The 41,751-nt window shown below is 69.1% G+C and carries 35 protein-coding genes, 1 tRNA gene and 1 pseudogene (1 of these 37 cut by a window edge); 20 read left to right on the top strand and 17 right to left on the bottom strand.

Annotation, left to right across the window (positions count from 1 at the left end; all coding sequences use genetic code 11):
• The first annotated feature begins 303 nt into the window (after positions 1 to 303).
• Positions 304 to 735 carry a MarR family winged helix-turn-helix transcriptional regulator gene (locus EII35_RS04770; RefSeq protein WP_185744170.1) on the top strand — a complete coding sequence of 144 codons (432 nt, stop codon included), beginning with the start codon at positions 304 to 306 and terminating at the stop codon, positions 733 to 735.
• Between the two features lie 90 nt (positions 736 to 825).
• On the top strand, positions 826 to 2,940 hold the full coding sequence (locus tag EII35_RS04765) for an MMPL family transporter (protein WP_125227324.1): 2,115 nt from the start codon (positions 826 to 828) through the stop codon (positions 2,938 to 2,940).
• Here the strand turns inward: EII35_RS04765 and EII35_RS04760 are convergent.
• From EII35_RS04760 to EII35_RS04750, 3 genes are read right to left on the bottom strand one after another with little or no spacing between them, the layout of a single operon-like run.
• On the bottom strand, positions 2,929 to 3,267 hold the full coding sequence (locus EII35_RS04760) for a cupin domain-containing protein (protein ID WP_125227323.1): 339 nt from the start codon (positions 3,265 to 3,267) through the stop codon (positions 2,929 to 2,931). The two genes, EII35_RS04765 and EII35_RS04760, sit on opposite strands and share 12 nt — an antisense overlap.
• A 12-nt stretch (positions 3,268 to 3,279) precedes the next feature.
• Positions 3,280 to 4,077, bottom strand: coding sequence for a class I SAM-dependent methyltransferase (locus tag EII35_RS04755; RefSeq protein ID WP_125227322.1), 798 nt, complete (start codon positions 4,075 to 4,077; stop codon positions 3,280 to 3,282).
• A 16-nt stretch (positions 4,078 to 4,093) separates the two neighbouring features.
• Positions 4,094 to 5,521 (bottom strand): aminotransferase-like domain-containing protein, encoded by a 1,428-nt coding sequence (locus EII35_RS04750; RefSeq protein WP_125227321.1) that lies wholly within the window; start codon positions 5,519 to 5,521, stop codon positions 4,094 to 4,096.
• Between the two features lie 117 nt (positions 5,522 to 5,638).
• On the opposite strand from EII35_RS04750, the gene EII35_RS04745 reads away from it, so the two are divergent.
• From EII35_RS04745 to EII35_RS04725, 5 genes are all read left to right on the top strand, one after another.
• Positions 5,639 to 6,853 (top strand): Tm-1-like ATP-binding domain-containing protein, encoded by a 1,215-nt coding sequence (locus EII35_RS04745; protein ID WP_125227320.1) that lies wholly within the window; start codon positions 5,639 to 5,641, stop codon positions 6,851 to 6,853.
• A 23-nt stretch (positions 6,854 to 6,876) separates the two neighbouring features.
• Positions 6,877 to 7,713, top strand: a complete 837-nt coding sequence (locus tag EII35_RS04740) for a phosphoenolpyruvate hydrolase family protein (RefSeq protein ID WP_125227319.1) — start codon at positions 6,877 to 6,879, stop codon at positions 7,711 to 7,713.
• Positions 7,710 to 8,150, top strand: coding sequence for an SRPBCC family protein (locus EII35_RS04735; RefSeq protein WP_125227318.1), 441 nt, complete (start codon positions 7,710 to 7,712; stop codon positions 8,148 to 8,150). Before EII35_RS04740 ends, EII35_RS04735 begins: the two co-directional genes overlap by 4 nt.
• Positions 8,151 to 8,504: 354 nt before the next feature.
• Entirely contained in the window at positions 8,505 to 10,004 is a 1,500-nt protein-coding gene (locus EII35_RS04730) for a hypothetical protein (RefSeq protein ID WP_185744169.1), read from the top strand.
• A gap of 64 nt (positions 10,005 to 10,068) precedes the next feature.
• Entirely contained in the window at positions 10,069 to 11,673 is a 1,605-nt protein-coding gene (locus tag EII35_RS04725) for a uroporphyrinogen-III synthase (protein WP_125227317.1), read from the top strand.
• Here the strand turns inward: EII35_RS04725 and hemQ are convergent.
• From hemQ to EII35_RS04710, 3 genes are read right to left on the bottom strand one after another with little or no spacing between them, the layout of a single operon-like run.
• Positions 11,640 to 12,371 (bottom strand): hydrogen peroxide-dependent heme synthase, encoded by a 732-nt coding sequence (hemQ, locus tag EII35_RS16425; protein ID WP_125227316.1) that lies wholly within the window; start codon positions 12,369 to 12,371, stop codon positions 11,640 to 11,642. The genes EII35_RS04725 and hemQ overlap by 34 nt on opposite strands.
• On the bottom strand, positions 12,343 to 13,419 hold the full coding sequence (locus tag EII35_RS16420; protein WP_125227315.1) for a ferrochelatase: 1,077 nt from the start codon (positions 13,417 to 13,419) through the stop codon (positions 12,343 to 12,345). The genes hemQ and EII35_RS16420 overlap by 29 nt, the downstream gene beginning before the upstream one ends.
• The gene (locus EII35_RS04710; RefSeq protein WP_125227314.1) at positions 13,416 to 14,849 is read right to left on the bottom strand and encodes a glutamyl-tRNA reductase; all 1,434 of its coding nucleotides are present in this window, start codon (positions 14,847 to 14,849) and stop codon (positions 13,416 to 13,418) included. The genes EII35_RS16420 and EII35_RS04710 overlap by 4 nt, the downstream gene beginning before the upstream one ends.
• Between EII35_RS04710 and hemE the strand changes: the two genes are divergently transcribed.
• The 7 genes and pseudogenes from hemE to EII35_RS04680 all read left to right on the top strand — a co-directional run bounded on the left by hemE (position 14,736) and on the right by EII35_RS04680 (position 20,925).
• On the top strand, positions 14,736 to 15,749 hold the full coding sequence (hemE, locus tag EII35_RS04705; protein WP_125227313.1) for a uroporphyrinogen decarboxylase: 1,014 nt from the start codon (positions 14,736 to 14,738) through the stop codon (positions 15,747 to 15,749). The genes EII35_RS04710 and hemE overlap by 114 nt on opposite strands.
• Positions 15,746 to 16,966 (top strand): protoporphyrinogen/coproporphyrinogen oxidase, encoded by a 1,221-nt coding sequence (locus EII35_RS04700; RefSeq protein ID WP_185744167.1) that lies wholly within the window; start codon positions 15,746 to 15,748, stop codon positions 16,964 to 16,966. Before hemE ends, EII35_RS04700 begins: the two co-directional genes overlap by 4 nt.
• A pseudogene (hemC, locus tag EII35_RS16415) lies at positions 16,963 to 17,841 on the top strand (hydroxymethylbilane synthase); the annotation flags it as partial. The gene EII35_RS04700 and the pseudogene hemC, both read left to right, overlap by 4 nt.
• Positions 17,842 to 17,895: 54 nt before the next feature.
• Positions 17,896 to 18,570 carry a uroporphyrinogen-III synthase gene (locus tag EII35_RS16410; RefSeq protein WP_260465013.1) on the top strand — a complete coding sequence of 225 codons (675 nt, stop codon included), beginning with the start codon at positions 17,896 to 17,898 and terminating at the stop codon, positions 18,568 to 18,570.
• A complete protein-coding gene (gene hemB, locus EII35_RS04690; protein ID WP_125227310.1) occupies positions 18,567 to 19,529 on the top strand; it encodes a porphobilinogen synthase in 963 nt (320 codons plus the stop codon). Before EII35_RS16410 ends, hemB begins: the two co-directional genes overlap by 4 nt.
• Positions 19,526 to 20,818: a glutamate-1-semialdehyde 2,1-aminomutase gene (gene hemL, locus EII35_RS04685; RefSeq protein ID WP_125227309.1), complete on the top strand. Its 1,293-nt coding sequence runs from the start codon at positions 19,526 to 19,528 to the stop codon at positions 20,816 to 20,818. The genes hemB and hemL overlap by 4 nt, the downstream gene beginning before the upstream one ends.
• A gap of 34 nt (positions 20,819 to 20,852) precedes the next feature.
• Positions 20,853 to 20,925: transfer RNA gene (locus tag EII35_RS04680), tRNA-Ala, on the top strand.
• 137 nt (positions 20,926 to 21,062) lie between these two features.
• On the opposite strand, the gene EII35_RS04675 is transcribed toward EII35_RS04680, so the two are convergent.
• Positions 21,063 to 24,308 carry an NACHT domain-containing protein gene (locus EII35_RS04675; RefSeq protein ID WP_125227308.1) on the bottom strand — a complete coding sequence of 1,082 codons (3,246 nt, stop codon included), beginning with the start codon at positions 24,306 to 24,308 and terminating at the stop codon, positions 21,063 to 21,065.
• Positions 24,309 to 25,226: 918 nt separating this feature from the next.
• Here EII35_RS04675 and EII35_RS04670 point away from each other — a divergent pair.
• Positions 25,227 to 25,811: a dienelactone hydrolase family protein gene (locus tag EII35_RS04670; RefSeq protein ID WP_125227307.1), complete on the top strand. Its 585-nt coding sequence runs from the start codon at positions 25,227 to 25,229 to the stop codon at positions 25,809 to 25,811.
• A gap of 472 nt (positions 25,812 to 26,283) precedes the next feature.
• Positions 26,284 to 26,838 carry an NADPH-dependent FMN reductase gene (locus tag EII35_RS04665; protein WP_185744166.1) on the top strand — a complete coding sequence of 185 codons (555 nt, stop codon included), beginning with the start codon at positions 26,284 to 26,286 and terminating at the stop codon, positions 26,836 to 26,838.
• A 105-nt stretch (positions 26,839 to 26,943) separates the two neighbouring features.
• On the opposite strand, the gene EII35_RS04660 is transcribed toward EII35_RS04665, so the two are convergent.
• From EII35_RS04660 to EII35_RS04645, 4 genes are all read right to left on the bottom strand, one after another.
• Entirely contained in the window at positions 26,944 to 27,765 is an 822-nt protein-coding gene (locus EII35_RS04660) for a Nif3-like dinuclear metal center hexameric protein (RefSeq protein ID WP_125227305.1), read from the bottom strand.
• A 206-nt stretch (positions 27,766 to 27,971) separates the two neighbouring features.
• Positions 27,972 to 28,790, bottom strand: coding sequence for an ABC transporter permease (locus tag EII35_RS04655; protein ID WP_125227304.1), 819 nt, complete (start codon positions 28,788 to 28,790; stop codon positions 27,972 to 27,974).
• Positions 28,783 to 29,580, bottom strand: a complete 798-nt coding sequence (locus EII35_RS04650) for an ABC transporter permease (protein WP_125227303.1) — start codon at positions 29,578 to 29,580, stop codon at positions 28,783 to 28,785. Before EII35_RS04650 ends, EII35_RS04655 begins: the two co-directional genes overlap by 8 nt.
• Positions 29,577 to 30,566, bottom strand: a complete 990-nt coding sequence (locus EII35_RS04645; RefSeq protein ID WP_260465011.1) for an ABC transporter ATP-binding protein — start codon at positions 30,564 to 30,566, stop codon at positions 29,577 to 29,579. Before EII35_RS04645 ends, EII35_RS04650 begins: the two co-directional genes overlap by 4 nt.
• Before the next feature lie 73 nt (positions 30,567 to 30,639).
• Between EII35_RS04645 and clcA the strand changes: the two genes are divergently transcribed.
• Positions 30,640 to 32,034, top strand: a complete 1,395-nt coding sequence (gene clcA, locus EII35_RS04640) for a H(+)/Cl(-) exchange transporter ClcA (RefSeq protein ID WP_125227301.1) — start codon at positions 30,640 to 30,642, stop codon at positions 32,032 to 32,034.
• On the opposite strand, the gene EII35_RS04635 is transcribed toward clcA, so the two are convergent.
• The 5 genes from EII35_RS04635 to EII35_RS04615 are packed head-to-tail and all read right to left on the bottom strand — an operon-like array spanning position 32,017 to position 38,121.
• Positions 32,017 to 33,651 carry an amino acid ABC transporter ATP-binding/permease protein gene (locus tag EII35_RS04635; RefSeq protein WP_125227300.1) on the bottom strand — a complete coding sequence of 545 codons (1,635 nt, stop codon included), beginning with the start codon at positions 33,649 to 33,651 and terminating at the stop codon, positions 32,017 to 32,019. The two genes, clcA and EII35_RS04635, sit on opposite strands and share 18 nt — an antisense overlap.
• Positions 33,648 to 35,297, bottom strand: coding sequence for an ATP-binding cassette domain-containing protein (locus EII35_RS04630; RefSeq protein ID WP_125227299.1), 1,650 nt, complete (start codon positions 35,295 to 35,297; stop codon positions 33,648 to 33,650). The genes EII35_RS04635 and EII35_RS04630 overlap by 4 nt, the downstream gene beginning before the upstream one ends.
• Entirely contained in the window at positions 35,294 to 36,289 is a 996-nt protein-coding gene (locus tag EII35_RS04625; RefSeq protein ID WP_125227298.1) for an ABC transporter substrate-binding protein, read from the bottom strand. Before EII35_RS04625 ends, EII35_RS04630 begins: the two co-directional genes overlap by 4 nt.
• A gap of 27 nt (positions 36,290 to 36,316) precedes the next feature.
• The gene (locus tag EII35_RS04620) at positions 36,317 to 37,087 is read right to left on the bottom strand and encodes an ABC transporter ATP-binding protein (protein ID WP_125227297.1); all 771 of its coding nucleotides are present in this window, start codon (positions 37,085 to 37,087) and stop codon (positions 36,317 to 36,319) included.
• A complete protein-coding gene (locus EII35_RS04615) occupies positions 37,087 to 38,121 on the bottom strand; it encodes a FecCD family ABC transporter permease (protein WP_221739678.1) in 1,035 nt (344 codons plus the stop codon). Before EII35_RS04615 ends, EII35_RS04620 begins: the two co-directional genes overlap by 1 nt.
• 106 nt (positions 38,122 to 38,227) lie before the next feature.
• Between EII35_RS04615 and EII35_RS04610 the strand changes: the two genes are divergently transcribed.
• From EII35_RS04610 to EII35_RS15835, 3 genes are all read left to right on the top strand, one after another.
• Entirely contained in the window at positions 38,228 to 39,610 is a 1,383-nt protein-coding gene (locus tag EII35_RS04610; RefSeq protein WP_125227296.1) for an FAD-dependent oxidoreductase, read from the top strand.
• Positions 39,607 to 40,209 (top strand): hypothetical protein, encoded by a 603-nt coding sequence (locus tag EII35_RS04605; protein ID WP_125227295.1) that lies wholly within the window; start codon positions 39,607 to 39,609, stop codon positions 40,207 to 40,209. The genes EII35_RS04610 and EII35_RS04605 overlap by 4 nt, the downstream gene beginning before the upstream one ends.
• Positions 40,210 to 40,291: 82 nt before the next feature.
• On the top strand, positions 40,292 to 40,978 hold the full coding sequence (locus EII35_RS15835) for a hypothetical protein (RefSeq protein WP_185744165.1): 687 nt from the start codon (positions 40,292 to 40,294) through the stop codon (positions 40,976 to 40,978).
• Between the two features lie 11 nt (positions 40,979 to 40,989).
• On the opposite strand, the gene EII35_RS04595 is transcribed toward EII35_RS15835, so the two are convergent.
• Positions 40,990 to 41,751: the 3' portion of an L-serine ammonia-lyase, iron-sulfur-dependent, subunit alpha gene (locus EII35_RS04595; protein WP_125227294.1), read on the bottom strand. The gene runs 759 nt beyond the window's last position; the window shows 762 of its 1,521 coding nt (coding positions 760–1,521); the start codon falls outside the window, past its right edge — the gene reads right to left on this strand; its stop codon occupies positions 40,990 to 40,992.

The following is a 41,751-nucleotide window of genomic DNA, read 5'->3' as shown; positions in this document are numbered from 1 at the left end:
AGAGCGCACTGGATCGTGCGTTCGAGGAGGACAACACAGCCGGGGGGTCAACGGGGCGACCGCAGTAGATTCGCCTATCCGCGCACCCTCTAAGCAGGGTACGAGGAGAACTGATGTCCATCGCGGTCGCCCCGTTGACCTGCTTTGCCGCCGGGGTCTCCTCGAAGCAGCAGAACGATTCGTGACCACGGTCACGGATCACCGTCCTGGAAGGTGGCCCAGGAGGAAGCTGGACGTCGAGTCGGGGGGCTCGCAGGTTAGGATCTTCGAGCCGGGGGCCATGAGTTGAGAAGAGGTGATGTCGTGACCGAGACGCCGCGATCGCCGTTGGCGACCTGGCCTGCCTACCGACTCATCAAGGTGGGGGAGCGGGCCATCGCGGAGGCGGAGGCGAGATTGCTGGAGATCGGCATCAAGCCCCGCCACTTCAACGTGCTCGTCACGGTGGCCGAGTATCCCACCCTGTCCCAGCGGGAGCTCAGCACGGCACTGGGAATCGATCCGAATGTCATGGTCGGGGTGATCGACGAACTGGAGGCGGCGGGGCTCGCGCAACGGCAGCGCAGCACCGTCGATCGCCGCCGTCACGTCGTTGTCGTCACGGCGGAGGGGAGGGCTCTGCTGGATCGCGGCATGGCGGCACTCAGGACCGGGCAGGAACTGTTCCTCGCGGCGCTGGACAAGGCTGAGCGGCAGCGCCTGCACGATCTCGTGGGAAAGCTGCTGGAGGGATGAGAATCGTATAGGGGCATGGATCGTATGTGTTCTTGATGATCCCGTGCTCCTAGGGTACCGTCGTGGGCGACCCCTCCCGGAAGGACGCCGATGTCTCGCTCACTCCCGCGCCCACGTCGCCACCTCCTCCTGCTGCTGGGTGCTCTCCTCGTCGCCCTGGCGGCTGCCGTCACCGTGCCTTCCGCCATGGACCGCATGGTGCTCAGCCGCTTCGAGAGCCCGGGGACGGAGTCCCACCGCGTCGACCAGACGCTCTCCGCCAGCGACGCCACGGGCAAGCAGCACATCCTGATCCTCGTCACGGCCAGGGCCGGGGACGTGGATGCCCCTGAGGTGGCGGCGGAGGCGCGTCGGCTCGCCGCGGAGCTCGACGCACTCCCGGAGACCTCGGACGTGTCCTCCTACTGGGACGAAGGGCGCTCCCCGGCCATGAGGTCGAGGGACGGCGTCCAGGCCCTCATCACGGCCCGGCTCGCCGGTGATGTGACCCAGGCGCGTCGCGCCCTGGCCGACATCTCCCCAGAGTTCAGCCGGGAAGGCAGCGAGATCCACACCCGGGTCGGCGGTGGTGACGAGATCTTCCGACAAGCGGCCACCCAGGCGCGTACCGATTTCGTTCGCGCCGAGGCGATCATCCTCCCGCTGATCCTCATCCTCCTCGTGGCCCTGCGTCGGGGCCTGGTCGGTGCCGTGCTCACCTTGATGATGGGGTTGTTCTCCGTCGTCACGACCCTGGCCCTGCTCGGCGTGCTCGCCCGCTGGGTCGACATCTCGACCTTCGCGGGGAACCTCGTGCTCGTCATGGGCATCGGACTCGGCGTCGACTACAGCCTCCTGGTCATCGACCGTTTCGTCGAGGCGCGTGGTCGAGGAGCGACGCCGGGTGAGGCCGTGACGGGACTTCGCGCCTGCGTGGGGCGCACCGTCGCGTTCAGTGGCCTGATCGTGGCCGCGAGTCTGCTCGGGTTGCTGCTGTTCCCGTTTCCCTTCCTCCAGTCCTTCGCCCATGCCGGAGTGCTCACCGTCGGAACCTCCATGCTGGCCGCCCTGGTCATCCTGCCCGCGGCCCTGGCGCTCGTCGGTGGCCGGATCCCGGTGCCGAGGAGCCCGGATGGGAGACGTTTCTGGCACCGCACCGCAACGCTCATGATGAGAAGACCCCTCCGTTTCGCCCTGCCGGTCCTGGTGGTGCTGGTCCTGCTGGCCTCACCGGTGCTTGGTCTGCGGCTCGGCCTGCCCGATGCCCGCGTCCTGCCCCAGGAGGTGAGCAGCCGCCAGGTCCAGGAGGAGATCGAGGCGAACTTCGATGCCGAGTTCATCGATTCCCTGTTCCTGCTCCCCGAGGAGGAGGTCGCAGCAGGCAAGGCGGGCGAGTACGCAGCTGCCCTGTCCCGGATGGCCGGGGTCGCGCAGGTCGACTCTCCCGCGGGAAGGTTCATCGACGGTCGCCAGGCGTCAGATGTCACCGTCCCCGGCCACTGGTACCGGGTGGTTCCCGAGTTGGCCACGCAGGGCTACGGCTCCCTCGTCGACGGGGTACGTGAAGTCGAGGCACCTTCGCCCGTGCTCGTCGGCGGGTATCCAGCGGAGCTGGAGGACTTCCAACGGTCGCTGCTCGGCGCCGTCCCCGGGGTGATGATTCTGGTCCTGGTGGTCACCTGGCTGCTCATCGCCTGGATGAGCGGCAGTCTGCTGGTGCCCACGAAGGCGCTGCTGCTCAACGTGCTCAGCATGGCCGTGATGTTCGGCGTGTTGGTGTGGGGTTTCCAGGAGGGCAACCTGGCGTCCCTGCTGGGATTCACGGCGGACGGGAGCCTGGAGGCCACCTTCCCCATCCTGATGTTCTGCATCGCGTTCGGCATGTCGATGGACTACGAGGTCTTCCTCGTCGCACGGATCCGTGAGGAATGGCGTCGCACCGGTGACGTCGAGGCCAGCATCGCCACCGGTCTGGAACGTAGTGGCCCGGTCGTGACCTCGGCGGCCCTGGTGCTGACCCTGTCCTTCGCGGTCTACGCCACCTCGTCGGTGATGTACCTGAAGATGCTGGCGGTGGGCGTGGCGACCGCGATCATCGTCGACGCCACGCTCATCCGGATGGTGCTGGTCCCGACGTTGATGCGACTGGCCGGGGCCGCCAACTGGTGGCTGCCGTTCAGCGGAGGAGGGGGCAGAGCCACCACGCCCGCAGGGTCAGCTCCGTGAGTCGAGCATGAGCAGCAGCAGCTTGCTCGGTTCCAGCGCGGTCACCGCGTGGGGCAGGCGCGTGCCGAAGTGCATGAGATCCCCGGGGAGCAGCTCCACCTCCTGGCCGTCGGCCTCGATGAGGAACCTGCCTGAAAGGGTCTGCACGACGACGGGCATCGCGGCGGTGTGCTCGCTCAGCTTCTCGTCCTTGTCGAAGGAGAACAGGACCGCTCGACACGATTCCGCCTTCATCACGGTGCGGGACACGGTCGCGGCCTCGTTCACCTCGATGAGTGAGGCGACATCCTTGACGACGCTCAGGGTCGGGTTCTCTTTGTCAGTCATGGTTCCTCCGGTTCAGGCGGGCTTGCGGGCCACGAGGGCGACGCCCCGCAGCTGGTTCTCATACTGGGTGAAGGTGGCGCGCATGTCGAGCACGCGACGCCGCAGCGCGGGCTGGCGGAGCAGGTTCCACACCATGCGGGCCACGCCGAGCGGACCCTCGTCGGCGAGGTTGCGGCCGAATTTCAGCAGGGCCATCGGGGCGGTAGCGGTCCACTCGACCTCCAAGCCGTGCTCCTCGAGCAGTTCCCGCCACTGTGCGACGGTCAGGGGGCGGGCGTTGACATGGATGGAACGGGCCAGCGCCTTGGAGATCTCCGTCCCCACCTCCGGGTCGATGTCGTCCGGGGCCAGCGCCAACTCGTGGATGGCGTAGCTGCCGCCGGGACGGAGGATGCGGGCCGCCTCGGCGACGATCTCCCCCTTGGCTCGGGGGCTCTGCATCGTGAGCATCGCCTCCCCGATGACGACGTCGGCGGAGGCGTCATCGAGGCCGGTGTCATTCGCGTCGCCCTGCCGACAGGTGCCGCCCGACGGTTGAACCACCTTGGTCACGTGGGCGACGGCGCTGTCGTCGCGATCCACGCCGGTGTACGAGCGGGGGTGCTGGGCGACGATCTCCCGCGCGGTGCGGCCCAGTCCGGGCGCGAGTTCCACCACGTCGCGGCCGCCGGGCGAGCACCGGTCGAGCAGTTGACGGGTCAGGGCGAGACCACCGGGGCGCAGCACCCGCTTCCCTGCGCGGGCCAGGACCCAGTGTCCGGCGGCGTTCTCGGTGGGGCGATCGGATTGGGGCAACGAATCCTTCGACATGAAGCCAAGGTTAGCGTCACCTAATTGGTGCGGCGGGGGTGGGGTGGCCGCGGGCCTCCCCGACGACCTCCCGGAGCAGCCCGACCGCGGTGGCGAGACGTTCCGGCTCCTGCCCGATGGGCAGTCGGAGCCTCGTCCGGTGTCCCTCGTGGGGTGAGAAGGCCGGGCCGGGTGCGAGCTTGATGCCGAGCCGAGCGGCCCGCTCCGCCAGGGCCAGGGAGTCCACACCGGCGTCGACCCACAATCCCGATCCTCCCGCGATCTCCGGCCAGTGCCAGGACGGGAGGTGCTTCTGCAGGATCTCCCGGGTCGCGGTGAGTTGGTTCCTGAGGTCTTCCCGACGCTCCTGCCGGGCCTCCGCGGATCGGTGCAGCAGCTGCACCGCGAGCAGCTGATCCATCACCGAGGTGGCGAGGTCCCCGGTCTTGCGCAGCTCGGTGAAGGTGCGGATCCGGTTCTCCGACGCGCGGAGCCAGCCGATTCGTATCCCGCCCCAGAACAGCTTCGACATGGTCCAGCAGCTGACGTGCAGGTCCGGGTCGACGAGACCGACGAGAGTGGGGCGGGGTCGTGGGGTGAGCGTCAGGTCCCAGGAGCAGCAGTCCTCGATGACGGGCAGGGCGGCGTCGTTGACGAGGTCGGCCACCTCGCGGCACCGGCTGCGACTCCAGGTGAGACCGGTCGGGTTGTGGATGCTGGTCTGGCAGTGGAGCACCTGGGGGGTGCGGCGCAGCGCCCGGGCGACCAGATCCGCGTCGAGGCCCCCTGGATCCATCCGGATTCCCTCGACCCGGACCTGGGCCTGGGCCAGGACCTCCAGCGCGCCCCGGTAGGTGGGGTCCTCGCACAGGGCGAGGTCCCCCGGGCTGAGGAGTCCCCGGACCGCGAGGTGGGTGGCGTGCTGTGCCCCGTTGGTCACCAGGATCTCCCCCGGGGTGGTGGGGATGCCCGACGAGGTGAGGTGCTCGGCGATGGCCTGCCTGAGCAGGGGAATGCCGGCGGGGAAGTAGCCGTCGGTGTCGAGGTAGGGGTCGAGGTCGCCGACCCCGGCGGCCAGGACCTCGCGGGCCACACGGGATGCGGGGAGCGCACCGGTCGACAGGTCGATGATCCCCGGGGAGGCGTTGGTGAAGGAGAAGAGGCGGCCGGCATCCGTGTGGGTCCGTCCCGCCCGGGTGGACCGGATCCGGGTGCCGGACCCCTGCCTGGACGAGGCCCGGCCCTGGGCGACGAGCAGCCCGAGTGCCGTGGCGACGGTGCTGCGGGAGACTCCCAGCGACGTGGCGAGGTCGCGTTGGGGCGGCAGGAGGGCGCCGGCCGGTATGAAGCCGCGGTCGACGAGGTCGCCGATGGTGGCGGCGAGGGCGTCCGCGAGCCGGGGCGCCGCGTCCGTCCACGGTCCGAGCAGGCGGGACAGCTGAGCGGCGGTGAGGTGGGGACCCATGCAGGGCAGTCTGCATGCCCGTGACCGGGCAGTGTGCCAATCCTCGGAAATTGGGCTGGCCCGCTGCGTGGGGTCTCCCTAGGGTCAAGGGCATCGGACACAAAGGAGTGGACACGCATGCCTGTCGTCGCTGTGATCGGAACACTGGACACCAAACAAGAGGAGTACCGCTGGCTCATTGAGCAGCTGCGCGCTCATGGGGCGGAGACGCTCACCATCGACGTCGGCTCGTTCTCCACGAGCGAGCTGGCGGACGTCACCTCGGATGAGGTCATCCGCGCCGCGGGGGAGGACCCCGAGGAGTTGCGGGAGCGCCGCGACCGCGGCGAGATGATGGGAGTGATGAGCAGGGGAGTGGCTGAGGTCGTGCGGGGGCTGTGCTCCGAGGGCCGTATCCACGCGCTGCTGGCCATCGGCGGTTCCGGCGGCTCCTCCGTTGCAGCCGCAGCGATGCATGCCCTGCCCATCGGGTTCCCCAAGCTCCTGGTCTCCACCATGGCCTCGGGTGATGTCCGCCCCTACGTGGGTGAGGTCGACGCCACCCTCATGTACTCCGTCGTCGACGTCGCGGGCATCAACTCGGTCTCGCTGAAGGTGCTGGGGAACGCCGCGGCCGCGGTGGCGGGCATGGCAGTCGCATGCGAGGGGCGTGTCGAGGATGCAGGGAGCAGGCCGTTGGTGGCCATCACGATGTTCGGTGTGACCACGCCCGCGGCCGACGAGGCCAGGGCCCGTCTCGTCGACCTGGGCTACGAGGTCCTCGTCTTCCACGCCACCGGAACCGGAGGCCGTGCCATGGAGAAGCTCGTCGAGTCCGGACTCCTCGCGGGCGTGTGCGACCTGACGACGACGGAGCTCGCGGACGATCTGGTCGGGGGAGTCCTCTCCGCGGGGCCCGACCGGCTGGAACGTGCCGGGGCGTGTGGTCTGCCGCAGGTGGTGAGCCTCGGGGCCCTCGACATGGTGAACTTCGGGCCGATGGACACGGTGCCCGATCAGTTCCGCGGCCGCACCCTGTTCGTCCACAACCCCACCGTCACCCTCATGCGGACCACCGTTGAGGAGATGGCGGAGCTGGGACGCCGGATCGCCGCCAAGCTCGCGGCGGCCACCGGCCCGACGGAGCTGTTCATCCCGTTGCGTGGGGTGAGCGCCATCGACGTCGAGGGTGCCCCCTTCCACGACGCGGCCGCCGACGAGGCGCTGTTCGCCGCGCTGCGCTCCGGTCTCGAGGGCAGCCCGGTCGTGGTGCACGAGCGGGACCAGGACATCAACTCACCGGGCTTCGGTGCCGCCATGGCCGAGGCCCTCCACGCAGCCATCACGCGTTGACCACACGAGAAGGAGAAGAAGACATGTCACGCAACGAGATCCTCGCCCGTTTCCGCGCCCAGGTGGCCGAGGGCAAACCGATCATCGGGGGTGGTGCGGGAACCGGTATCACCGCCAAGTCGGCCGAGGCCGGGGGCATCGACCTCCTGGTCATCTACAACTCCGGCCGGTTCCGCATGGCCGGTCGTGGGTCGCTGTCGGGGCTGTTGGCCTACGGTGACGCCAACGCCATCGTCATGGAGATGGCCAACGAGGTCCTCCCCGTCGTGGGGCACACCCCCGTCCTGGCCGGCGTCAACGGCACCGACCCGTTCCGCGTCATGCCACACTTCCTCCGTCAGGTGAAGGAGATCGGTTTCGCGGGGGTGCAGAACTTCCCGACCGTCGGCCTCATCGACGGTGTCTTCCGGGCCAACCTCGAGGAGACCGGGATGGGCTACGGGCCCGAGATCGACATGATCCGGATGGCGCATGAGATGGATCTGCTCACCTCGCCCTACGTCTTCGACGAGGAACAGGCCAAGGACATGGCCAGGGCTGGTGCTGACATCCTCGTTCCGCACATGGGTCTCACCACCTCGGGGACCATCGGGGCACAGACCGCCTTGACCCTGGAGGAGGCTGCCGTGAAGGTCCAGGCGCTTGCTGACGCAGCGAAGACCGTCAACCCGGACATCCTGTGTCTGTGCCACGGCGGCCCCATCGCCAATCCCGAGGACGCGCAGTACATCCTTGACCACACCGAGGGCATCGTCGGTTTCTACGGTGCCAGCTCCATTGAGCGGTTCCCGACCGAGGTCGGTATCCGCAAGCAGACGGAGGACTTCAAGGCGATCACCTTCGGGAAGGCCGAGGCATGACCAGGTCGTACCACAGCACGATCGTGGCGCGCCCCGCCGAGGTGGTGTGGGCCACGATCCGGGACTTCAACGGCCTGGCCACATGGTTCTCCGAGGCGGTCTCCGAGAGCCACATCGAGGACGGGCTGACCGGAACGACCGTGGGTGCGGTGCGCAGCTTCCAGCTGGGGGACTCCCGGATCCGGGAGCAACTCATGGCCCTCGACGACATCGAGCGGAGTTTCGCCTACGGGTTCTGCGATCCAGCCCCCTTCCCCGTGACCGACTACGTCGCGCGGGTCCAGGTGACCCCCGTCGCGGACAGCGGGGCGTCGCTGGTCGAGTGGTGGGTGGACTTCGAGTGTCATCCGTCGGAGCGGGACCAGTGGCGGGAGTTCTTCGCCGCCCAGGTGTTCTCCCCGGCCCTGGAGGGGCTGCGCAGTTATCTGCAGGCCTGATTGAGGGAACGGTCAAGGTGGGTGTCGCGTCGAACGGCACCCACCTTGACTTTCCGGGGTTGGTGATCGTGTCCGCCTTTCTTCCGACGCAATTCTTGACATCGTCTTGACATTGTCTTGGCGGTGGCTTTGCACCGGCTCGTGCCCTAGTCGCAGGGCATTCGTGCGACGAGGGGCGATGCCCTTACGGCTGACCTCTCCCGTCCTTGACGCCCGGTCAACAATGGCGGGGAGGATGCGCCTGAATCGGTCTGAAAGGGCCGGGAAAATGCGTTGAGAATGGAATGGGAGCGGTTGTAGGTTTCGGCCTCAGGAGGTTGAACAATGAGAATCGCACGACGAAACTTTGTGCTCATGGGAACGCTCTCGGGCCTGGCGGCCTGCCGACCGGTTCCCCCGACACCCGTCCCGCCCGCCAGCCCGACTCCCAGCCCGAGTGCCTCGGCGACTGCGGCAGCGACGGCCACCCCGGCGGCGACGCCGACCCCCACCCCGACTCCCACGCCGAGCGCCACCGCGGCGCCCAGCCCGACCGCGGCAACCAGCTCGGCCGAGGCCGTCGTCCCGGAGGCCGCTGCCTCGCCCAGTGCCACCGGCAATCCCTTCGATGCGCTCTACGACCGTTCCTTCAAGCTGACGCCCCTGTCGGCGGATCCCATCACCCCGCGGCCCCGGCCTGCCCTGTCGAAGGGGCTCGATGACGCCGTCATCGACCCGGTCTACGGCACCCGGATCCACCGGGTCACCGCCGCCGACTCGGGCACGGGACAACATCTGCGGCATCACTACTCCCGCTCCCAGGCGTTCAACGCGGACAACTCCCGCTTCATGGCGGAGGCGCAGAACGGCTACTGGAGCCTCCACGACGCCGCCACCTTCGAGAAGCTCCAGGTGCTGCCCCGCCTGGCGGGCAACTGCGAGCCCCTGTGGGACCCGAAGGACCCGAAGCGCTACATCCACACCCAGCGCGACGGCGGCATGCAGTGGTGGGACCAGGACGGCAGGGTGGTCTTCGACTTCACCGGCAAGACTCCCTGGCCCAAGGCCACCGCCTTCTGGACCGCGGGGGAGGGCACCCGAAGCGTTGACGGACGTGTCCTGAGCGTCCTGGCCGGCACCTACGATGAGGCCACGAAGCAGAAGGCCTGCTACGGCATCGTCTCGGTGGATCTCAGCACCGGCACCATCCTCGGCACCCTGGACGCAGCCAAGTTCCCCTTCCCGCATCACGTGCCGGACCATGTGAGCACCAGCCCCAGCGGCCGTTTCGTGGTGGCTTCCTGGCCCTACAACGATGAGTACAAGAAGGGTGCCACGATCAGCTACAGCACCGACTTCTCGTCCTCCCGACTGCTCATCGAGAACTCCGAGCACTCGGACCTGGCGATCGGGGCCAACGGTCACGACCTCTACGTCGCCGCGTCCTACAAGGATGGGGCCATCATCTCCATCGACCTCGAAACGGGAGAGAAGCATGCGCTGCACACGCTCTACCCCAACACGCAGAACAGCGAGCTCTACGCCTGCCACATCAGCGCCCAGTGCTTCGACCGGCCCGGCTGGGCCGTGATCTCCACCTACGGGGAGGCCGCCAAGAACGGCGAGAGCGCGATCACGGAGCTGCGAGCCGAGTACCGCAAGGTGTGGCTGCTGGAGCTCAAGCCGGGCGGACGGGTCCTCAACGTGGCCCACGTCCACAGCACGTGGCCGACCGATCCGAAGAAGAAGGAGTACTTCCTGGAGCCGCAGGCCACCGTGTCCAGGGACCTCAGCCGCATCCTGTTCGCCGCCAACCACGAGGGCGGCGAGATCAGCTCCTACATGATCGGATTGCCGAGCTGGGTGCTGGACTGACACATCCTCGGTAGGCTGGGACAGGAGGCGGCACGGGAGCCGTCGAAAGGACAGTGGAGGACGAGTGAAGATCAGCCTGGGTACCAAGAACTCGACAGTCGACGTCGCACGAAGTGAGGCCGTCGCGGAGAAGCTGAGGGGACTCGGACACGAGGTCACCATCATCCGGATCCCGGCTGCCGGTGACGCCGAGACCATCGGCGCACTGCGGCTCGGCCTCATGAGAGGCGACTTCGACCTCGTGGTCCATCGGATGCACCGCATCCCGCAGCAGCCGATGCCGGGGCTGACCTTCGCGGCCATCCTTCGACGCAACGACCCGCGCGACGCGCTGGTCACGATGGGCGGGGTCACCTTGGTGAACCTTCCCGAGGGGTCCGTCATCGCGACCCGCTCCACCCTGCGTCGCGCCCAGCTCCTGGCCCTCAACCCCGGCCTGCAGTTCGTGGAACGGACGGCAGGACAGCTCATCCAGTTCCTCGACAAGGTCAGGTCGGGCGAGATCGCGGGCGTCGTGGCCGGTGCGGCGGACTTCGAGGCCGTGGGGCGTCTCGATGACGTGACCGAGTACCTGCCGACGTTGCCCGCCGCAGGTCTGGGTGCGATCGGCCTTGAGTGCCGCAGCGAGGACGAGGACCTCGTCCAGGCCCTGTCCGTCCTCGACCACCCGGACACCCGGGTGTGTGTCATGGCGGAACGGGCCGCGGTCGGTGCCCTCAACGTGGCCGACAGCGTCTCCGTCGCCGCCCGGGCCCATCGGGCGGGGGTGCTCTCCCTCATGGTCTCGGTGCTGCCGAACGACGGTTCCAAGGGGTTGTCCGTCCAGATGGGCATGCCCACCTCCGAACTGCACGCGGTGCGGACCGCCCAGAAGGCAGCCGCCTACCTGAGGTTCAAGGGAGCCGAGGAGATCGGACGCCCACCGCGCCCCGAGCCGGAGGAGGATGACGAGCCGAAGCAGCGCGTGACGGAGATCGACCGGGCCCGCGTCCTCGTCCCTCGCGAAGAGGGGCGCATGGCTCGCGGGTTGCGGGAGTTCGGACTCGACGTGACCGCCGTCGAGCTGCAACGCCGTGAGGTGCTGGCCGTCTCCTCCACCCTCGATGGGGCGCAGTGGTTGGCCTTCACGTCGGTCAGGGCCGTGGAGAGCATCCGGGATCTCGGCTGGACCCTCCCGAAGGGGGTCAAGATCGCCGCGGTCGGTGCGGGGACCGCCGAGGCCCTGCGCGCCTTGGGGTACGAGATCGACCTCGTGCCCGAGAACGCCTCCGGGGTGCGGGCCCTGCTCGACATCTGGCCGGACGGCGAGGGCACCGTGCTCGTTCCCGGTTCGGCGCTGCTGGCCCCGAGCTTCATCTCCGAGCTTCAGGCCAAGGGCTGGAATGCCCAACTCATCCCGATCTACACCATGCAGGTCCTCAGCGAGGCACCGGCCGAGATCCTCGATCAGTGGAACCAGGGGTTCTTCGACGTCGTGGTCGTCACATCCGGTTCCAACGCCATCGCGACGGGACGGCTGCTCGGCTGGAACCCCGACGTCCTGGTCTTCGCCGTGGGTGACTCCGCCCGTCTCGTGCTGGAACGGGCCGGAGTCACGATCGCCGGGTATTCCGACGACTACACTCCCGCGGCGGTTCACTCCCTCATGAAGGAGGTCATCGAGGGCTGACGGGAGGCCCACTCCGTGAGCGTGACGCGGGGCCCCGTGAAGAACGGGGTCTCCTCACGCACGTGGAGCCGGGCCTCGGCCCCGCGCTGATAGCGCATGGCATCCGTCAGTCGGTGCAGGTCGTCGGCCTCGAAGGCGAGCAGCCACTCGTAGTCGTTCAGTGCGAACGCCGACGTGGTGGAGCCCAGCACATCCGGGTACTCGCGTCCCATCCGGCCGTGCTCGGAGAGCATCTTCGAGCGGTGGTCGTCGTCGAGGTAGTACCAGTCGTAGCTGCGGACGAACGGGTAGACGCACAGCCACGGTCGGGGCGCGACACCGGAGAAACAGGCGGGCGTGTGACCGCGGTTGAACTCCGCCGGACGGTGCACGCCGATGCAGGACCACACCGGCTCCAGGGACGCGCCGAGATCGCTGCGACGCAGCGCGTGGTACGCGGCCTGCAACGCCGCGGGATCGTCGTCGACCAGCCAGACGAGCAGGTCGGCGTCCGCGCGGAAACCGCCGATGTCGTAGTAGCCGCGGATGGTGACCCCGGTGTCCGCCAGGGCCTTCTCGGCCGCCGCCACGTGATCGGGATCGACGGCGCCGATGGTCTGGAACACCGAGTACATGAGGTAGTGGGTGTTCGCGTTGACCTCGTCGGCGGGAATCGGGGTGTCGCGGGGGTCAACGACGGGCTGGTGCGGGTGGGACATGAGGATCCTTCCGGTGTCGGGGATGGCAACAGCTGGTGACGGCGCGGAGACAGGGGTGCTGCGCATGGTCGAGGTCCCCGCGGGCGATGGCGGCCTGCTCCAGGAGGAGATCGGCCAAGGAGGCGATGAACGCCGGATGGGTCCCGACGGTGGCGGCCCGTTCGAAGAGCAGCCCGGCATCCGCAGCGGCCTGCCTGGCCTCCGTGTCGAGGTCGAAGGCGACCTCCATGTGGTCGGAGATGAAGCCGATGGGGGCCACGACGACCCCCTCCACCTCGGTGATCTCACCGATGCGGTCGCTGACGTCCGGTTCCAGCCACGGGATGTGGGGGGCGCCGGAGCGAGAACAGTAGGTGAGCTCCCAGTCGAGCTGCTCGCCGAGTTCGTCCCCGGCACGCCGGGCGACCTGCTGGGCGACCTGGAGGTGCTGGGCATCGTAGCGCCGCTCCGGGGTCCCGTCCGAGGAGAGTTCGTTCATGGCGATCGGGATGGAATGGGTGACGAAGAGGACACGCAGCCGCCCGCCGTCGAGCCGCGACCGCAGACTCTGCACCGCAGCGACGAGGGAGGCGACGTTGGCGACGATGAATCCGTCGTGTGCCCAGTAGGGGCCGACCTTCTCCAGCGACACCTCGGGGAACTCCACCATCGCCTTGTCAAGGTCCTCGTGGTACTGGCGGCAACTGGAGTACGACGAGTACGCGGCCGTCGCCAGGGCGACGACCCGTTCGTGGCCGCCGTCCCGCAACGCCCCCACCGTCTCGCTGAAGAACGGGGTCCAGTTGCGGTTGCCGATCACGACCTCGCGGGGGCAGCCCCGTCGCTCCAGCTCGGCGACGAGGGCGTCCCGCAGCGCCTCGTTCTGTTCGTTGATGGGGGAGCGGCCACCGAACAGCTCGTAGTGGCGGGACACCTCGATGAGGCGCTCGTCCGGGACGCCCCTTCCGGCCGTCGCGTTGCGCATGAAGGGAAGCACGTCCTCGGAGCGACGGGGCCCGCCGTAGGAGGCGAGCAGGACGGCGGTGTACGGGCTGAGTGCGTCGGTCATCGGGTCTCCGCGTGGGGGTGGTGGAGGTCGGCGAAACTCAACCCCGTCATGGGGCAGCGGCTCTCGCCCTGGTGCGTGCGGTCCAGGCTCATGTCGATGCCGTACAACTCCTCGACCGCGGCGAGGTAGTCGTCGATGCGCCCGGCCATGGCGGCGTCTCTGGCGCGGGCCGACGGGGTGTGGAGGAAACGGGTGGCCAGACGTCGCAGTGCCTGCGCGCAGTCCTCCACCGTGAGGGCCCGGCCCTGGGGCAGCCGCGCGACCTCCTCGTCGACGATGGCCAGCACCGATTCCCGGAGGGAGGCCACCGCGGGGTCGGCGGCCCGGGAGGCCAGGCGGGCGGCCGTCTCGGCTACGGCGAGCCGGACCAGCTGTTCGGCATGGGCGGTGTCGGCGGCCCAGGCCGGGGAGATGGCACCCTGGATGGCGGCGAGGTCCAGCAGCGTGACACCCTCCAGACGCGCCACGCCGGGGTCCACATCGGGGCTGAGGGCCAGGTCCAGCACCACCGAGACGGGGGTCCCTGCCAGGTGTTCCGGGTGGATGATCGGGCTTCCCATGCCACGGCACGCGATCACCATGGTGCTTCTGGCGATGCCGTCGCACAGATCGTCAACCGCCCCGAGCCCACGGGCGGCTGCGAAGTCATGTGCCCTGCCGGAGACCGAGTGCACGAGGATCTCGGAGACGCCCCGCTGCTGCAGCGCCGCCACCACGGCACCGGCGAAGGAGCCCGTTCCCACGAGCAGGACCCGCTGGGAGGGCCAGTCCGAGATGCCCGTCATGTCCAGGCCGACGGAGACCACGGAACGACCGGACTCCTGGAGTCTGGTCTCCGAACCCACGCGGCGCGCGGTGTGGAGCGCGGCGCTGGCCACCTGGGTCAGGTTGCCGCTGGCACGCCCCTCGGCGGCTGCCAGTTTCAGGGCCCGCCGGAGCTGACCCGCGATCTCGCGTTCACCGACCACCATGGAGTTGAGCCCGCTGGCGACCCGGAACAGGTGGTCCAGTGCCTCGTCGTTCTCGTAGACGTTCCAGTGGGCGGTGGGGGCGAGTTCACGGGCCAGCCGGAGGCGGAGGTGTGACTCGGACACCGACTCCGCGTCCAGCAGGAACTCGACGCGGTTGCAGGTGCTCAGGGTGATGACACCGTCCACCCCCGGGATGGCGGTGAGACAAGAGGACAGTCTGTCCGCATGTTGAGAAACGCGCTGGACCTCCGACAGGCCTTGCCGGTCGTGTTCGACTGAGAGGATGCGAAAGTTCACGATGAGCCTAGCTAACCAGATCTGAGCCGATACGGCAGAATTCAGGGCATGACCGACAGCGCGGAGCCCGTCATCCTTCAAGCCCTGGCTGGGAATCGGCCGGACAGATTGCCCGTGTGGTTCATGAGGCAGGCAGGGCGATCCCTGCCGGAGTACCGCCATGTGAGACAGGGGGTCGCCATGCTGGAGGCCTGCCTGCGGCCCGACCTCGCCGCCGAGATCACCTGTCAACCCGTTCGTCGCCACGGGGTCGACGCCGCTGTCTTCTTCTCCGACATCATGATCCCGCTGGCACTCGCAGGAGTGGACGTGACGATCACCTCCGGCGTCGGCCCCGTCTTTTCGGAGCCCGTCCGCGACGCCCACGACGTCAGGCGCCTGGTCGAGCGCGGACCGGGCGATGGCTCGGCCGTCGTCGAGGCGGTGCGGCTCAGCGTCCTGGAACTCGGGGAGAGGACCCCGGTGCTGGGTTTCGCGGGGGCGCCGTTCACCCTGGCCGCCTACCTCGTCGAGGGCCGGGGGTCACGGGACCATCTCGCGGCCCGGGCCATGATGCACGCCGACCCGGAATCGTGGGATCTGCTGCTCGGCTGGTGCGCCGACATCTCACGGCAGTTTCTCCGGTGGCAGATCGAGGGCGGCGCCCGGGCCGTCCAGCTGTTCGACTCGTGGGCCGGGTCCCTCACCCGGGAGGACTACGCAGCCAAGGTGGCGCCGCACTCGAGGCGAGCCCTCGACGGAATCCAGGTGCCGCGCATCCACTTCGGGACGGGAACAGGACACCTGCTCGAGGAGATGGCCCTCGGCGTGGAGGCCATCGGCGTCGACTACCGCACCCCCCTCGACGAGGCGGCGCGCCGCCTGCCCGGCACGGTCCTCCAGGGCAACATCGACCCGGCGCGTCTCGCCGCCGGATGGGACGCGCTCGAGGCCCACGCCCGCGACGTCGTCGAGCGGGGCAGGGCGGCCCCGGCCCACATCGTCAACCTGGGACACGGCGTGCCCCCCACCACGGATCCGCAGGTCCTGACCGACCTCGTCGCCTGGGTGCACGAACAGTGAACGCCGTCGTCATCGGGGGAGGGGTCGCGGGACTCGCCGCGGCCCACCGGTTCGCCCGCAGCGGGGAGTCCGTGACCGTGGTCGAGGCGACGGACCGGCTCGGTGGGATGGTGATGCCCATCACCCTGGCAGGGGAGCGGGTCGACGGCGGGGCCGAGGCCTTCGCCCGTCGGCTCGGCACCGCCGATGCGCTCTGCGCCACGCTCGGCCTGGAGGTCCGGGAGCCGGAGGGGGGGCCACGGATCCGCTGGTCGGTCGACGAGTCCTGGCCGGGGGCCGACGGGGTGCTGGGCATCCCCGCCAGCCCCGACGACCCGGCCCTCAGCGCGGCCCTCGACGAGCAACAGCTCGCCCTCGCCCTGGCCGAACCTGAGCTTGCCGACGAGGTCGGTGTCGACGCCACCACGGTCGGTGAGCTCGTCACGGCCCGGCTCGGCGAGGCGGTGACGAGACGGCTCGTCGCCCCCGTGACGAGGGGCGTCTACGGCATGCCGCCGGAACGCATGGCCCTGGCCCAGTTCGCGCCCGGTCTCGTGGGGCCGGGATCCCTGTACGCCAAGGTCGCCGCAGCCCGGGGGACCCGTTCGAGCGTCGCCCAGCCCGTCGGAGGACTGTTCCGTCTCGTCGAGGCCCTCGCCGACGACATCCGTGACCACGGGGGTGAGATCCGGCTCGGGGAGCGGGTGGAGGATCTCAACGCGCTGGACGCCGACCAGGTGGTCATCGCCTGCCCCGCCCGGCCCGCCGCCGACCTGCTCCGCCAGCTGGGCATCGAGGTGGGCACCCCGCCCACCACCGCATCCCAGAACGTCATGCTGGCCCTGGACCCGGCCCAGCTCGATGGCGCCCCGGTCGGCTCCGGGGTGCTGCTCGGGCAGCCGCTGCCGGGGTTGACCGCCAGGGCCCTCACCCACTACTCGGCGAAGTGGCCGTGGAGCGGGACCCGGGTGGCGGTGCTGCGGCTCAGCTACGCCCCCGACGCCACACCGACCACGGAGCAGGCGCTGGCCGACGCGTCGCTGCTGCTCGGCCGTCCCGTGACCCGGGCCCTCGACGTCGCGGTCACGCGCTGGCCAGCGGTGCCGCGCAGCCTGGGGCCGGAGGCCCGAACTGCGCTGCTGGCGCAGCTGCCGGGGCACATGCGGCTCGCCGGGGCGTGGGTCTTCGGCAACGGGATCGAGGCGGCCATCGCCTCGGGATTGGAGGCGGCCGCATGAGGTTGGGGACCAGGGCGTCGACGCTGGCGATGACCCAGTCGACATGGGTGGCGGATCGGCTCCGGGCCCTTGGCCACGAGGTCGAGGTGGTGCCGATCCGCACCCGTGGCGATCGGGAACGGGGTTCGCTCAAGGCCGTCGAGGGTCTGGGGGTGTTCGCGGCGGAACTGCGCAGCGCGCTGCTGGAGGGTGAGGTGGACCTGGCCGTCCACTCGCTCAAGGACCTGCCGGTGGAGCCGGTGCCGGGCCTGGTGATCGCAGCCGTGCCGACCCGCGAATCGGCGCTCGACGCCCTGTGCGCCCGCGACGGTCTGACCCTGGCCGAGCTGCCCCCCGGGGCCCTCGTGGGGACGGGGTCGCCGCGTCGGGTCGCGCAGCTGCGGGGGCTCCGACCGGATCTGACCTACGTCGACATCCGGGGCAACATCGACACCCGGCTGGCACGGGTCACCCAGGGCGACCTCGACGCCGTCGTGCTGGCCGCCGCCGGGCTGCGACGGCTGGGGCTGGCGGGGCGGATCACCGAGGACCTGCCGATCCTGCCTGCGCCGGGGCAGGGAGCCCTCGCCGTCGAGTGCCGGGTGGACGACAAGCCCTTGCGGGAGGTGCTGTCCGTCATCGACGACCCCACGGCCCGGCTCTGTGTCATGGAGGAACGTGCCGTGCTGGCGGCACTCGGCGGTGGCTGTGCCGCGCCGATCGCTGCCCGCGGAGAGGGAGGCAGCCTCGTCGCCGGGGTGTTCTCCCACGACGGGACGCAGGTCGTCACCGCGGAGGAGTCGCTCGCCCCTGGGGCGGGGGAGCGGGTGGCGGCCCGGCTCCTCGACGCCGGAGCGGGCGAGGTGACGGAGCTGGGGGCCAGCCGGGAGTCCCGGCTGGCGGAGTTCCACGACGCCGCGGATCTGTGGCCGGCCGAGGCCAGGCGCACGGTGTTCCTGCCCCGCGAGGCCGGGGCCATCTCGACGGCGCTGGAGGCGCAGGGGCTGGCCGTGACGGCCTGGCCCGTGCAGGTCAGGGTGGTGCTCGAGGTGGATCACCTGCCGGATGCCGACTGGAGCATCGTGACCTCCGCCCGCACCGTCGAGACGCTGGAGGAGCTGGGGCTGAGGCTCCCCGGCAGGATCGCGGCGGTGGGGAGAGCCACCGCCAGGGCCCTGGAGCAGGCGGGCTACGAGGTGGATTTCGTGCCCCGGCAGGCCAGCGGCGACGGGATCGTCACGGAGTTCGAGGCGACTCCCGCGCGGGTGCTCATCCCGGGGTCGGCGTTGTCGAAGCCGAACCTGCCGGATGGGCTCCGGGACCTGGGGCACGAGGTGTCGGTGGTGCCCGTCTACACGATGGAACCCACCGGACACCTGCCCGAGGACCTGGTGGCGTCGTGGCGGGCGGGGGAGTTCGGCGCCGTGGTGGTGACCTCCGGGTCCATGGCCCGGGCGATCCACGAACGGCTGGGCTGGCCCCCCGCCACGCGGGTGCTGGCGATCGGGCAGCCCACGTTGAGGGTGTTGAATGAGTTGGGGGTCGCGGCCAGCGCGGCGACCTCGCCCGATGCCGAGGAGGTCGCCCGGGCGACCGCCGAGCTGATCCGGAAGGGGAACGCATGATCGAGCGTCCACGTCGTCTCCGCACCACGGCCGCGATGCGGCGGCTGGTCCGGGAGACCAGGCCGAGGCCGAGCCAGCTGGTGCTGCCCGCGTTCGTCGGGGAGACCGGGGCCGAGATCAAGGCGATGCCGGGGGTGCTGCGGCACACCGTCGCCCAGATCGGGGACGTGGCGAGGGCCGCCCGGGACGCCGGGCTGGGCGGGATCATGCTCTTCGGGGTGCCGGATGATGCGGACAAGGACGCCCAAGGTTCGCAGGCGTGGGCGGCCGACGGCATCCTGCAGCGGGGTATCACGGCCTGCCGTGAGGCGGTGGGTGACGAGCTGGTCATCATGTCGGATGTCTGCCTCGACGAGTTCACCAGCCATGGCCACTGCGGGGTCCTGGCCGCCGACGGCCGGGTCGTGAACGACGAGACCTGTGAGCTGTACGCGCGGCAGGCGATCGCCCAGGCTGAGGCCGGGGCCCACGTCGTCGCGCCGTCGGGGATGATGGACGGCCAGGTCCGGATCATCCGGGAGGGACTCGACGGGGCGGGGTTCGAGGATGTGGCGGTGCTCGCTTATTCCGCGAAGTACGCGTCGGCGTTCTACGGGCCGTTCCGCGAGGCGGTGGGGTCCTCGCTGGAGGGGGATCGGCGTACCTATCAGCAGGATCCGGGGAATCGTCGCGAGGGGCTGCGGGAGGCGCTGCTGGACCTGGCGGAGGGGGCGGACATGGTGATGGTCAAGCCCGCCAGCCACTACCTGGACGTGCTGGCTGATGTCGCGGCGGTGGCGCAGGTGCCGGTGGCGGCGTACCAGGTGTCGGGGGAGTACTCGATGATCGAGGCGGCCGCCGAGAAGGGGTGGATCAACCGTCGGGCCGCCGTCGAGGAGTCGGTGACGAGTATCGTTCGGGCCGGTGCCGACGTGGTGCTGACCTACTGGGCGTTGGAAGTGGCGGAGTGGATGGCATGAACCAGGACTGGATGACGCGTGCGACGGAGTCGATCCCGGGTGGGGTGAACTCCCCGGTCAGGGCCTTCGCCTCGGTGGGTGGCACCCCGCGGTTCATCCGCGAGGCGTCGGGATGCCGGGTGACGGATGTCGACGGGAAGAGCTACGTGGATCTGGTGTGTTCGTGGGGTCCGGCGCTGCTCGGGCATGCCCATCCCGAGGTGGTGGCGGCGGTGCAGCGGGCCGCCGCGAAGGGGCTGAGCTTCGGGGCGCCGACCGGGGCCGAGGTGGAGCTGGCGGAGCGGATCCGGCAGCGGGTGCCGGCGGCGGAGAACGTGCGGCTGGTGAGCACGGGGACGGAGGCGACGATGACCGCCATCCGGATCGCCCGTGGCGCCACCGGTCGGGACCGGATCATCAAGTTCGCGGGGCTGTACCACGGCCATTCGGACGCGCTGCTGGCGGCGGCCGGGTCGGGGGTGGCGACGCAGGGGTTGCCGGGGAGCGCCGGGGTGACGGCGGCGGCCGCGGCGGACACCGTCGTGCTGCCCTACAACGACGTGTCCGCGCTGCGGGAGGCGTTCGCCAGCTTCGGTGACCGGATCGCCTGCGTCATCACGGAGGCGGCGCCGTCGAACATGGGGGTCGTGCCCCCGGCGGAGGGGTTCAACGCGGAGATCCGCCGGTTGACGGCCGAGCACGGCGCGCTCATGATCCTGGACGAGGTGCTGACCGGGTTCCGGGTCTCGCGCGCTGGCTGGTGGGGTTTCGAGGCCGGGGTGGAGCACCCGGTGTGGGTGCCGGATCTGTTCACGTTCGGGAAGGTCGTCGGTGGCGGGATGCCGCTGGCGGCGGTGGCGGGGCGTCGGGAGGTCATGGAGCTGCTGGCCCCGCTGGGTCCGGTGTACCAGGCGGGCACCTTGTCGGGGAACCCGCTGGCGACGGCGGCGGGCATCGCGACCCTGGACCTCGCCGACGAGACCGTCTACGCCCACGTCGATGCCCGCTCCAGGGAACTGCAGGCGCTGGTCCACGAGGCCCTGACGAAGGCCGGGGTCCCGCACGTGGTGCAGAACGCGGGGAACCTGTTCTCGGTGTTCTTCCGCGAGGAACCGGTCCGCAACTACGCCGACGCGCAGGCCCAGGACACGGACGCCTTCACGCGGTTCTTCCACACCATACTGGAGGAGGGGGTGGCCCTCCCGCCATCGGCCTTCGAGGCCTGGTTCCTCTCGTCGGCCCACGACGACGAGGCCATGGAGGTCATCGCCAGGGCCCTGCCGAAGGCGGCGCAGGCAGCTTTGCACTGAGGGGAGCGCCTCCGCTACGATGGGAGGCGCTCGCGGGGCTATGGCGCAGTTGGTAGCGCGCTTCCATGGCATGGAAGAGGTCAGGGGTTCGAATCCCCTTAGCTCCACAGATAATCACAGCTTTCAACGCCACAGGGTGAATGTTCAATGGCTCGGCAGCCGCTTACATGGCGACACCCTGTTTGGATCGGCGCTGATGTCAGTCTGGACCCCGTTGCGATGCGGACGGTATTCCCAACTTAGCTCAACGTTGCTCAGGCTCATCAGCATCATCAATGGACCGTAAGGCCCGCAGCCAAGCACGGACTGGTGTGATCCGACGAAGAAACGCCAAGAGAGCGTGGATCTGCTCAGAGCTCAAATCTGTGGTGTGAAGGGTGTCGAGGATGAGGGTGCGGGTGTGGGTTTGTTGATCCTCGGTGGGGTCGAGTTGCACCAAGGCTTCGATGAGGAAGTGACGGATGGACGGGTGGGTGGTGGTGGGGAGGGTGTCGAGGATGAAGGTGCGGGTGTGGGTTCGCTCCATCTCGGTGGGGTCGAGTTGCACCAGGGCTTTGATGAGGCGGGCGTGGTCCCACGGGTCGGTGGTGGTGGGGAGGGTGTCGAGGATGAAGGTGAGGGTGTGGGTTCGTTGATCCTCGGTGGGGTCGAGTTGCGCCAGGGCTTCGATGAGGCGGGCGAGGGTCCACGGGTCGGTGGTGGTGGGGAGGGTGTCGAGGATGTGTGCGCGGGCTTGGGTTCGTTCCATCTCGGTGGGGGCGAGTTGCGCCAGGGCTTCGATGAGGCGGTCGAGGTCCCACGGGTCGGTGGCGGTGGGGAGGGTGTCGAGGATGTGTGCGCGGGTTTGGGTTTGCTGATTGTCGGTGGGGTCGAGTTGCGCCAGGGCTTCGATGAGGCGGTCGAGGTCCCACGGGTCGCTGGCGGCGGGGAGGGTGTCGAGGATGTGTGCGCGGGCTTGGGCTCGTTGATCCTCGGTGGGGTCGAGTTGCGCCAGGGCTTCGATGAGGCGGGCGAGGGTCCACGGGTCGGTGGCGGTGGGGAGGGTGTCGAGGATGTGTGCGCGGGCTTGGGTTCGTTCCTTCTCGGTGGGGTCGAGTTGCGCCAGGGCTTCGATGAGGCGGGCGAGGGTCCACGGGTTGGTGGTGGGGAGGGTGTCGAGGATGAGGGTGCGGGTGTGGGTTCGTTCCTTCTCGGTGGGGGCGAGTTGCACCAGGGCTTCGATGAGCCGGGCGCGGTCCCGCGGGTTGGTGGTGGGGAGGGTGTCGAGGATGTGTGCGCGGGCTTGGGCTCGTTGATCCTCGGTGGGGTCGAGTTGCGCCAGGGCTTCGATGAGGCGGGCGAGGTCCCACGGGTCGGTGGCGGTGGGGAGGGTGTCGAGGATGTGTGCACGGGCTTTGGCTTTTTCGGTGTTGGTGGGGTCGAGTTTCACCAGGGCTTCGATCAGCGGGCCGCGGCCCCACGGGTTGGTGATGGCGGTGATGGCGTTGCGGATTGTTTCAACACAAGCTGCGTTCGAGGAGGTCCACTGGGCGGAAGCGGTGATCAGATCCGGGTGTCGGATCGCGAGGTGCTTTCGTAGATCATGGATGAGATCACAGCTTTCTCCGGTCCAGTCCTCGGGGTCGGTTTGTCCCGCCGCCTGAAGCAGAAGCTCTTCGAGGCGGGTGCTGATGACTTTCTGAACCGGTGAGGGGTTGTCCTTGTGGTGGCGCCAGAGTCGTTTCGCGAGCTTGCTGCGTTCAGGGTGAGTGGCGATGGCCATGGGGACTGTGACCTGCCAGTCTGGGTCGAACCAGACGTGGGGGAGCAGTGCCTCGGCAGCCTCCTTGGGTGTGAGGGTGGCGATGTGTTCAGCGACCAGGTGTTCCCACAGGGTGCGGTGCAGGAATCGACGCTCGACCCTGTCTCGGGTGAACGTGTGTTCGGCCGGGTACTGCTGTTTGGGGGCCACGTGGTCAAGGGCCCTAGGCAAGTTCACTTCTTGTTCGGTCGTGAAGGTGTCGGGCCACGCCCCCAGTCCGAAGGACGTTACTGCGTCCTTGACCCCCTCCCAGGCCCACCGTTGCAATGTGGCGCGACAAGCCGACAAGTCGATGCCTTGTTCCGGGTCCTTTGCCCATCGCCCGGTGAACAGGAGGTCGATGATGCGGGAATACAGCTCTCGTGTGCGGCGTGGTAGCTTGTCGCCTGGTTGCTGCTCCGTGAGCATGCAGTAGAAGGTCAACAGCAGGGGGCTGGGCGCGGTGGCGCGGAGTTCCTGCCTTTCTTCCAACTGCCGGATGAGGTGTTGCGCTAAGGAGGGCTCGTGGTCAAACCATGCGCTCACGTAGGAGTTAACGTCCTCGGGGTAGCGCAGCTCGGTGAGGGTTCCGACTCGGGTGTCCTTTTCGTTGCGGAGGTTCGGGGCGGCGCTGTGCCATGCCTCCGGTCGTGACGTGATCACGAGCCTGCGCCCGCTTGGGTGTGTCAAAGAGGTGAGCAGAGTCCTAGCGGTGCTGGTCGGGACGCCCTCGTCCAAGGAGTCCGCCACCGCCAGCACCGGGGTTCCTGGCCGTAGGACGAGTCGGCGGAGCCTGCCCTTGGATTCGCCGGGGAGTGCCGCCTCCACCAAGCCTTCGAAGCCGGTGCTGTGCCGTCCCGCCCACCTCGCCACAGTGGTGAACAGGGGGATTTCAACCGAGGTCGGTTCCACCCGCGGATCCCGCAGTTGGAGCAGGGCGGTCTCGGCGGCCTCGCGAACGAGGCGCTGCGCCAGCCAGGTCTTGCCCGAACCGGGGCCGCCCAGCACCGTCAGCAGCGACACACCCTCCAAGGCCTCCGCGGCAGACATGCGTGTGTGTTCATGCTTGATCTCCAGCGTCCGCTCCAGTTGCGAGGGTTTGCGGCCGTTGAGCCAAGGGGAGAGATCCCACAGGGGGATCTGCTCCTCGAGGTAGGCGATCAGTTCCTGTCTGTCCGCCACGCCCAGCAGGTCGTTCCGCAGCTGGTCGAAGCTGGTGCGCAGTTCCTGGCGGACAGCATGGATCGCGGCCAGGATCACGCCTCCCTCAGCCCTGAGGGCCGGACAGATCACGGAGTAGGTGGCCCGTATGGCGCGCTCCGCGACGGCGTGCTCGTCCTCCGTGCCCCAGTAGCTGTCGCGTTGCCGGATCTGCTTGAGCACGGTCTCTGCGACTCGCGTCGGATCGAAATCCACCTCAGCGATCAGGTCGTACTGGCAGCCCGCCGCCTGGACATAGTGGACCGCCCAGGCGAGACCGCGTTCGGTGATCTCCTCGTCGAGCCCTTCACCCCTGGCCCAATCGGTGATGGCGACCTGGACCCGATCCCGCAGCTCTCGCTCCTTCGAACCCTTGGCCCAAGCTCCTTGGAGCAGCTTCACCAACTCCTTGGCGGCGGTCACGCCGACCGGCCCCAACGGGCCACTCAGGGCGCTGACCGCAACTGTGGCCAACGCGGTCACCAACTCGGACCGCTTCACCAAGGCCATGACCCCCACCTCCCAACCGGAACCCGCGTAGCGTCGTCAGTGCTCCCTGTCGAGGCTCAGGCTAATGGCAGGTTCAGGGTGGGCGCTGGTTCTCGCCTGAACTGCGACTTCGTGTTGACCGCGGGACAAGGATCACTGGGAGCCAGCGTAGTTCTGAGGATGCCTGACTGCCTCGAACGCGTCACGAGAGCGGCGGGACCGGGGTCGCTCGCTGCACGTTCACCCTCAGCCAGGGCGGTCGGGGACGCCAGGGTCTGTCCACAGCTGGTGCTGATGGCAGCGCCAGTTTCGGATCGACTACCTCTTGTGGCTGTCCTCCTGAGCTCCTTCGTGGTTGTCGCACTCTAGAGTGCGAATTTCGCACTCTGGTGGTTCTCTGGTCGCCAAGAGGGTACGCGTCAGTCGTCCTTCAGCCCACGGCGTTGGTCCCTGGGCCGCGGGTTGTCCCGGACAGCATGTGCGTGATCCTGTTCTGCTTGCCGCTGCTCACACTGGGGCCGGAGCCTGCGTCAGACCCTTGTCGAGACCTCCTTGGGATTCCCGCTCAACTTGAGTTCCAGCACCGTGTGCCAGAGGTCTCGACACGGACGACTCGCTGACGCTCGCGGTCCGGCTCGACCAGCGGGAGAGTGAGCTTTTCTGGGTGAGCTGCACCTTGGGTTGATCCGGTCCGGCTCGACCAGCGGAAAAGAAGGTCGTGAATGAAACCTTCAGTATTGGCCGTGGTGGAACTACTCGAGTGCATCGTCCTTGGTGGCTGGCCGGTCTGCTCGATGCCAGTGCGTGCGGGGCCTCGCTGTGGTGGCGAGACCATCCGCGCGCCCTGGCTGAAGTCGATGTTCCCGGGCTGGGGCGTAGCTGGGCCCCGGATCGCAGTGGCGATGGCGATCGTCCGCAATGGCCATTAGCGTGGAGTTCATGACCACGATCGTGCTGTTTCACCATGTCCTCGGCCTGACCCGAGGTGTGACCGCGCTCGCCAGTGCTCTCCGTGAACAGGGGATGTCCGTGGTGACCCCGGACCTGTTCGACGGCAGGACCTTCGACGAACTCGGCCCCGGTCTGGCCCACGCCAACCAGCTCGGCGACGAGGAACTGCTCCGTCGAGCCGAACAGGCGTGCGCCGGATTGCCCACCGACGTCGTCTATGGCGGATTCTCGTTGGGCGTCCTCCCGGCCCAGCACCTGCTCCAGACCCGGCCCGGAGCCTCCGGGGGAGTTCTCCTGCACTCGTTCTTCGACCCGAGCCAGCTTCGGGGATCCTGGCCGCAGGACTGCCCCGTTGATGTGTTCGGTATGGACCGCGACCCGTTCTTCGTGGGCGACGGGGACCTGGATGCGGCACGGTCGTGGCAGCGCGGACACGACAACCTCCACATCCACCTGTACCCGGGCGAGGGCCACCTGTTCATGGAGCCGTCCTTGCCGGACCACGATGAGCAGGTGGCCCGGCAGGTGACACGAGACCTGGTCACAGTCCTGGCAGCCATGGGGCGTCAGTGACACCGCGCAGCGACGCTCCGGCAGGCCATCGCACGGTCGCGCCGAGTGCCTGATTCACCGACTCGACGACGCATCCGAAAGCTGCACTCACCCCGCGTCGCCGACGAACCCGTGCGCAGCCATCCGCGCGCCCTGTTCAGGCTCGGGTCGACACGTGTCCGCTGCTCACACCGGGTCCGGAGCCTGCGGAGGGCCGGTGTCGAGACCTCCTTGAGACTCCGCTCAACTCGAGTTCCAGCACCGTGTGCCAGAGGTCTCGACACGGACGACTCGCTGACGCTCGCGGTCCGGCTCGACCAACGGAGCAGAGAGCACCTTGGGCTGCGTCGCGGAGGGTGTCGCGATGTGGGCTGACCGCAAGGCCGGTGTGGCCCGGAGGTCACGGGAACGGACTCGCTTCGGATCGTGCCGCTCCCGTCGGCCGTTGGGGCTATCAGCTATCTTGGTTGTAATTTCAATCAAAGGAGTGGACATGAGTGACAACCGCGTGCGGGTCCTCGCGCTGGTGGGGAGCCTTCGGCAGGATTCGGTGAACCGGAAACTGGCGTTGCTCGCCCAGCAGGGAGCCGCCGACCTGGCCGAGATCGAGATCTTCGAGGACCTCAAGGGCATCCCGCCCTTCGACGAGGACGACGAGGCTCAGGTTCCGGAGGCCGTCAAGGCCCTGTGGGCCCGGATTGAGGCTGCCGACGCCGTGCTCGTCGTCACGCCGGAGTACAACAGCTCCGTGCCCGGGCAGTTGAAGAACGTCATCGACTGGGCCTCGCGCCCCTTCGCCACCAACCCGCTGCGTGGCAAGAACGTCGCCGTCGTCGGGGCCAGCCCCGGTGGAGGTGGTGCCCGTTCCTCGATCGCAGATGCTCAGCGCATCCTCACCCGGGCCGGGGCGACGGTGATCGAGGAGACCTTCTCGGTGGCCCGGGCCTATCAGCAACTCGACGATTCAGGGGCGCTCAGCAACCCGGAGATCAAGGACGGGGTGGTTGCTGTCGTGGCCGCCCTGGCCTCGCGGAGTCGCACCCGCTGAGGTGCCCTCCGGGGCTCGGGGCGTGATCCCACGGGGTCACGCCCCGAACTGCTTCCGCCGGGGCATGCTGCCGTGCGTGGGCCGAGGCTGACCGCTGCGACGGGGTCACCGTCGAAGACGGTGAGGGCTCGGTACGCGGAAGGTCCAGGGATCCGTGCATCGCGTGGAGACGGTGACCGCCAGGTGCGGACGCAGCACCTCCGCACAGCGTGCCAGCCACGGCCATTCGCTGGCCCAGTGGGACAGGTCGATGAGGTAGGGGCGGCCGTTGCCGACGTGCTCCCGGGCCTCGCTGGCCGGGTGATGACGCAGGTCCGCCGTGACGTAGACATCGGCCGCGCTCGCGCGCACCGCGTCGAAGAGGGAGTCGCCGGCCCCGCTGCACAGCGCCACCGTCGTGACCTCCGCGTCGGCCGGGCCGCTCACCCGGATTCCCTGGGCCGTGGCGGGCAGCCGCTCGGCCAGCCGCTCCGCCAGCTGACGGAGCGTGCAGGAAGCCTCCAGCTCGCCGACCCGACCGATGCCCCAGTCGTCGTCACCCGACTGCAGCGGCCGCAGCCGGGTGAGCCCCATCAACTCCGCCAGGGCGTCATTGACACCACCCCGTGCGGCGTCGGCATTCGTGTGTGCCGTGTACAGCGCGATCCCGGCCCGCACGAGCCGGTGCAGGACCCGACCCTTCGCCGTGTCGGCAGCGATGCTGTGCACCCCTCGCAGCAGCAGCGGATGATGGACGATGAGCAGGTCCACGCCCAGCTCGATCGCCTCGTCCACCACCGTCTCGACGGGGTCCACCGCCAGCAGGGCCGAACGCACCTGCTGCTCCGGGTCCCCACACACCAGGCCGACGGCGTCCCAGCTCTCGGCCGTCCCCGGAGGGTAGGTCTCATCCAGCAGGGCCCTGACATCGCGCAGCGTTGAAGTCATGGCAGCAGCTTAGAGGGCGCGCGGATAGGCGAAATCTACTGCGGCCGCCCCGGTGACCCCCTGGCTGCGTTGCCCTCCTCGAACGCACGATCCAGTGCGCTCCTCGTCGTCCGCCTTGCCAAGAGGCCACCATGACGATCCTCGTCACGATCCCCCTATCCGCGCACCCTCTCAGGCCGACCCCGTCCGGGTGGGTGGGGGACCGGTCAGGCTCCCGGGCTCGTGTAGTGGCGGGACATTCGCTGGAAGAGGACCACGGCCAGCGGGAAGAGCATCCAGCCGAGCAGTGGCGACGACCACACCACCACATCCGGCAGCGGTATCTCGCGTGCGCGTCCCAACAGTGCCGCGGTCGGCAGGTAGGCGATGAACCCCAGCGGCAGCACCAGCGTCAAGGTCAGCAGCCCCACCGGGCCGAAGATCGTCAGCGGGTAGATCCCAAAGGTGGTGATCAGCCTGTCCGCCTGGTTCTGCAGGCCGCGGACCGACCCGGCGCGAAAGGCCAGCGACGCGATCGTCACCTGGATCGCCGCCTCCACCAGCCCACCGCCGACGACCGCGGCCAACACGTAGCCGATCCGCCACCACGTCCACTCCACCGGCGAGGCGACGGCGAAGCCGACCAACGCGACGAGCCCCAGCACCCCGTCACCGACGGTGAGGATGTTGAAACGCCGCGTCACCACCTGAAGGAACGCAGGAACGGGTCGTAACAGCAGCAGATCGAACTCTCCGTCGTGGATGAGCCGCGAGGTGTCGAGCAGTGCGCCGAACGGCATCACGTAACAGGCGTGCGCCGCCAGCCGGATCCCCACCATCAACCCCAGCTCCGCGAGCCCCCAGCCGTCGATCACCCCGAAGCTGTTGAGCAGCAGCACCAGGAACAGCACATGGATGCCCTGATAGGTGAGACCCCCGATGAACCCCATGAACAGATTGGCACGGTACTGCGCCTGGGCGCGCACCGTCGCTCGCTCCAGCACCCACCACGCCCGCAGCGCCGACGGCAGTCGTCGTTCAGCCACCCAGCACCACCACCTTGCGTTCCGCACGGCGCCACACGACCAGCAGCAGCGCCCCGACCACGACGATCCAGCCGAGCTGGGCCAGGATCGCCAGCCACATCCGGACCCCGGAGACCTGACCGAAATAGATGGCCAGGGGAGTGAACATCTGCGCCCGGAACGGCAGCCAGTCCAGCACCGTCGCCACCCAGCCGGGCATGAACCACAGCGGGATCAGCGCCCCGGACAACAGCGCGGAACCGAGCCGGTACAGCATGAGGTAGCCGCCGATCTCCAACGACCAGAAGCAGGCCAGCGACATCAGCAGATTCATCAGCAGCGCGAGCACCACCCCCAGCGCTGTCGCGACCAGCCACGGCACGACGACGGCGGCTGCGGGTGGCAGGGACAGCGCGCCGATCGCGATGGCCCACACGATGCCGATCGTGGCCATGGGTAGCTGAGCCAGGAAGGTGCCGATGTTCTGTGCCAGGACCTGGGGGATCAGCCCGACCGGTCGGGTCATGTCCACCCCCACCTGCCCACTGCGCACCCGATCATTGAGCGACGAGAACTGCCACGGCATCAGTGCCACCTGGATGGAGCCCGCCAGCACCGCGTAACTCACCGCCTGATCGACACCGATGCCACGGATCCGATCCGCACCGCCGTAGACACTGCGCCACACCACGCTGAGCAACCACACCTGCAGCAGCAACCCCAGCACGGCCGTCACCACGTCGACGCGATACACCCAGGTGCTCCGGAACGCCGCTCGCGCCGGAGCCCGCAACGCGGCCCACCGGCTCACGCCCGACGCTCCGCGTAGATGCGGGCGACGACGTCGCTGAGGCTCGCCTCGCCGACGGTCAGGTCAGCAACCTCCCACCGGGAGGTCACCGCCGCGATGAGCTGTGGGGTCGTCACCACGGCGGGATCGTGGGAGAGCACAGCCGCGCCGTCGACGACGCTCGTGGTGGCCTCGGGGATGCGGATCCGGGCGGGATCGACCCCCGGTGCCGGGGTGACGGTGAGGGTGCGTTCCTTCACCCACCGGCTCCGAAGCCTCGTGAGGGACCCGTCGAAGAGCACCCGACCCTGGTCGATCATGATGACACGCGGACACAGGGCCTCCACGTCGTCCATGTCATGGGTGGTCAGCAGCAGTGTGGTGCCGAGTTCCCGGTTGATCTCGGCGATGAACTCCCGGATCCGTCGCTTCGCCACCACGTCGAGACCGACGGTGGGCTCATCCAGGTAGACGACCTTCGGCTGGTGCAGCAACGCTGCGGTGAGGTCGCCGCGCATCCGCTGCCCCAAGGACAGGAACCGCACCGGGGTGTCGAGGAAGTCCGCCATGTCGAGCAGCTCGGTGAACATGCCGAGCCGCCGACGGTAATCGCCCTCCGACACCCCGTACAGGTCGCGGATGACCTCGAAGGAGTCCCGCAGCGGCAGGTCGTACCACAGCTGGCTGCGCTGCCCGAACACCGCGCCCATACTGGCGGCCACGGCTCGGCGGTCCCGCCACGGCGTCCGGCCCGCCACCGTCACCTGCCCCGAGGTCGGGACCAGGATTCCGGTCAGCATCTTGATGGTCGTCGATTTTCCGGCGCCGTTGCTGCCGAGGTATCCGACGAGTTCACCGGCGTCGATGTCGAAGGACACGTCCTCGACGGCCACCTTCGTCACCCGCCGTCGGGAGAACAATCGCCTGATCGAGGCGAACCGCCCGTGGAACTCAGCCGGTCGGACGAACTCCTTGCGCAGCTGCTGGACATGGATCAACGGGGTCACTGGGCCAGCATAGGGGAACGCAGACGCCCAGGACTTGGCCCGGAACCGTCCACGGTGGTGGGATGAGAACGCGATGTCCAGGAATGTGCATGAGGATCTGGCCCGACGATGGCTCTCCAAGGTTCCCAACCCGTGGAAACGACGCACCCGCGACATCTCCCACGAACTGATCCTCATCGGATTGGCAGCCCTCGTCGGTATGGGCACCGGAGTGGTGACCGCGCTGTTCCGTCGCGCCCTGGAGTTCCTGGGGGAACACCGACTCCGGCTGGCGCACTGGGCCCAGCAGAACCTCCTGCTCGGGCTGCCCCTCCACCTCGGCATCTCCGTGGCCGGCGCGGCCTTCGCGGCCTGGCTGGTGCACCGGGTCGAACCCCACGCCGAGGGCTCCGGCATCCCACGGGTGGAGGGCATCGTTGCGGGGCGGATTCCTCCGGGACGACGACGAATCCTCCCCGTGAAGTTCCTCGGCGGCCTCGCCTCCATCGGTTCCGGACTCGTCCTCGGCAGGGAGGGACCCAGCGTCCAGATGGGGGCCACGGTCGCCACGGGTGTGGCCTCCCTGTCCCGCCGCACCGACGCCGACATGCGCACCCTCGTCGCCGCCGGGGCGGGGGCAGGACTGACGACGGCCTTCGCCGCGCCGATCGCCGGGAGCATCTTCATCCTCGAGGAACTGCTGAAGAAGTTCGACCACCGGGTCGGTCTCGCCGCGCTCGTCGCCACCGGCAGCGGGTACGCGGTCTCCCGGCTCATCCTCGGCCCGGGGACCGAGTTCGTGGTCCCCGCCCTCGACGACCCCCACCTGCGGCACCTACCCGTCGTCCTGCTGGTCGGGATCGTCACCGGTCTCGTGGGGGTCCTGTACAACCGGGTCATCATAGGTTTCCTCAGGCAGGCGGATGTCAGCCACATCCCCGTCGTGGTGAGGGCCGCCCTCATCGGGCTCGTCGTGGGGGTCGCCGGGCTGCTGGCCCCGCACCTCATGGGAGGCGGACACGACCTCACCCAGGCCGCCCTCCTGGGGCAGGGGACCCTGCTCGCGGTGACGCTCATGCTCGTGGCGAGGTTCTTCCTCGGCGCTTTGTCCTACGCCGCCTGCACTCCCGGCGGACTGTTCGCCCCCACACTCGTCCTCGGCGCGAACGTGGGACTCGTCGTCGGCCTCATCGGTCGTCAGGTCGCTCCTCATCTGGTGCCCGAACCGGCAGCTCTGGCCCTCATCGGCATGGCCTCCTTGTTCGCCGCAACGGTGCGAGCACCGGTCACCGGGATCGTGCTGGCGATGGAGATGAGCGGCTCCGCCGTGCTCCTGGCCCCGATGCTGGGAGCCAGTGCGGCGGCCATGTTCATCGCACTGGTGATGAGGTGTGACCCGATCTACGACCAGCTGACGGAGCGATCCGTCTGGCGCACCCGGGCCAACGTCGCGAGGGGAACGACCACCGGGTCACGGCAGCGGGAGTGACCGGCACTCGGCGGGGTCGACCCTGACGACGGTGTCCATGCCTGTCAGGGCGGCGTCCCGGTGCGCGATGACGATGAGGGTTCCCCGCCACTGACCCAACAGCCGCTCCATGATCTCTGCCTGGGTGATCGCATCCTGGTGGGACGTGGCCTCGTCGAGGACGAGCACCCGTGGTCTCCCGACGATCGCCCTCGCCAGCGCCAGTCGTTGCGCCTGACCTCCCGACAGCCGCGTCCCGAACTCGCCGAGGACGGTGTCCAACCCGTCCGGCCATTCCGCGAGGTCCCGGTCCAGACAGGCCAGACGGCAGGCGTGCTCCAGATCCGCCGCCTCCGCATCCGGCCTGGTCAGGAGCAGGTTGCTCCGAACCGTCCCGGACAACAGGACCCCACGCTGGTCCGTGACCCGCACCAGCCGTCGCACTTCCTCCAGGTCGAGGCGCCGCAGGTCGACGCCCCCGAGACACACCTGCCCGGCCTGCGGGTCGAAGGTGCGGGTCAGCAGGTGGGCGACGGTCGACTTGCCGGCCCCCGAGGGGCCGACGATCCCAACCCGCCCACCATCGGGGACGCGCAGGGAGAAGCCGTCGAGCACATCACGCTCGGTCCCCGGGTACCGGAAGGACACATCCCGCAGCTCGATGTCCGAGCGGCCCGAGGGGGCGACCGGGTCGGCGGGGGAGAGCACCTCCGGCGTGATTCGGGAGACCTCCGCCAGACGCCCGGCTGCGGTGAGGGCCGACGGCAGGGAACGCGCCAACCGTTCCACCGACGCCAGGGCGGGGGCGATCCCGGGCACCAGCGCGATCGGGACCAGGACTGCTGGGACCTCGGCCACCGCCAGCAGGGCGAGGATCGTCGCACCCTGCCACAGCATGGCGAGTGCGCTCCTCGATGCCTTCGCCCGGCCACCCAGCATGACCGCGCGCCCCACCTCGGCCTCCGCCCGCTGTGCGACGCGAAGCCGCCACCGTTCACCTCGATGGGAGACGATCTCGTCGCGCCCGGCGACGTCGTCGCTCATGTGTTGGGCCAGTACGGACCGGGCCGAGGAGGCATGCAGCGACGCACGGCGCGATGCCCGTGCCCCCAGCCAGGGCACGACGACACCACCGAGGAGAAAGCCGATCGCGAGCACGACGGCGACGGCCCCACCCCCGACCCAGCCCCCGACGAGCACGCCCGTGACAGGGAGGACGACGGCGGTGATCGTCGGGGCGATGGTGTGCGCGTAGAACACCTCCAAGGCATTGACCTCGTCGTTGGCGAGGGTCAGGAGGTCTCCCGATCCTCGTGCAGTGGTGATCGCGGGGGCAAGGGGGACCAGGTCGTCGTAGAGCCTGATCCGCAACCGGGCCTGGGTCCGGAAGGCTGCCAGATGCCCCAGGACCTGCTCCCCGTACCGGGCGACGGCCTTCGTCGCTGCCACCACGAGGAGCACCAGGCCGACCGTGACGACATCCGGTCGGCTCCCGGAGGTCAGCAGCCACGCGGGCCAGGCAAGCAGGGCCGCCCCGCAGGAGAGGTTCAGGATGCGCAGCAGCGTCGAGCCCGTGAGCACCCAGAACTCGGGACGTGCCTGCCTGGTCAGTTCGAGCGCGAGTCCCCATCGGTTCATGCCTGCTCCAATCTCGTCGCCGTCCGGAAGTAGCCCTCATCGGCCATCAGTTCCGCCACCGTCGCCACCCGGGGTGGCTCATCCATGACCAGCACCTGATCGGCGCCGTGGAGGGTTGCGAGCCGATGCGCGATCTGCACCACCGTCGTGGTCGGCAGCAACCCGGCGATCACCTCGCCCAGCATGGTGGAGTTGTGGCGGTCGAGATCGGCCGTCGGTTCATCGAGGATGAGGACCCGGGGACGGCTCATGAGGGCCCTGGCCAGGCCGAGACGACGGATCTGTCCCCCGGACAACCCGTGACCGGCCTCGCCGAGACGGGTCTCGATGCCCTCGGGAAGCTCGGCGAGGAGCCGAACCCGATCCAGGACCTCGCGAAGCTCCGCGTCGGTGGCATTCGAGGCTCCGAGGCGGAGGTTGTCCGCCACCGTTCCGGCGAAGACATGGGGACGCTGGGTGAGGGTCGTGACCGCCTGGAGCAGGTCCTCCTTCGTCGTGGGCCGCCCGTCGAGCAGCACCTGGCCGGTCACGGGCAACAGTCCTTGGAGCACCAGCGCGAGGGAGGTCTTGCCCGCCCCCGTCGGTCCCACGACACCGAGCATGGTTCCCGCCGGCACGGTGAGGTCGAGGTCCTCGACGACGAGTTGCTCACCTCGCCGGATGGTGACGCCTCGCAACTCCAGTTCCCCGGGACCGTCGTCGACCCGTCCGGGCGAGTTCGGGGTCACGGTTGCGAGCTCGTTCAGCCGCTCGAGCAGCGGTCGACCGCCGCGGCCGACGTAGAAGGTGCGTCCCAGGGAATCGATGGGCTCGTAGAGCTGCACCGCCAGCAGGACACCCGCGGTCACCTCGCCGACGCTCAACGTTCCTGCCGAGTGGTCATGCCACAGCCATGCCAGCATGACGGTGACGAGTCCGGCGGAGAACAGCAGATCGTTGACGATGATCATGAGCTGGTCCTTGCGGAGCATCCGGAACATGGTGCCCGCCAGGAGGTCGGCCCCCTCCTCGAGAACCTGCCTGCCATGCCGTGTCGCGCCGAGCAGCCGCAGCAGCCCCAGGCAGCGCAGCACCTCCTGGAAGCCACCCGCCACCGTCGCACTGATGCGGCGGTACTGGCCGGAGGAACTGCGGAACACCGTCCCGAAGGCGATCGTCACGGCAGGAACCGCCAGGACGAGCACGGCCAGGACGAGACCCAGCCAGGGGTCCAGAGTTGAAGCGATCACGGCCACGACGATGAGCGGGGCGGACAGGGCGGCGAAGGTCGGGCCCAGGAACTCGGCTCGGTAGTTCGCCGCTCCGGCCGCGGACTCGGTCAGGAGGGCCACCGTTCCACCGGTGCGAGGACCTTCAGGGGTGGGTGCTCCCGGTCGTCCCGCGCCTGCCCACCAGCCGATCAGGGCCGCCCGTCGGAGTCGACTCTCCTCGGTGACATGGATCCGGGCTGTGCGGACCTCGGCGAACCAGACGGTGGCGGCGGCCACGACCAGCGCTGCCACCGCCGTCCACCACCATCCGGAACCACGGGCGTCGATGATCGCCCCCACGGCCACGGCGACCAGGGCCAGCGCCGCCGTGCGCACCCAGTAGCCGATGATGATCGGCCACGCGGAGGACGGCAGGTCCCGCCAGAACGAGATCACTGGGCGAGCAACTCGGAGATCGCCACGAGCCCCTTGGTGATGTGGGGCCCGCCGGACGCGGAGACATGGTCGCCGGGGAGGAGGTGGACACGTTGCTGCTTGATCGCCGGAACCTCGGCCAGGGCCGGGTTGGCGAGCAACTCGTCAAAGGGAGCACTGCCCTTGCCCTGGAAGTCCTCGATGAGGATGACGTCAGGGGCGGTCGCGGCCAGCGTCTCGACGTCGATCGGCACCGCAGCCTCCCAGCCCTTCTCGGCCGCCACCACGGCGGCTCCCGCCTGGGCGGCGAGCAGGGTGAGGGTGGTGCGCTGACCGGTGGTCATGATCTTGTCCCCACGGGTCATGAGCCCCAGCACCCGGGGCTTGGTTGTCAGCCGTGCCGCATTCGCCGCGGCCGTGGCCACGTCCGTCTCCATCTCGGAGACCACACGCATGGCCGCCTCCGGCTCCCCCAGCAGCGCGCCGAGGGTGGTGATGGTCGCCATCATCGCCTTCGGTCCGGCGAACTCCTTCGGGGTGAGGACCACCGCCGGGACCCCGGCGCTCGTGAGCATCCCGGCGACGTCCTTCTCCTCGTCGTGGCGGGCGGTGACGATGACCAGATCCGGGGACAGCGACAGCAACTGTTCGGGATCGGCGGCCTTGTTGCCCAGCTTGTGCTGGACCGGGGCCGCCGCCTCCGCGTAGGGCCCGTGGACCGCGGTCTCCGGGATGGCCAGGAGGCTGGTGGGGGCGATGGCCAGCACCAGCGCCGCCGCGTCCCCGGAGGCAGCGGCGACGGCCTTCGGTTTGGCGCTGACGGTGACCGGGGAGGAGCCGATCGTGACGGTCATCGGGTAGGCGGCGGGTGCACCTGATGTCGCCGCGCTGCTGCCTTCCGTGGCAGAGGGCGCCGGGGATGACGGGGAGGGGGCCGTGGCCGGGGTGGTTGCCGCGCAACCGGCGAGCGGGAGCAGGGAGCCGAGGAGGAGTCCTCGTCGGGTCAGCTTCATGGGCTTGTCCTTTCCAGGTGGAGGGTTTCACAACAGGGCGGTGACACGGGGTCGTCGACTGTCCGGCTGCGAGTCGATGTGGCAGGTGATGCCGTAGACCTCGCTGACGGCCTCCTCGCTCAGCACCTCCGTGGGGGAACCGATGCGATGGAGAAGACCGTCGCGGAGCATGGCGATCCGGTCGCACCCCCGCGCCGCCAGGTTGAGGTCATGGAGAACGACCACCACGGTGTGACCATCCGCTGCCAGTGAACGCAGCAGGCGCATGACTTGGAGCTGATAAGCGATGTCGAGGGCGCTGACGGGTTCGTCGAGCAGGACGATCCTGGCGTCCTGGGCCAGCAGTTTCGCCACCATGACGAGTTGGCGCTGCCCACCGGAGAGGGTCCCGACGGGACGGTTGGCCAGCTCCTCGACCCCGGCTCGGCCGAGGGCCTGGTCAACGACCCGGGCATCCGTGCTCGTCGGGGCGCTCCACCGTGACAGGTGGGCGTATCTGCCCAGGGCGACCAGGTCGCGAACCCGGAAGTTCGCGGCCAGCGTGGTGTCCTGGGGCAGGAAGGAGACCAGACGGGCCCGCCGACGATGGGGCAGGGAACGCAACTCCTCGGCACCGGCGAGGACCGATCCGCTCGCGGGTGCGATGAGACAGGCGATGGTGCGCAGCAGGGTGGACTTCCCCGCACCGTTGGGGCCGATGAGCCCGAGCACCTCGCCCGGACGAGCTGTCAGGTCGATGCCTCGCAGGATGGGTCGACCACCCAGACGTACCTGGAGGGACACGGCACGAAGTTCCATCACAGCTGCCTCGCCTGCTTGATGATGAGGGCCAACAGGATGGGGGATCCGACCAGGGCGGTGACCACCCCGGTCTGGAGCACGACGGGTTCGAAGGTCAGTCGAGCCGCCAGATCCGCCAGGACGAGGAAGATGGCTCCCACCGCCATGCTGACCGGAAGCAGCCTTCGGTGATCCGGGCCGAGGGTGAGCCGGACGAGATGGGGCACCACCAGTCCGACGAAGGAGATGATTCCGGTCACCGCCACCGTCGCCGCGACCGCGAGCGCCGCGAGCGCCAGCAGGATCTGCCGGATGACGGCCGTGGGGACACCAGTGGTGGCGGCGGCATCGTCGCCGAGCAGCAGCAGATTGAGCTCCCGAGCGAAGAACAGCAGCGGAACCATGCCGGCCAGGGCGGGCAGCGTCGCCAGTCGGATGTCGTCCCAGTTGGCGGCCGTCATGTCGCCGTTGAGCCAGAAGATCGCCTGCTGCGCATCCTCAGCGCTGGGGGCGTTCGTGATCGCCAAGGAGATGACGGCCCCGAGCAGTGCGTTGAGCGCGATGCCCACGAGCAGCAGCATCGCTGCGGATCCCCGGGCCAGGGCGGTGACGCTCTGGGCGATGGCCACTGCGCCCATCGCGCCCAGGAAGGCGGCGATGGGTAGGGACCACGGCAGCGCCGCTGCACTGCCCGAGATGATGGCCACGACGGCGGCGGCCGCCGCTCCGGCCGAGACCCCGGTGATGCCGGGTTCCGCAAGAGGATTACGGAAGACGGCCTGCATCACGGCTCCTGCCACCGCGAGGGTGGCGCCCGACAGGGCCGCCAGCAGGACCCGGGGCAGACGAACCGTGTGGATGAGATGGAACTGGACCGGATCGGGAAGACCAGTCGGCAGACCGGCGACGTGGGCCAGTACCTGCAGCACCGCCCGGGGCGGTGTCTGGATGGGGCCGAGGGCGCTGGCGAGGACGATCGTGGCGACGGTCGCCAGCGGCAGCGACAGCACCACGATCGTCTGTGCCCAGTGACGTCGACCTTCGGGAATCACGCCCTGCACCGTACACCATATTGAGATGCGTTATCAGTTGAGGGGTGTGGTGGAATGCCCTTGACGGGTTGAGCGGAACCGACCAGGAACGACAGCGAGGAGCAGCATGAGTTCGCACGACATCGAGGTGGATCTGGCCGTCATCGGATTCGGCAAGGGAGGCAAGACCCTCGCGGGAACACTGGCCGCGCGAGGTCGGCGGGTGGCCCTCATCGAGCAGTCCTCGGAGATGTACGGCGGCACCTGCATCAACATCGGCTGCGTCCCGAGCAAGGCCCTGTCCTGGGCCGCTTCGCATCCCGGGACGGGAACTGACCCGAAGGAGTGGTTCGAGACCGCGGCCGAACGGGTCAGCAGCCTCACCGCTGCGATGCGTGCCAAGAACTTCCAGATCTTCGACTCCCCCGAGACGGCCACCGTCATCACCGGGCGGGCGAGTTTCATCGACGCCACCACGTTGGCGGTCTCGGCCGGTGAGGACGAACTGATCGTCCGCGCCCCGACCATCATCATCAACACCGGGGCAGCCTCAGTGCTGCCACCCATCCCCGGGCTGCGGGAGAGTCGCCACGTCGTCACCAGCACCGAGGCCCTGGCGCTGCGCCAACGTCCCGATCACCTCATCATCGTCGGCGGCGGCTACATCGGCGTGGAGTTCGCAACGACCCACGCCGCCTTCGGGACCAGGGTCACGCTCATCCACCGAGGCGAGCGACTGCTCGAGACCCAGGACGCGGACATCGCGCAGGAGGTGCGGGAACTGCTCGAGGCGGCGGGGGTGACGGTGTTGACGTCGGCGGCTGCGTCGCAGATCCTCGACGTCGGCGACCGGGTGAAGGTGTTCCACAACGACGGGGCCGGGCGCCGCCACGAGGTGGAAGGTGACATGGTCCTGGCGGCGCTGGGACGCCGACCCGTGACGGATGGACTCAACCTGGCCGCTGCGGGTATCGAGGTGGGGGAACGGGGCGAGGTCGTCGTCGATGAGTACTGCCGGACCTCCGCCCCCAACGTCCTCGCCGTCGGGGATGTCAACGGTGGCCCCCAGTTCACCTACATCTCCTTGGATGATCACCGCGTCGTGCTCGACCAGCTCGAGGGCGACGGCCTTCGGTCGACGAGGGATCGGGTTGCTGTCCCCAGTGTGGTGTTCACAAGCCCGCCGCTGGCCCATGTCGGCCTGACCTTCGCCCAGGCGGAGGCGTCAGGACGTGCGGTGCGCACCGCCGTCCGTCGGGTGGCCGACATGGTGATCGTCCCGAGGACCAGGATCGTCCAGGAGACCCGTGGGGTCATGAAGGCCGTCGTCGACGCCGAGACCGACCAGATCCTTGGCGCCACGCTCCTGGCCCACGACGCCCACGAGGTCATCAACACCATCGCGCTCGCCATGCGGGCCGGGGCCACGGCGGCCGATCTCCGTGACGGCATCTGGACCCACCCGTCCATGACCGAGGCCTTCAACGACCTGTTCGGCCAGCTGAGGTGACCAGGTGTCGTCGCGGACTGCTCTGGGGGCTGGCGCTGGCGGGCTTCCTCGGCCTGCTCCTCGCCCTGGCCCACACTGCGCCTGCTCCTCATGAGGGGACGCCGCCCAGGGGACCCGCTCATTCGGCCCGAACACTGGCGGCCTCGTCCCCGACAACGGTCGAGCAACCGGCGGTCTCCCCGGGGACCGTCCTGGCGGCGGGGCTGGCGGTGGGCTACAAGGGCGCCCCGGACCTGGATCCCCACAGCATCGACTACGGGCCGCGAGGGGAGCTCAGCTCCCACCAGTGGCACCTGGAAGGGGAATGGCAGGTCAACGAGGAGGCCGTCACGGCGTTGTCCGAAGGGGCGACGCTGCGCTACCGGTTCGACGGCAGGACGATGGCCGTCGTCCTGGATGCCCCGAGCGAGGCCCGGGTCCGGGTGCGGGTCGATGGGCGGATCGGCCACCCCGGAGCGGACGTTGTCGACGGTGTGGTCACGATCGACTCCGGCCGGGCCTACGAGGTGGTGAGGCTTCCGCAGTCGGCACGTGGCACCCTCGTCGAACTGAGCCTCGACCAGCGGGTGGTGGCCCGCGCCGTCGCCTTCGACTCGTGAGGACACGGGGGAGGACTGGCGCCAGCACCCTCAAAGGGTCCATGATGCCTGTGGGAATCAACACCGACCAGGAAGGACGCCCATGTCCATGCAGCCCCAGTACCCGATGCAGCCCGGAGGTCAGCAACCTCCCCACTTCGGCGCCCCTGCGACGCCGATGCCCCTTCCCATCGGGGTGATCGTGGGTCTGGTGGGCGCGTTCCTGGTGGTGCTCTCCTGCTTCGGGCCATGGGCCGGTGCGGAGTTCGCAGGAAACTCGGCCTCGGTCGGTGCGTTCGACGACATGGGGTGGATCGTGCTGCCCCTGGCCCTCATCGCCGGAGGCGCATTGGCGGTGAACGCCTTCGTGCCCTCCCTGCGGGCGCAGGTCTGGCCGGCCATCGTTGCGACGGTGGCGGCCGGGATGGTGCTCATCGTCCTCATCGTCGTCTTCGCCAAGATCGCCGATGTCAAGTCCAAGCTGGGGCCCTTCGGGGAGGCCATCGGCTTCCAGTGGGGGCTCTACATCCTCATACTGGGCTCCCTGGCGTTGATGGTCGGGTGCGTGCTCCAACTCGTCAAGGTCCTCGGCCGGTCCCGTTCCGGTGTCCCCGGGCAGCCGCAGTTCGGCCAGCCCCAGCAGGGTGGTTACGGTCAGCCGCAGGGATACCGTCAGCAGCCGCCGCAGTTCGGGCAGCCCCAGCAGGGTGGGTACGGTCAGCCGCCTCAGCAGGGTGGGTTCGGTCAGCCGCCCCAGCAGGGCGGCCATGGACAGCCGCCTCGGGGCTGAGCGGTTTCCCGTCAACACTCCACGACGTTGACCGCGAGACCGCCCGAGGAGGTCTCCTTGTACTTGGAGAGCATGTCCGCCCCGGTCTGCCGCATGGTCTCGATGGCGGCATCGAGGCTGACCCGGTGCTCCCCGTCGCCCCACATGGCCATGCGCGCGGCGTTGATCGCCTTGATGGCGGCCATGGCGTTTCGTTCGATGCAGGGCACCTGAACCAGCCCACCGACGGGGTCACACGTCAACCCGAGGGAGTGCTCCATGGCGATCTCGGCGGCGTTCTCCACCTGACGCGGGGAGCCGCCGAGGGCCTGGGCCAGGCCTGCCGCCGCCATGGCGGCGGCAGAGCCCACCTCGCCCTGGCAGCCGACCTCCGCGCCGGCGATGGAGGCGTTGTTCTTGATGAGTGACCCGACGGCCGTGGCGGCGAGCAGGAAGTCGTGGACCGCGCGCCGCCGTTGGCGGGCGGCGGGTTCCACCTCCCCGGGAGTGAACCGGAACGGCGTCAAACCCTCCTCGTTCACGGGGGTGAAGGAACCGAAGGGCACCCCCGCCTCCGGGCAGTAGGACACGAGGAAACCGATCACGCCGGGGATCACCCCGGCCGCGCCGTTCGTGGGTGCTGTGACGACTCGATGACCGGCGGCGTTCTCCTCGTTCACGGCCAACGAGTAGAGGTTGACCCAGTCCATTGCCCGCATCGGGTCGACCGGCGTCGCGGCCCAGTGCTTCACCCCCGCCCCCTCCGTCGGCTCCTGGCGGGCGCGCTGCCCGAG

The sequence above is a fragment of the Arachnia propionica genome (genome assembly GCF_003932785.1).
GTDB lineage: Bacteria > Actinomycetota > Actinomycetes > Propionibacteriales > Propionibacteriaceae > Arachnia > Arachnia propionica_B.
Note: the sequence above shows the minus strand (reverse complement) of the source record. Positions and strands in the feature narration are given on the sequence as shown.

Bases quoted from the DNA above. Each gene is read 5' to 3' on its own strand.
- EII35_RS04765 (WP_125227324.1), top strand. From the start codon at position 826: ATGTCTCGCTCACTCCCGCGCCCACGTCGCCACCTCCTCCTGCTGCTG.
- EII35_RS04760 (WP_125227323.1), bottom strand. From the start codon at position 3,267: ATGACTGACAAAGAGAACCCGACCCTGAGCGTCGTCAAGGATGTCGCC.
- EII35_RS04755 (WP_125227322.1), bottom strand. From the start codon at position 4,077: ATGTCGAAGGATTCGTTGCCCCAATCCGATCGCCCCACCGAGAACGCC.
- EII35_RS04750 (WP_125227321.1), bottom strand. From the start codon at position 5,521: ATGGGTCCCCACCTCACCGCCGCTCAGCTGTCCCGCCTGCTCGGACCG.
- EII35_RS04745 (WP_125227320.1), top strand. From the start codon at position 5,639: ATGCCTGTCGTCGCTGTGATCGGAACACTGGACACCAAACAAGAGGAG.
- EII35_RS04740 (WP_125227319.1), top strand. From the start codon at position 6,877: ATGTCACGCAACGAGATCCTCGCCCGTTTCCGCGCCCAGGTGGCCGAG.
- EII35_RS04735 (WP_125227318.1), top strand. From the start codon at position 7,710: ATGACCAGGTCGTACCACAGCACGATCGTGGCGCGCCCCGCCGAGGTG.
- EII35_RS04730 (WP_185744169.1), top strand. From the start codon at position 8,505: ATGGGAACGCTCTCGGGCCTGGCGGCCTGCCGACCGGTTCCCCCGACA.
- hemQ (WP_125227316.1), bottom strand. From the start codon at position 12,371: ATGTCCCACCCGCACCAGCCCGTCGTTGACCCCCGCGACACCCCGATT.
- EII35_RS16420 (WP_125227315.1), bottom strand. From the start codon at position 13,419: ATGACCGACGCACTCAGCCCGTACACCGCCGTCCTGCTCGCCTCCTAC.
- hemE (WP_125227313.1), top strand. From the start codon at position 14,736: ATGACCGACAGCGCGGAGCCCGTCATCCTTCAAGCCCTGGCTGGGAAT.
- EII35_RS04710 (WP_125227314.1), bottom strand. From the start codon at position 14,849: ATGGCGGTACTCCGGCAGGGATCGCCCTGCCTGCCTCATGAACCACAC.
- hemB (WP_125227310.1), top strand. From the start codon at position 18,567: ATGATCGAGCGTCCACGTCGTCTCCGCACCACGGCCGCGATGCGGCGG.
- hemL (WP_125227309.1), top strand. From the start codon at position 19,526: ATGAACCAGGACTGGATGACGCGTGCGACGGAGTCGATCCCGGGTGGG.
- EII35_RS04675 (WP_125227308.1), bottom strand. From the start codon at position 24,308: ATGGCCTTGGTGAAGCGGTCCGAGTTGGTGACCGCGTTGGCCACAGTT.
- EII35_RS04670 (WP_125227307.1), top strand. From the start codon at position 25,227: ATGACCACGATCGTGCTGTTTCACCATGTCCTCGGCCTGACCCGAGGT.
- EII35_RS04665 (WP_185744166.1), top strand. From the start codon at position 26,284: ATGAGTGACAACCGCGTGCGGGTCCTCGCGCTGGTGGGGAGCCTTCGG.
- EII35_RS04660 (WP_125227305.1), bottom strand. From the start codon at position 27,765: ATGACTTCAACGCTGCGCGATGTCAGGGCCCTGCTGGATGAGACCTAC.
- clcA (WP_125227301.1), top strand. From the start codon at position 30,640: ATGTCCAGGAATGTGCATGAGGATCTGGCCCGACGATGGCTCTCCAAG.
- EII35_RS04635 (WP_125227300.1), bottom strand. From the start codon at position 33,651: ATGAACCGATGGGGACTCGCGCTCGAACTGACCAGGCAGGCACGTCCC.
- EII35_RS04625 (WP_125227298.1), bottom strand. From the start codon at position 36,289: ATGAAGCTGACCCGACGAGGACTCCTCCTCGGCTCCCTGCTCCCGCTC.
- EII35_RS04620 (WP_125227297.1), bottom strand. From the start codon at position 37,087: ATGGAACTTCGTGCCGTGTCCCTCCAGGTACGTCTGGGTGGTCGACCC.
- EII35_RS04610 (WP_125227296.1), top strand. From the start codon at position 38,228: ATGAGTTCGCACGACATCGAGGTGGATCTGGCCGTCATCGGATTCGGC.
- EII35_RS15835 (WP_185744165.1), top strand. From the start codon at position 40,292: ATGTCCATGCAGCCCCAGTACCCGATGCAGCCCGGAGGTCAGCAACCT.